General features: G+C 69.0%; 38 protein-coding genes, 1 tRNA gene and 1 pseudogene. 13 read left to right on the forward strand and 27 right to left on the reverse strand.

Features of this window, described 5'->3' with window-relative positions; all coding sequences use genetic code 11:
• Positions 1–229: 229 nt before the first annotated feature.
• The 10 genes from FGX59_RS26950 to FGX59_RS26995 all read right to left on the reverse strand — a co-directional run bounded on the left by FGX59_RS26950 (position 230) and on the right by FGX59_RS26995 (position 13,416).
• Positions 230–676 carry a globin domain-containing protein gene (locus FGX59_RS26950; protein WP_171060848.1) on the reverse strand — a complete coding sequence of 149 codons (447 nt, stop codon included), beginning with the start codon at positions 674–676 and terminating at the stop codon, positions 230–232.
• 129 nt (positions 677–805) lie between these two features.
• On the reverse strand, positions 806–1,750 hold the full coding sequence (locus FGX59_RS26955) for a GAF domain-containing protein (protein ID WP_138470226.1): 945 nt from the start codon (positions 1,748–1,750) through the stop codon (positions 806–808).
• On the reverse strand, positions 1,750–3,444 hold the full coding sequence (locus FGX59_RS26960) for an ABC transporter ATP-binding protein (protein ID WP_171060849.1): 1,695 nt from the start codon (positions 3,442–3,444) through the stop codon (positions 1,750–1,752). Before FGX59_RS26960 ends, FGX59_RS26955 begins: the two co-directional genes overlap by 1 nt.
• A gap of 5 nt (positions 3,445–3,449) precedes the next feature.
• Positions 3,450–4,535, reverse strand: a complete 1,086-nt coding sequence (locus FGX59_RS26965; protein WP_138470228.1) for an ABC transporter permease — start codon at positions 4,533–4,535, stop codon at positions 3,450–3,452.
• 361 nt (positions 4,536–4,896) lie between these two features.
• Positions 4,897–6,267 (reverse strand): CmpA/NrtA family ABC transporter substrate-binding protein, encoded by a 1,371-nt coding sequence (locus tag FGX59_RS26970; RefSeq protein WP_138470229.1) that lies wholly within the window; start codon positions 6,265–6,267, stop codon positions 4,897–4,899.
• A 375-nt stretch (positions 6,268–6,642) separates the two neighbouring features.
• Positions 6,643–7,818, reverse strand: a complete 1,176-nt coding sequence (locus FGX59_RS26975; protein ID WP_138470230.1) for an ABC transporter substrate-binding protein — start codon at positions 7,816–7,818, stop codon at positions 6,643–6,645.
• On the reverse strand, positions 7,815–8,399 hold the full coding sequence (locus tag FGX59_RS26980; RefSeq protein WP_138470231.1) for an ANTAR domain-containing response regulator: 585 nt from the start codon (positions 8,397–8,399) through the stop codon (positions 7,815–7,817). The genes FGX59_RS26975 and FGX59_RS26980 overlap by 4 nt, the downstream gene beginning before the upstream one ends.
• A 97-nt stretch (positions 8,400–8,496) precedes the next feature.
• Entirely contained in the window at positions 8,497–9,282 is a 786-nt protein-coding gene (gene truA, locus FGX59_RS26985; protein ID WP_138470232.1) for a tRNA pseudouridine(38-40) synthase TruA, read from the reverse strand.
• A gap of 483 nt (positions 9,283–9,765) precedes the next feature.
• Complete coding sequence (locus FGX59_RS26990; protein ID WP_240722740.1) at positions 9,766–10,242, reverse strand: GNAT family N-acetyltransferase; 477 nt, start codon at positions 10,240–10,242, stop codon at positions 9,766–9,768.
• 33 nt (positions 10,243–10,275) lie between these two features.
• Positions 10,276–13,416 (reverse strand): valine--tRNA ligase, encoded by a 3,141-nt coding sequence (locus FGX59_RS26995; RefSeq protein ID WP_138470233.1) that lies wholly within the window; start codon positions 13,414–13,416, stop codon positions 10,276–10,278.
• A gap of 219 nt (positions 13,417–13,635) precedes the next feature.
• Here FGX59_RS26995 and FGX59_RS27000 point away from each other — a divergent pair, with 219 nt between their 5' ends.
• Positions 13,636–14,772 (forward strand): DUF2235 domain-containing protein, encoded by a 1,137-nt coding sequence (locus FGX59_RS27000; protein ID WP_138470234.1) that lies wholly within the window; start codon positions 13,636–13,638, stop codon positions 14,770–14,772.
• 15 nt (positions 14,773–14,787) lie between these two features.
• Here the strand turns inward: FGX59_RS27000 and FGX59_RS27005 are convergent, their stop codons facing one another.
• The 5 genes from FGX59_RS27005 to FGX59_RS27025 all read right to left on the reverse strand — a co-directional run bounded on the left by FGX59_RS27005 (position 14,788) and on the right by FGX59_RS27025 (position 21,106).
• Positions 14,788–16,059: an OpgC family protein gene (locus FGX59_RS27005; RefSeq protein WP_138470235.1), complete on the reverse strand. Its 1,272-nt coding sequence runs from the start codon at positions 16,057–16,059 to the stop codon at positions 14,788–14,790.
• Positions 16,060–16,112: 53 nt separating this feature from the next.
• Positions 16,113–17,474: a tetratricopeptide repeat protein gene (locus FGX59_RS27010; RefSeq protein WP_138470236.1), complete on the reverse strand. Its 1,362-nt coding sequence runs from the start codon at positions 17,472–17,474 to the stop codon at positions 16,113–16,115.
• Positions 17,475–17,643: 169 nt separating this feature from the next.
• A complete protein-coding gene (locus tag FGX59_RS27015; RefSeq protein WP_138470237.1) occupies positions 17,644–18,831 on the reverse strand; it encodes a CaiB/BaiF CoA-transferase family protein in 1,188 nt (395 codons plus the stop codon).
• The gene (locus tag FGX59_RS27020) at positions 18,815–20,452 is read right to left on the reverse strand and encodes a thiamine pyrophosphate-binding protein (protein ID WP_138470238.1); all 1,638 of its coding nucleotides are present in this window, start codon (positions 20,450–20,452) and stop codon (positions 18,815–18,817) included. The genes FGX59_RS27015 and FGX59_RS27020 overlap by 17 nt, the downstream gene beginning before the upstream one ends.
• Positions 20,453–20,539: 87 nt before the next feature.
• Positions 20,540–21,106, reverse strand: a complete 567-nt coding sequence (locus tag FGX59_RS27025; protein ID WP_171060850.1) for a tetratricopeptide repeat protein — start codon at positions 21,104–21,106, stop codon at positions 20,540–20,542.
• Between the two features lie 140 nt (positions 21,107–21,246).
• Between FGX59_RS27025 and FGX59_RS27030 the strand changes: the two genes are divergently transcribed.
• On the forward strand, positions 21,247–22,038 hold the full coding sequence (locus tag FGX59_RS27030) for a rhomboid family intramembrane serine protease (protein WP_138470240.1): 792 nt from the start codon (positions 21,247–21,249) through the stop codon (positions 22,036–22,038).
• A gap of 2 nt (positions 22,039–22,040) precedes the next feature.
• On the forward strand, positions 22,041–22,412 hold the full coding sequence (locus FGX59_RS27035; RefSeq protein ID WP_138470241.1) for a GFA family protein: 372 nt from the start codon (positions 22,041–22,043) through the stop codon (positions 22,410–22,412).
• Positions 22,413–22,423: 11 nt separating this feature from the next.
• Here FGX59_RS27035 and FGX59_RS27040 read toward each other — a convergent pair whose 3' ends face one another.
• Complete coding sequence (locus FGX59_RS27040) at positions 22,424–23,215, reverse strand: inositol monophosphatase family protein (RefSeq protein WP_138470242.1); 792 nt, start codon at positions 23,213–23,215, stop codon at positions 22,424–22,426.
• Between the two features lie 91 nt (positions 23,216–23,306).
• The gene (locus tag FGX59_RS27045) at positions 23,307–23,915 is read right to left on the reverse strand and encodes a TetR/AcrR family transcriptional regulator (protein WP_138470243.1); all 609 of its coding nucleotides are present in this window, start codon (positions 23,913–23,915) and stop codon (positions 23,307–23,309) included.
• A gap of 139 nt (positions 23,916–24,054) precedes the next feature.
• On the opposite strand from FGX59_RS27045, the gene FGX59_RS27050 reads away from it, so the two are divergent.
• Positions 24,055–24,621, forward strand: coding sequence for a carboxymuconolactone decarboxylase family protein (locus tag FGX59_RS27050; RefSeq protein WP_138470244.1), 567 nt, complete (start codon positions 24,055–24,057; stop codon positions 24,619–24,621).
• Between the two features lie 19 nt (positions 24,622–24,640).
• Here FGX59_RS27050 and FGX59_RS27055 read toward each other — a convergent pair whose 3' ends face one another.
• On the reverse strand, positions 24,641–25,561 hold the full coding sequence (locus FGX59_RS27055; RefSeq protein WP_138470245.1) for a LysR family transcriptional regulator: 921 nt from the start codon (positions 25,559–25,561) through the stop codon (positions 24,641–24,643).
• Positions 25,562–25,667: 106 nt separating this feature from the next.
• Here FGX59_RS27055 and metF point away from each other — a divergent pair, with 106 nt between their 5' ends.
• The 4 genes from metF to FGX59_RS27075 all read left to right on the forward strand — a co-directional run bounded on the left by metF (position 25,668) and on the right by FGX59_RS27075 (position 29,393).
• A complete protein-coding gene (metF, locus tag FGX59_RS27060; RefSeq protein ID WP_138470246.1) occupies positions 25,668–26,537 on the forward strand; it encodes a methylenetetrahydrofolate reductase [NAD(P)H] in 870 nt (289 codons plus the stop codon).
• A gap of 111 nt (positions 26,538–26,648) precedes the next feature.
• Positions 26,649–27,071 (forward strand): PaaI family thioesterase, encoded by a 423-nt coding sequence (locus FGX59_RS27065; protein ID WP_240722744.1) that lies wholly within the window; start codon positions 26,649–26,651, stop codon positions 27,069–27,071.
• A gap of 88 nt (positions 27,072–27,159) precedes the next feature.
• A tRNA-Leu gene (locus tag FGX59_RS27070) sits at positions 27,160–27,243 on the forward strand.
• A gap of 98 nt (positions 27,244–27,341) precedes the next feature.
• Positions 27,342–29,393, forward strand: a complete 2,052-nt coding sequence (locus tag FGX59_RS27075; RefSeq protein WP_138470248.1) for an ABC transporter substrate-binding protein — start codon at positions 27,342–27,344, stop codon at positions 29,391–29,393.
• A gap of 260 nt (positions 29,394–29,653) precedes the next feature.
• Here FGX59_RS27075 and FGX59_RS27080 read toward each other — a convergent pair.
• Positions 29,654–30,490, reverse strand: a pseudogene (locus FGX59_RS27080) (IS5 family transposase).
• Between the two features lie 357 nt (positions 30,491–30,847).
• Complete coding sequence (locus FGX59_RS27085; RefSeq protein ID WP_138470249.1) at positions 30,848–31,771, reverse strand: LysR family transcriptional regulator; 924 nt, start codon at positions 31,769–31,771, stop codon at positions 30,848–30,850.
• Positions 31,772–31,909: 138 nt separating this feature from the next.
• Here FGX59_RS27085 and FGX59_RS27090 point away from each other — a divergent pair, with 138 nt between their 5' ends.
• The 4 genes from FGX59_RS27090 to FGX59_RS27105 all read left to right on the forward strand — a co-directional run bounded on the left by FGX59_RS27090 (position 31,910) and on the right by FGX59_RS27105 (position 36,121).
• On the forward strand, positions 31,910–32,698 hold the full coding sequence (locus tag FGX59_RS27090) for a VOC family protein (RefSeq protein WP_138470250.1): 789 nt from the start codon (positions 31,910–31,912) through the stop codon (positions 32,696–32,698).
• Positions 32,699–32,701: 3 nt separating this feature from the next.
• Entirely contained in the window at positions 32,702–33,661 is a 960-nt protein-coding gene (locus tag FGX59_RS27095) for a glutathione S-transferase family protein (RefSeq protein ID WP_138470251.1), read from the forward strand.
• A gap of 129 nt (positions 33,662–33,790) precedes the next feature.
• Complete coding sequence (locus FGX59_RS27100; RefSeq protein WP_138470252.1) at positions 33,791–34,408, forward strand: queuosine precursor transporter; 618 nt, start codon at positions 33,791–33,793, stop codon at positions 34,406–34,408.
• Between the two features lie 468 nt (positions 34,409–34,876).
• Positions 34,877–36,121 carry an MFS transporter gene (locus tag FGX59_RS27105; protein ID WP_138470253.1) on the forward strand — a complete coding sequence of 415 codons (1,245 nt, stop codon included), beginning with the start codon at positions 34,877–34,879 and terminating at the stop codon, positions 36,119–36,121.
• Here FGX59_RS27105 and cynS read toward each other — a convergent pair whose 3' ends face one another.
• From cynS to cysG, 7 genes are all read right to left on the reverse strand, one after another.
• A complete protein-coding gene (gene cynS / locus FGX59_RS27110; protein ID WP_138470254.1) occupies positions 36,122–36,589 on the reverse strand; it encodes a cyanase in 468 nt (155 codons plus the stop codon). It lies immediately after the preceding gene.
• A gap of 18 nt (positions 36,590–36,607) precedes the next feature.
• Positions 36,608–38,329, reverse strand: coding sequence for a bifunctional protein-serine/threonine kinase/phosphatase (locus tag FGX59_RS27115; protein ID WP_138470255.1), 1,722 nt, complete (start codon positions 38,327–38,329; stop codon positions 36,608–36,610).
• Between the two features lie 60 nt (positions 38,330–38,389).
• A complete protein-coding gene (locus FGX59_RS27120; RefSeq protein WP_138470256.1) occupies positions 38,390–39,238 on the reverse strand; it encodes a formate/nitrite transporter family protein in 849 nt (282 codons plus the stop codon).
• Positions 39,239–39,272: 34 nt separating this feature from the next.
• Positions 39,273–39,611: a nitrite reductase small subunit NirD gene (gene nirD / locus FGX59_RS27125; RefSeq protein ID WP_138470257.1), complete on the reverse strand. Its 339-nt coding sequence runs from the start codon at positions 39,609–39,611 to the stop codon at positions 39,273–39,275.
• Positions 39,608–42,064 carry a nitrite reductase large subunit NirB gene (nirB, locus tag FGX59_RS27130; RefSeq protein WP_138470258.1) on the reverse strand — a complete coding sequence of 819 codons (2,457 nt, stop codon included), beginning with the start codon at positions 42,062–42,064 and terminating at the stop codon, positions 39,608–39,610. The genes nirD and nirB overlap by 4 nt, the downstream gene beginning before the upstream one ends.
• A 471-nt stretch (positions 42,065–42,535) precedes the next feature.
• A complete protein-coding gene (locus FGX59_RS27135) occupies positions 42,536–42,961 on the reverse strand; it encodes an Rrf2 family transcriptional regulator (protein ID WP_138470259.1) in 426 nt (141 codons plus the stop codon).
• A gap of 24 nt (positions 42,962–42,985) precedes the next feature.
• On the reverse strand, positions 42,986–44,365 hold the full coding sequence (gene cysG, locus FGX59_RS27140) for a siroheme synthase CysG (protein ID WP_138470260.1): 1,380 nt from the start codon (positions 44,363–44,365) through the stop codon (positions 42,986–42,988).
• A gap of 375 nt (positions 44,366–44,740) precedes the next feature.
• Between cysG and FGX59_RS27145 the strand changes: the two genes are divergently transcribed.
• Positions 44,741–46,909, forward strand: a complete 2,169-nt coding sequence (locus FGX59_RS27145) for an HAD-IA family hydrolase (RefSeq protein ID WP_138470261.1) — start codon at positions 44,741–44,743, stop codon at positions 46,907–46,909.
• Positions 46,910–46,964 lie beyond the last annotated feature (55 nt).

A 46,964-nucleotide genomic window follows, 5' to 3' on the forward strand; every position in this document is an offset into this window, starting at 1 on the left:
ATTGAAGAGCGTGACCTCGTAGGCATCGGGCGCCAGCGAGAACAGCTCCTCCAGAGCCCGCCCCGACGCCATCCCGGCGCCGATGATCACTAGTTTCTCGGTCATTGGGAACCTCCTGGGGCAGCTGGGCAGGCCGCCGGTTTCGGCCCGGGCCGGGAGGGAGATCCGGCGGGCAGCATCGGGACAGTCGGGTGACGGAGCGGGGCGCGGTCGCGCAGGCGGCCCCGCGTCAGGGACGCGGCGGCCGGGGAGCAGTGCCGGGGGGCGGCGGAATGTCCGCCTGCATCTGCCCGGCGAGCCGGTCGAAGGCCTCCGCCCAGGCGGCGCGTGCCCCGGGACAGAAGCCGGGCCCCATCTCCTCGGCCATGGCGGCGAGCAGCGCCTCCCGCATCAGCGGGAAATGCGCGGCCTCGACGCCGAGCGAGGCATGGAAGAGCCCCAGCCGCGCGGCCTTCGGCAGCGGCTCGCCGGTCTCCGCGGCGCGCAGCATCAGCGCCAGCTCCTCGACCATCATCTGGTGCCGCGCGCTGAACGCCCCGGAGAAGAGCGGCCGCAGTTCCGGCGCCCGCTCGAAGAGATGCCGGTAGGCGGCCGCGCCGATCCGGGCCTTGGCCTGGTAGATGGCGGGAAAGCTGTCTTTCAGCAGCGCGGCAGGGTCTCGGGCGGGGCAGGGCATGGGCCAGGTTCCGGGATGGGCAGGTCGGGCCATCCTCGGAGCGCGGGCTTAAGATTTCCTGACGCGCGCCGCCCCGGAGCGGGACGGGCGGGCCGGAGGGGGAGGGGAAGATCGTCATCGCCGGCCCCTTCAGAGATACCAGGCGACGACGAAGGCCAGCTCGGCCTCGAGATAGACCGGCAGCGCGACCATCAGCCGGTAGCCTGCGGGCAGCCCGGCCGGGCCTGGCTGGACCAGCGGCATGCCGGTGCCCAGAACCTGGCCCACCGGTCCGCGCCAGGCGGCGGCGGTGGCGGCATCCACCGGCGGGTTCTGCTTCGGTGCCAGCGGGCCCTCGCGCTCGCAGATGCCGTCGATCAGGACCGCCTCGGGCCCCTCGCCGCCGCGGGAGGCGGAGACGCGCCAGATCTCGAAGCGCCGGGCGATCGGCGTGCCGCGGGCGGAAAGCAGGGTCAGCACCCGGGCTATCCCGTCGGGGCTGTCGACCGGCAGGCCGAGCCCGGTGGTCAGCCCGGCGCGCCCGGCGCTCTCGGAGCGGATGAAGGCGTAGCCCGAGCCGAGATCGCGCATAAGGATCGGCGTCTTCGCCGCCCAGACGCCGCCCGGCAGGCCCTGGCCGCGCGGGAAATGCGTGTGCTGCGAGACCCATTCGAAATGCTTCGCCGCGCCGAAATAGCCGTCCTCGAGCATCAGGACGTCCTTCTCCTCGGCCCAGACCTCGATCGCGCCGGTGCGGGCGTCGTCATCGCCGCAGAGCACGACCAGCACCGCCTTGATCTCGGGCCCGGCGAAGACCGGGATGGCGACCGCGGCGGTCAGCCCGGCCTCCTTCGCCGCCTCGGTGCGCTTGAAGTAGGAGCCGTCGAACTCTTTCAGAACGACCGGCCGGCCCTCGGCCCAGGCCTTGCCCGGCAGGCCCTCGCCCTTGCCGAAGCGCTCGCTGCGGGAGGCCGCCTCGAAGGCGCCCAGATCGCCGTAGCTGCCGCCCTTGTGGACCAGCATGCCGCCCTCGGGCACCCAGATTTCCGAGACCTGGATGAAGGTCTCCGTTGCGGTGGTCATCACGTCGGACATCAGGCGGCCTCGCTGGTCTTGGGGTGCGCTTCGGCAGCGGGCGCCTTGCGGGGGTCCCTGCCGTGTTCGTATTCCTCGAGGAAGCTCAGCAGCTGCTCGCGGTAGAGGTAGTAGTCGGGATGCTCCAGCAGCGCCTTGCGGGTGCGCGGGCGGGGCAGGTCGACCTTCATGATCTTGCCGATCGTGGCCTGCGGGCCGTTGGTCATCATCACCACGCGGTCGGCGAGCAGGATCGCCTCGTCGACGTCATGGGTGACGCAGACGGCGGTGACCTTGGTGCGCGACCAGACTTCCATCAGCACCTCCTGCAGCTCCCAGCGGGTAAGGCTGTCGAGCATGCCGAAGGGCTCGTCGAGCAGGAGCAGCTTGGGCGACAGGGCGAAGGCGCGGGCGATGCCGACGCGCTGGCGCATGCCGTTCGACATGTCCGAGGCGGGCTTGTCCATCGAGTCGGCCAGGCCCACGCGCTCCAGGTAGTAGTCGACGACGTCCTGCTTCTCCTTCTGCGAGGCGCGCGGATAGACCCGGTCGACGCCGATGGCGCAGTTCTCGCGCGCGGTCAGCCAGGGGAAGAGGCTGGGCGCCTGGAAGACGACCGCGCGTTCGGGATCGGCGTCGCGCACCGCGGTGCCGTCGAGCTTGATCGCGCCCTTCGAGATCGAGTTCAGCCCGGCCGTCATGGTCAGCACGGTGGACTTGCCGCAGCCCGAATGGCCGATCAGCGAGATGAACTCGCCCTTGTCGAGATTGAGGTTGAAATCCTCGACCACGGTCAGCGGGCCCTTCGGCGTCGGGTAGATCTTGTGCAGCGCCGAATATTCCAGGTAGCGGTCCTCGCGCAGGCCGGTCTGGACGTCGGCCTGGGCCTTGGGCAGGAAATGGATCGGCTGGATGTCGGGCAGGATGGTATGGCCCTCGGCCTTGGCCGCGATGCCCACGTCCATCAGGTAGTTGGTGACGTCGGCACGCAGCCGCTTGAAGGTCTCGTCATGGTTCATCGCGGTGCGGTCGCGCGGCCGCGGCAGGGTCACGCGGAACTCCTGGCCGAGCGTCCCGTCGGGGTTCAGCGCGATGATCCGGTCGGCGAGGATGATCGCCTCGTCGACATCGTTGGTGATCAGCACGCAGGTCTTCTTGTCGTCCTGCCAGATCGCCTCGATCTCGTCGGCCAGGTTGGCGCGGGTCAGCGCGTCGAGCGCCGAGAGCGGCTCGTCGAGGAGCAGCACCTCGGGGTTCATGGCCAGCGCCCGGGCCACGTTCACCCGCTGGCGCATCCCGCCCGACAGCTCGGCCGGACGCCGCGTCGTGGCATGCGACAGCCCCACCATCTTGACGTATTTCGCGACCTTCTCGCGGCGTTCGGCCTTCGGCATCTTCGGGAAGACCGAGGTCAGCGCCAGCTCGACATTGTCGGCCACGGTCAGCCAGGGCATCAGCGAGTAGTTCTGGAAGATCACGCCGCGCTCGGGGCCGGGGCCCTCGATCGGCTTGCCCTTGAAGGTGACGCTGCCCTTCGTGGGCTGCTCGAGCCCGGCCATCAGGTTGATCAGCGTCGTCTTGCCGGTGCCGGAGAAGCCGAGAAGGACGAGGAACTCGCCCTCCGCGACTTGCAGGTCGATGTCCTTCAGCACGTCCGTGCGGTGGGTGCCTTCGCCGAAGCTCTTGGAAGCGTTCTTGAATTCGAGAATTGCCATGGGGATCACCGCTTGTCCGAGAAGGTGAACATCGATTGCAGCGCGAACATCAGCCGGTCGAGGAAGAAGCCGATGATGCCGATGGTGAAGACCGCGACCATGATCTTGGCGAGCGAGGAGGAGGAGCCGTTCTGGAACTCGTCCCAGACGAATTTGCCGAGGCCGGGGTTCTGCGCCAGCATCTCCGCGGCGATCAGCACCATCCAGCCGACGCCCAGCGACAGGCGGAGACCGGTGAAGATCAAGGGCAGCGCGGAGGGCAGGACCAGCTTGGTGACCTTGGTCCAGGTGTTCATCTTCAGCACCTTCGACACGTTCACCAGGTCCTTGTCGATCGAGGCGACACCCAGCGAGGTGTTGATCAGCGTCGGCCAGAGCGAGCAGAGCGTCACGGTGATCGCGGAGGTCAGGAAGGCCTTGGTGAAGAGCCCGTCCTCGGCCGTGTAGGTCGCCGAGACGATCATGGTGACGATCGGCAGCCAGGCGAGCGGCGAGACCGGCTTGAAGATCTGGATCAGCGGATTGACCGCGGCATTCGCCGTCTGGCTGAGGCCCGCGACAATGCCCAGCGGCACGGCGACCAGCGTGGCCAGCACGAAGCCGAAGAACACGGTTTTGATCGAGGTCCAGATCTGCTGGTAGTAGGAGGGCGCGCCGGTATAGGCGATCTCCTTGACCTGGTCCGCCTTGCCCTGGGCAATCAGCCGCTCGTTGCGGGCGGCGACCTGCGCCTCGAATTTCTCGCGCTTCTCGGCCTTGGCGACGGCGTCGTCATGCAGGTTGACGGCTTCGGTCCAGACCGCTGCCGGTCCCGGCACGGCGCCCAGCGAGGTCTGCACCTGCGGCGCGAGATAGCTCCAGAGCATCAGGAAGCAGACGATCGACACGACCGGCACGCCGAGGAGCTTCCAGACTTCTTTCATCTGGGCGCTGGGGTTGTCGCCGGCGGCGGCTTTCAGGATCGGCGTGATCCAGGCCAGCCCGAGCACGCGGAACCAGCTGTCCGCCTTGTTGATCCTGGTGAAGAGCTTGGCGCGACGGGCTTCTCGAGCCGCTTCCGCGCTGGTGAATTCCGGTTCGATGGTAGCCATTGTCTCGTCCTGGGTCTGGATGGGCCTTGGGGGAGCAGTGCGCGAAGCCGGCAGAAGCGGCATCGGGCGTTGGCGGAAACGGTCCGGTGAAGAATGGTACATCTGCGATGACCCTTTCCTGTCCGGTTTCCGCCGGCATCTTCTCCCTGGGGAAGGGCGGGGCGGGATTATTGTGCGGTTTGCGGAACGAACGGGCACCTGCGGGAGCGCGCCGCCGTCCTGCCGTTCCGGGCGCTGCCGACTCGCAGCACTCCGGGGATCCGGTCCGCTGGCGGACGGACCGGATTCTGATCGTTACTCGGGTCACTCGCATTCGGGGGGCTCCGCGCCCGGGCGGGCGGCGGAGCGGCCTGTCAGGGTGTCAGCCCTTGACCTCGGTGCCGACCACGGTCTGGCCGTCCTTCAGGCCGATCGGGAGGCTTTCCAGGTAGGCGTTCGGATGCAGCCCGTCATAGGGGATGCCGTCGATGATGTCGGCGGCCGGGGTCGGATCCTTGTAGCCGTCCTCGTCATCGGCGGGGAACATGTCAGCGGTGGCGTAGCCGTCCTCGACGACCAGCTTGGCCGCTTCCATGTAGATGTCGGGGCGGTAGACCGAGCGGGCGACCTCGTCATACCAGCTGTCGGGCTTCGATTCCGAGATCTGGCCCCAGCGGCGCATCTGGGTCAGGTACCAGACCGCGTCCGAATAGTAGGGATAGGTCGCGTTGTAGCGGAAGAACACGTTGAAATCCGGGACGTCGCGCTTGTCGCCCTTCTCGTATTCGAAGGTGCCGGTCATCGAGTTGGCGATCACCTCGGCATCGGCGCCGACATATTCCGGCTGCGACAGCATCTCGACCGCTTCCATGCGGTTGGCGTTGTCGTTCTCGTCCAGCCAGATCGCGGCGCGGATCAGCGCCTTGACGACCGCCTTGGTGGTGTTCGGGTACTGCTCGGCGAAGTCGGCGGTGATGCCGAAGACCTTCTCGGGGTTGTTCTTCCACAGCTCGTAATCGGTGATGACCGGCACGCCGATCCCCTTGAACACGGCCTGCTGGTTCCAGGGCTCGCCCACGCAGTAGCCGTAGATCGTGCCGGCCTCGAGGGTCGCGGGCATCTGCGGCGGCGGGGTCACGGACAGCAGCACGTCGGCGCCGATCTGGCCGGTGATGTTCTCGGGCGAGTAGAAGCCCGGGTTCAGCCCGCCGGCGGCGAGCCAGTAGCGCAGCTCGTAATTGTGGGTGGAGACCGGGAAGACCATGCCCATGTTGAAGGGCTTGCCCTCGGAGCGGTACTTCTCGACCACGGGCTTCAGCGCGGAGGCGGAAATCGGGTGCTGCGGCTGGCCGTCCCCGTTGGTCGGGATGTTCGGCTTCATCTCTTCCCAGACGGCGTTGGAGACGGTGATGCCGTTGCCGTTGAGGTCCATGGAGAAGGGGGTGATGATATGCGCCTCGGTGCCGAAGCCGATCGTCGCCGCCAGCGGCTGGCCTGCCAGCATGTGCGCGCCGTCGAGCGTGCCGGAGATGACGCCGTCGAGCAGCACCTTCCAGTTGGCCTGCGCCTCCAGCGTGACGAAGAGGCCCTCGTCGAGGAAATAGCCGTTTTCATAGGCCACGGCGAGCGGCGCCATGTCGGTCAGCTTGATGAAGCCGAAGGTCAGCTCGTCCTTTTCCAGCGCAAGCTGGGCCCAGGCGGAAGAGACGCTGGCGCTGGCAAGCAGAGCGCCCATCAGAGTACGTTTGATCATACCAGTCCTCGTTCGGTCGAATGTCGGAATAAGAGAGATGTCGCGATCGGGGAGGGCTTGCCTGGGACGTAGCGGGGACCGGCAAGCACAAAAAAAGCCGCAGGATCCTGTCGGACGGTGCTTCGTCCTCGGGATCGAGCGGCTTTGCTCGGGCTGCCCGCGTCATCGGGGCATCGACAGGGCGCCATTGCCCGTCGTTAACCTCTTCTACCGTGACGGCAAGGGCCGGGGAAAGGAAAAATCTCGCGGCTTACGCCATTTTTCGGCAAATTGCGCCGCGCCTCCCCGGATGGGGTGCAAATTTGGGCGCGGGGCGGGGCCCTGCCTGCGGATCGGGCGGTTTGAGAACGCGATTCCGTGGGAATCGCGCCGCGCTCAGGGCTTCGACGGGTCGAAGATCGTGCCGTCGAAGAACCGGTCGGGGCCGAGGATGATCTGTCCGCGGGCCGAAGCCACGGCCTCGGGACCGGCGAGCGAGCCCTCGACCTTCTCCGAGGCGCCGGGCATGTCGATGCCGATCGGCTCCAGGTAGCGGCGGTAGAGATCGCTGCGGAAGCAGGCCTTGCCGGTCTCGATCGCCTGGGCGCGGTCCAGCCCCAGCCGCCGCGCGATATTCGCGGCGATCCAGGCGGCCTGGCTGCGCCAGGGGAAGGTTGCGGCCTTGGCGTGGAAATGCAGGAAATTCGCCGCCTCGGCCTCGGCGCCGCGCTTGCCGGTGACCATCCGGCCCATCAGCGCGCGGTCGATGATCATCGAGGGAATGCCCAGGTAGTCGCTGCGCGAGAGCAGGTCGCCGGCCATGGCGCGGTTGTCGCGCTCGGCCAGCCAGCGCGAGGCGCGGGCGACGGCGCGCATCAGCCGGCTGACGATCTCGGGATTCTCCTCGACCCAGTCATGCCGCGCGGCCAGCACCTTCTCGGGGGCGAAGGCCCAGATCGCGGCGCCGGGCAGGATCAGCTCGCCCGTGCCCTGCTCGACCGCGTAGGAGCCCCAGGGTTCGCCGACGCAGAAGGCCTCGATCTCGCCCTGGGCCAGCGCCTCGGGCATCAGGGGCGGCGGCACGGTGCGCACGTCGAGCCCGTCCGGGGCCGAGATGCCGAGCGCGCCCAGCCAGTGGTAGAGCAGCTCGGCATGCATCGAGAAGGGGAAGGGCACGCCGACGCGCAGGCTGCCGCCGGTGGCGCGGATCAGGTGCTCTCCGGTGCCGACCGGATCGTCGAAGCGGCCGCTCCAGCCGCCGTCGTGCATCCGGGCCGCGATCTCGGGGCTGACGCCGACGACATTGCCGTTGACCGACAGCACCATCAGCGCGTCGATCCGGCTGGGCAGCCCGCCGAGCCCGAGCGACATCGCCACCGGCAAGGGCGAGAGCATGTGCGCGCAATCGGTCAGTCCCAGCACCAGAGCGTCGCGCAGCGCCGACCAGCTGGGCTGCTTTTCGAGGAGGAGGTCGATGCCCTCCTCGGCGGCGAAGCCCATTTCCCGCGCCACCGCCAGCGGGGCGCAATCGACAAGCGGGACGAAGCCGCATTTGAGGGGGATGAGGCTCATTTCAGCAGATCCGCAGCTGTGACAAGGGCCTGGGCGACATCGACGACCTTGCGGCCCTGGTCCATCGCGGTCTTGCGCAGGAGGGTGTAGGCCTCGTCCTCGGAAATGCCGCGCGCCTGCATCAGCAGGCCCTTGGCGCGGTCGACGATCTTGCGCTCGGCCAGGGCCGATTTCACCGCCTCGAGCTCGCTCTTCATCTGGGAGACCATGTTGAACCGGGCGATGGCGGCATCCATCACCGGCTTGATCCGCGCGGGCGCCAGCCCGTCGACGACATAGGCCGAGAGCCCGGCCTCGATCGCGGCGCGGGTGGTCTCGTCGTCGGAGCGGTCGACGAACATGGCGACGGGGCGTTCCTTGGCGCCCGAGGCCAGCGACAGCATCTCCAGCGAATCGCGGCTCGGATTGGCGATGTCGATCAGGACGACATCGGGGTCGAGCTGGGCCAGGCGGCGGGTGATCGCGGCCTCGTCGCCGAGCACGGTGATCTCGTAGTCGCCGGCGGCCTTCAGCCCGTCGACAATCAGCCGCGCGCGGTCGGCATCCCGCTCGACGATGGCGATCTTCAGGCGCGGGGCCATGGGCTGTCCTCTCTGGATGGCAGGGGCGGACGGCATCCGCCCGGGATAGATAACTGCGGGAGGGCCGCCGAATGCAAATCCCCAGCGACGGAATGCGTCATTCTGCCTGAGCTGCCGCGGCGAAGGGGTCGTCGGGGTAGTGGACATGCGACAGGTAGAGCCCCTGGGGCGGCGAGACCGGCCCGCAGGCGGCGCGGTCGCAGGCCGCCAGCGCCTCGGCGACGCGCGAAGGCGGCCAGCTGCCGGCGCCGACGCGCTCCAGCGTGCCCACGAAGCTGCGCACCTGGTTGTGCAGGAAGGAGCGGGCGCGCACGTCGAAGCGGAACTCGGTGCCGTGCGGCACCTCATGGGCGGTGACATCGAGCCGGTCGAGCGTCTTCACCGGGCTTTCCGCCTGGCAGATCGAGCTGCGGAAGGTGGTGAAGTCGTGGCGCCCGACGAGGTGCTGCGCGGCCTCCTGCATCGGCGCGAGCGCGAGCTTCTGGCGGACATGCCAGACGAGCCCGGCTTCGTGCGTCGGCTGGGCGCGGCGCGAGAGCAGGCGGAAGATGTAGCGCCGCTCGCGCGCCGAGAAGCGGGCATGCCAGTCATCCGGCGCCCGGGCGGCCTCGAGAATGGCGACCGGGGCGGGCTTCAGGTGGTAGTTCAGCGCCTCGGCGAGGCGGAAGGGATCCCAGTCGCGGGCCATGTCGCAATGCGCCACCTGGCCGGTGGCGTGGACGCCGGCATCGGTGCGGCCCGCGGCGGCGATGGTCGTGACGGAGGGGTCGAGGCGGCGCAGCGCCTCCTCGACGGTCTGCTGGACCGAGGGGTGCTCGTTCTGGCGCTGCCAGCCGGCGAAGGGGGCGCCGTGGTATTCGATCTTGAGGGCGTAGCGGGGCATGCGCTGCGGCTACTGCCTTGGCGGGGCCACCGCAAGGGGGTTGCCCGGCCGCCGGCCCCTGCAGGCAGGGCCCGGCGGCCGGGCCGGGCGCGGTCCCTGCGGGACCGAACCCGCCCGTGGCGGCGGTGGGGGAGGCGCGGAGGGGGGAGCGCGTGGCAGCGGGGGCCGGGCTTGGCGGAGGTGCCAATGGTCCGGGCGGACGCGGTGCTGGCCGGTCTGGACGCGGGGTCGTGGAGGCGTGCCCGGAGCGGGCGCCGAAGGGGTCTTGCCGACTTGGCGGCCGTTTCCCAGTGGCGGACGGGGCTCGGCGCATTGGGTGCGCGAGGGGAGGCCGGATAGTCCGGGGCCGGGCTGGAGCGCCATCGCCTGGTGCGGCAGGCGGATCCCGCGGGGCTGGCGCGGACCGCGTTCCGTGGAGACCTCCCGGAGCTGGAGAGAGTCCGGACGGCGCCGCGGCGCCTGGCCCTGATGCAGCGCAGGTGGCTAGCGGCCGGGGTCGAGCACCAGCTTGAAGCCTTCATGGCTCGGCACGAAACCGAAGCTTCCATAGAAGCGGTGGGCCTCGCTGCGGGCCTTGTCGGAGGTGAGCTGCACCAGGCGGCAGCCGCGGGCGCGGGCCTCGGCGATGGCGCGGGCGATCAGCGCGCGGCCATGGCCCTGGCCGCGGAGCGTGCGGGCGATGCGCACCGCCTCGATCTGGGCGCGCCAGGCGCCGTGATGCGAGAGGCCGGGCAGGAAGGAGAGCTGCAGGGTGCCGATCACCGCGCCATCGCGCTCGGCAACGAGGAGCCGGTGGCAGGGATCGCGGTCGATCGCGGCGAAGGCGTCGAGATAGCCCTGCGGCAGGGGCGGGCCCGCCTCCTCGCGGAGGCGGCCGAGATCGTCATCCATCAGGAGCCGCACCAGCGCGGGCAGGTCCGCCGCGCAGGCGTCGCGGATCACCAGATCGCCCGCGCTCACGGCCGGATGCCTCCGGCCGTGATGCGGCGCGTCTCAGGCAAGCGCGGCCAGCCGTTCGAGCGCGGCGCGGAGCTTGCCGGCCTCCTCGGCGATCTGCGCGGCGCGCTCGCGGGTCTCCTCGACCACGTCCTCTGGGGCGGAGGCGACGAAGTTGGGGTTCTTCAGGCGGCCCGAAATCCCCTTCTCCTCCTTCTCGAGCTTGGCGAGCGACTTCGACAGCCGGTCCTGCTCTTCGGCCACGTCGATATAGCCCGCCAGCGGCAGGCCGAAGAGCCCGCCCTCGACCGGCAGCGTCACCGCGCCCTTCGGAAGCTCCGCCACCGTCTCCAGGCTCTCGATCCGGCCGAGGCGCCGGATCAGCACCTCGTTGCGGGCCCAGGCGGCTTCGCCCGCGGCGTCGAGCTCGATCTTCAGGAGCGGCATCTTCAGCCCCACCGGCACGTGCATCTGCGCGCGGACCGAGCGGATCTCCTCGATCAGGCCGATCACCCAGCCCATCTCGCGGTCGGCCTCGGGCGAGGCAAGACCGGCGGCGGCGTAATCCGGCCAGCCGGCATGGACCAGCATGACGTCGCGCGCGGCGGTCTTGTCCCAGAGCTCTTCGGTGATGAAGGGCATGAAGGGATGCAGGAGGATCATGCACTGGTCGAGCACCCAGCCCATGGTCTGGCGGGTCTCGGCGATGACGGCCTCGTCCTCGCTGGCGAAGAGCGGCTTGGCGAATTCGACGTACCAGTCGCAGACCTTGCCCCAGACGAAGGCATAGAGCGCGTTGGCCGCCTCGTTGAACTTGAAGCCCGCCAGCGCGGCATCGACCTCTTCGCGCACCCGCGCGGTCTCGCCGGTGATCCAGGCATTGGCGGTCGCCTGCGGCGCGCCGTGGCCCTTCGCCGGGTCGTAATGGGCGTAGACCTCGTTCATCTCGGCGAAGCGCGTGGCGTTCCACAGCTTCGTGCCGAAGTTCCGGTAGCCGGCAATCCGCTGCGTGGACAGCTTCAGGTCGCGGCCCATCGCGGCCATGGCCGAGAGGGTGAAGCGCACGGCATCGGCGCCGTACTCGTCGATCAGGTCGAGCGGGTCGAGCACGTTGCCGAGGGATTTCGACATCTTCTTGCCCTTCTCGTCGCGCACCAGCGCGTGGACATAGACGGTGTCGAAGGGCCGGTCGCCGACCACGGCATATTGCATCATCATCATCCGGGCGACCCAGAAGAAGATGATGTCGAAGCCGGTGACCAGCACATTCGTCGGGAAGTACTTGGCCAGCTCCGGCGTCTGGTCCGGCCAGCCGAGCGTGCCGATCGGCCAGAGGCCCGAGGAGAACCAGGTGTCGAGCACGTCGGGGTCGCGCACCAGCGGGATGGTGCCGTCGGGATCGAAGGCGCCGCGCTCCATCGCGGTGACGGCGGCGCGCAGCGGGTCGAGATTGCCGTCCTCGGCGCGCTCGGGATCGCGCGAGAAGCTTTTCAGCACCTGCACCTTCTCGAGGCTCTCGCCGTAGAAGGCCGCAGCCTTGGCCCGTGCCTCGTCGGCATCCTTGGCGACGAAGCGGGCGAGGCCGCCCGGCTCGAAGTTCAGCGTCTCGATGCCGTTGACCATCTCGATCTGCGGCCCGTACCAGACCGGGATCTGGTGGCCCCACCAGAGCTGGCGCGAGATGCACCAGGGCTCGATGTTCTCCAGCCAGTGGAAATAGACCTTCTCGTCGCGCTCGGGCAGGATCTTCGTGGTGCCGTTGCGGACCGCCTCCAGCGCCGGGCCGACGATCTTCTCGGCATCGACGAACCACTGGTCGGTCAGCATCGGCTCGATCACCACCTTGGAGCGGTCGCCGAAGGGCTGCATGATCAGCTTCGACTCGACCAGCGGCACCAGCTGCTCTTCCTCGGAGCGGTCCTCGCCGCCTTCCTCGGGGGCGAGAGGCTTCTTCTTCGCCGCCTTGCCGAGCCGGGGGTCGGTCTTGACGGTCATCACCGCCAGGCCCTCGGCGGTGATCTCCTCGACCACGGCCTTGCGCGCCTCGAACCGGTCGAGCCCGCGCAGGTGGTCGGGCACGAGGTTGAGCGCGTCGACCTCGGATTCGGAGGCCTGCTTGCCGCCGGTGATCTCCTGGGCCGCCGCCGCTGCGGCGTCATAGGGGGCGCCGTCGGCGCGCATCCGGCCCTTGGTGTCCATCAGGCGGTAGAGCGGGATGCCGCCCCGCTTGGCGACCTGGTAGTCGTTGAAGTCATGCGCGCCGGTGATCTTCACCGCGCCCGAGCCGAAGGCCGGGTCCGGGTATTCGTCGGTGATGATCGGGATCAGGCGGCGGTGCTCCTTCGGACCGACGGGGATCTCGCAGAGCTTGCCGACGATCGGGGCATAGCGCTCGTCGGAGGGATGCACGGCCACGGCGCCGTCGCCCAGCATGGTCTCGGGGCGGGTGGTGGCGATGGAGATGTAGTCGCGCTCCTCGCGGAAGACGACATTGCCGTCCTCGTCCTTCTCCACGTATTCGTAGGTGACGCCGTCGGCCAGCGGGTACTTGAAGTGCCACATATGGCCCTGCACCTCGAGATTCTCGACCTCGAGGTCGGAGATCGCGGTCTCGAAATGCGGGTCCCAGTTCACCAGCCGCTTGCCGCGGTAGATGCAGCCCTTCTCGTGCAGGTCGACGAAGACCTTGATCACGGCGTCATGGAAGTTCGGCGCGCCCTTGCCCGCCTCGGGGTCGCCCTCGGCGCCGCCCATGGTGAAGGCTTCGCGCGACCAGTCGCAGGAGGCGCCGAGGCGCTTCAGCTGGCCGATGATCGTGCCGCGGGACTTCACCTTCTGCTGCCAGACCCGCTCGATGAACCTGTCTCGGCCCATCTCGGTGCGCGAGGGCTCCTGGTTGGCGGCCATCTCGCGCTCGGTCACCATCTGCGTGGCGATGCCCGCATGGTCGGTGCCGGGCTGCCACAGCGTGTCATGGCCCTGCATGCGGTGCCAGCGGACCAGGATGTCCTGCAGCGTGTTGTTGAAGGCATGGCCCATATGCAGGCTGCCCGTCACGTTCGGCGGCGGGATCATGATGCAGAAGGTCTCGGCCCCGGGCTTGGCATTGGCCCCGGCCTTGAAGCTTTCGGCGTCTTCCCAGGCCTTGTAGATGCGGGCCTCGGCCTCGGCGGCGTCGAATTTCTTGTCCATCGTCATCGGATCGGTCCTCAGCAGTCGAGCGGCGGTTTAGCGGAGCCTGCGCCCGAGGGAAAGAGCGGGCTGCCCGGCAGCGGCCCCAGGCGGCGCCGGGACGGTTAAAATCCCGCCTTTGGCGCCTGGAAGGACGGGCGGCGCATTCACATGTGCTTCACCAGGCTCGAAGAGCGCACGATGATGTAAACTCGGGATAAGGCATGGCTGGGGCATAGTGGCCGCATGGACACACGCTGCGACATAGGATTTCCGGTATGCCACCCCCCGCTCTCGCGGGTCCTGAAGGAGCGGCGCCGCGCCGCCTCGAGCCTGCCGCGGCGCAGCGGGCGGGGGGCGCAGGACCTGATGGTGATCCTCGACGGCACGCTCTCGACGCTGCATCCCGACAAGGTGACGAATGCCGGGCAGATCTACACGCTGCTGTCGGACCTGCCCTGGAAGGAGCGGCCGATGCTCTACTACGAGGCCGGGATCCAGTGGGACCGCTGGCGCGACAGCTGGCAGGTCATCGCCGGGGTCGGGCTGAACCGCCAGATCCAGCGCGCCTATGGCTGGCTGGCCTCGCGCTACCGTCCCGGCGACCGGATCTTCCTGATCGGCTATTCCCGCGGCGCCTTCGCGGTGCGCTCGCTGGCCGGGGTGATCGACCGGCTGGGCCTGCTGAAGGCGCGCGCCGCGACGGAGCGCAATATCCGCGACCTCTACCGCCATTACCGCGACGGCCCGGACAGCGCGGTCGCGCAGCGCTTCGCCCGCCGCTTCTGCCACCTGCAGCCGCCGGTGGAGATGGTCGGCGTCTTCGACACGGTCAAGGCGCTGGGGCTGCGGCTGCCGCTCTTGTGGCGTCTGACCGAGCCGCGCCATGCCTTCCACTCGCCCGAGCTCAGCCACAACGTCGCCCATGGCTATCACGCGCTGGCGCTGAACGAGACCCGGATGGCCTTCGCGCCGGTGCTGTGGTCCGAGCCCGAGGGCTGGCAGGGACGGGTGGAGCAGGTCTGGTTCCGCGGCAGCCATGGCGATATCGGCGGCCAGCTGGCCGGGCGCTATGCGGCGCGGCCGCTGGCGAACATCCCGCTGGTCTGGATGCTGGAGAAGCTGGAGGAGCGCGGCATCCGCCTGCCCGAGGACTGGCGCGCGCGCTTTCCCTGCGATCCGCTGGCGCCGAGCGCCGGCAACTGGACCGGCTGGGGCAAGTTCTTCCTCTACCGCCGCCGCCGCCGCCTGGGCCGCGAGACCAGCGAAAGGCTGCACGAGACTGCGCTGCATGCCGCGCCGGGATGGGCCGGGAAGTTCCGCCGCCCGGGCTGGATGCCGGGCGGGCGGGACGACAAGGCGGGGCTGGCCGTCGCCAAATAGGCCGCCCCCGCAGGCTCAGTGCCCGGGCTTCGACCGCCAGGGCTGGGATTTCAGCCAGCCGGTCAGGTAGGCGACGCCCGCGAGCAGGAAGAGCCCGGTGACATTGACCAGCGTATAGGCGTGGAAGCTGCGGCCGAGCAGGTCGAGGAACAGCCCCTGCACCTGGGCATACCACATCGAGAAGATGAAGATCGCCAGCGACTGCTGCCCGACCTTGACGATCGCGGCCAGCACCCGGTCCCAGGCGCGCGCCAGGACCCCGTCGCCGCGCGGCAGCAGGTTGGCGCCGCGCTCGCCCGCCAGCGCCCAGGCCAGATAGGCCAGGGCGAGGAAGTGGACATAGCGCAAAAGGCCGAAATTCGACTTGAAGATCAGCGGCGCGATCGCCTCGCGCAGCGGGATCGTCGCCTCGTTCAGCGCGTGGCGCACGGCCTCGAACCCGGTCATCTCCTCGACCGGGACGTCGGGCAGGAGCCGCCCCCAGTGATAGGCCGGCACGATGGTCAGCAGCACCACCGCCGCGGCCAGCCAGGCGAGATCGCGGCGCAGGGGCGGCTTCGGCAGCCAGCCCGCCATGAAGGCGAAGCCGGTGAAGAAGATCAGCTGCCAGCCGAAGGGGTTGAAGAACCAGGTCCGCTGCGACCAGGGCTCCGCGCGGAAGGCGAAATAGCCCATCTGCGCCGCCGCCCACATCGCCATCACGGCCGCGGCCGCCAGCGCCGGATGCAGCGACCGCAGCGCCACGACCGCGGGCATCATCGCCAGCGCCACCAGGTACATCGGCAGGATGTCGAAATAGTTCGGCACGTAGCTGAGCGTCAGGAAGGCCGGCAGGTTCATCTGCGGATCGCGGAAGAACGGATGCAGGTTCAGCGTGGCGATGTAGTCCTTGTCGAACCAGCCGGTATTGTCGAGCCAGGCCAGCGTCGCGGCCAGCGCGATGAACAGCCCGACATGCGCCCAGTAGACCTGCCACAGCCGGTAGCCGACCCGCATCGTGCCCATGACCAGCCCGCGCCGCTCGAACACCCGGCCGAAGGCGATGGCCGAGGCCATGCCCGAGCAGAAGACGAAGATCTCGGTGGCGTCCGACCAGCCGAAGCGGGCCGGAATCCACAGGCTCCAGATATTGTTCGGGGTATGCGCGATGAGGATGATGAACATCGCGACGCCACGGAAGAAGTCGAGCCGGAGATCGCGTCCTCCGGCCAGGGCGGCGTGGCGCGCGTGCAGGGATGTCGTATCCGGTTTCCCGGCGGACGCCGCGAGGGGCGACGAGTGGAGCATGTCAGGTACTTCGAAAACCACCGGCAGAAGCGCCGGACGGAGATAATGATGGGCTAGCGGGCCGCGGCGGATCGGACGGATTGCCGCATTCGCATGATACGCGACATCCTGCTGGCCGCAAATGCATCTTCGCATCCGCCCCGGCGGGCGCGTCTTTCGCGCAGAATCGCCTCGGCGCGTTCGGGCCGTCCGGCGCGCAGCGCCGCGTCGATGGTGATCCGCTCGAACACGTCGCGCTGGGCGTGGCTGCCGCCGATCGAGGACAGGCGCGGCCGCGCGGATTCCAGATGCGCCAGTGCCAGCGTGTAGCGCCCGGCGCCGAAGGCCGCGAGCCCCGAGGCCGCCGACAGGCCCGGATCGGAGCAGATCGAGGCCATCGCGTCGCTCTGCCGGGACTGGAGCGCCAGACGGGTCAGGAGCTGTTCCTGCGCCACCGCGCGGTCGCCGCCGATCAGCGCCAGCAGGTAGTGGAGATCGGCGAAGACCAGGCTGCCATCCTCGACCCGTCCCTCGGACAGCGCCGCGAGTTCCTCCCAGCGGTCGCCGACGCGCTGTCCCTCGAGCTCCAGCCGCATCAGCAGCGAGGTGGCATTGGCGATGTCGCGGTAGTCGTCGGTCTTCTCGGCGCGGATCTTCGTGTCGTAGAGCGCCAGCGCCTCGCCGGTCTCGCCGCGGTCGAGATGCAGCAGCGCCTTGTGCCACCAGACATGGTAGCGGAAGTTGTTCGCCCCCTCCCAGGCCGCGCGGTGGCCGTCGATCAGCGCGATGCCGTCGCTGCTGCGCGCCGTCATGTCATGGACATGGGCGACCGCATGCAGCCCCCAGGCGTCCTTCGGCGCATGGCCGAGCCCGGCCATCCCGGCGGCTTCGGCCTCGGCATAGGCGCCGGTTTCCTCCAGCGCGAAGGCATGGCAGCCCATCGCGTAGCCCAGCCCCGGATGGTCGCCGCCATGGGCCGGCAGCACCCGCTCCACCGAGCGGCGCATCCCCGCGGCGTCGCCCACCAGGAAGCGCACCGCATGCGAGAGCTTCATCGCCAGCGTGTCGCCCGGATCGCCGCGCAGGATCCGCTCCAGCGCGGCGACGGCGCGGCGCGGGTCGCGGGCCAGCATCGCCTCCAGCGCGGCGGTCATCTCGCGGTTGCGCCGGTCGACCGTGCCCATTGACAGCGCCGCATGCGCCGCCGAGAGCGCGTCGCGCGCGGTCTCAGCCATCTCGCGGCGGCCGAGCAGCATGCAGAACATGCCGCGCAGCGCATGGCCGAGCGCGAAATTCGGCTCCGCGTCCAGCACCTTTCCCAGATGCACCGGGGTTTCCGTCCCATGGGCGAGGAAGGCCAGGCAGGTGGCGTTCCAGTCCCTCGCCGCTCCGGCGGAAGAAAGGGCGACGGGGCTGCCGAAGAGGTCGTGTCTCATGATGGGCTCCGGTTTCTGGCGTGTGAGGCCGACTATATGCCAGGGAAGGTTACCCGACAGTCTTTGAGTGATCACTCAACGAAAGCGTGAGCCAATGTCAGGGGCCTGAAACCAAACCGGACCGAAGTGGTCCGGAATACAGGGCAAAACGGGAAAACGTGACGCTGGGTCAGTCCGAATCGGCGGCTAGCGCAGCGAGGATTGTTTCACTGTCCTCGCCGCAGGAGGGCGGCGCCTTGGCATAGCGCACCGGGGTCCGCGACAGTTTCAGCGGATTGCCGATCAGCCGCAGCGGGCCGTGGCGGCTCTCCATCTCGACGAGCATGCCGCGCGCCGCCGCCTGGTCCGAGGCGAAGACCTGCGCCATGTCGTGGATCGGTCCGACCGGCACCTTGCGCGCCTCAAGCCTTTCGACGATCCCGGCAGCGGGCACCTCCGCCAGGGCGGGGGAGATCAGCGCCAGCAGCGCCTCGCGATGGGTGATCCGCGCCGGATTGGTGGCAAAGCGCGGATCCCCGGTCAGCGCCTCCAGCCCGAAAGCGTCGCAGAACCGGGCGAACTGGCCGTCATTGCCGACCGCGACGATGACATGGCCGTCCTGCGCCTCGAAAACGCCATAGGGGACGATATTGGGATGCTGGTTGCCGCGCCGCTCGGGCACCTTGCCGGAGAGCAGGTAGTTGGTGCCCTCGTTGATCGTCCAGGCCATCTGGCTGTCGACCAGGCTGAGGTCGATATGCTGGCCCTCGCCGGTGCGGTCGCGGTGGCGCAGCGCGGCGAGGATGCCGATGGCCGCGTACATGCCGCACATCACGTCGGCGATGCCGACCCCGACCTTCATCGGCTGGCCCCCGGGCTCGCCGGTCAGGCTCATGATCCCGCCATAGCCCTGCGCCATCAGGTCGTAGCCCGGCTTGTCGCGGTTCGGCCCGGTCTGGCCGTAGCCCGAGATCGAGCAGTAGACGAGGCCGGGATGCCGCGCGCAGAGCGTGCCGTGGTCGAGCCCGTATTTCGCCAGGCTGCCGGGCTTCCAGTTCTCGATGACGATATCTGCGCGGGCGGCCAGCTTCGCGGCGGTGGCCCGGCCCTCCTCGGTCCCGAGATCGAGCGCGATCGAGGACTTGTTGCGGTTGGCGCAGAGATAGTAGGCGCTCAGATCGGTCCGCGCGCCCTCTGCGTCCTCGACGAAGGGCGGGCCCCAGGCGCGGGTGTCGTCGCCCCCGGTGGCCGGGTTCTCGACCTTCCAGACCGTGGCGCCGAGATCGCCCAGAAGCTGCGTGCAGGTCGGTCCGGCGAGGATCCGGCTGAGATCGAGAATGACGACGCCCTCGAGCGCCCCCCTAGATGCGTCCGTCATAGCTCCCCCCCGGAATGACAGCGGAAATCACCGTGAAGCACTCGGAGGCCAGCGCGGCGCGCAGCGCCTCGGCCAGCTCCAGGCGGTTGGTCACGGTATGGCCCTCGCCGCCGAAGGCGCGCGCGATGGCGGCGAAATCATGGCGGCCGAAGCTGACGCCCGCGCGCGGCAGCTGCCGCTGGCGCTGCTTCAGCTCGATCAGCGCCAGCTCGGCATCGGCGAAGACGACGAAGATGGGCGCCAGGCCGCGCTCGGCCGCGGTGGCCAGCTCGCCCGCGACCATCAGGAAGCCCGCATCGCCCATGAAGCCCGCGACCACGCGGCCGGGCTCGGCCAGCTTGGCGCCGATCGCCAGCGGCAGGGCGCAGCCCATGGTACAGAAGCCGGTCGACTGGGTCAGGCCCTTCGGCTCGGAGCACGCCCACATCTGCGACAGCAGGATGCGGTGCGCGCCGGAATCGGCGGTGGCCAGGGTGTCCCCGGGCAGGATCTCGCGGCAGGTGGCGATCACCGCCTCCGGGCCCCAGAGCGCATCGCGCGGGAAGGCGCGGGCCAGCGCCGCGCGGGCCGCTGCCGGTTCGCCCGCGGGCCAGGTGCGCCGGGGCGTCACGTCGCGCGACAGCGCCGCCAGCGAGGGCGCGACGCCCGCGACGATCTCGATCCCGGCGGCATGCATCCCATGGTCGTTGCGGACATGGGCGATCTCGATCACCCGCTTCTCCGCCGGATCCCAGGGATTGCGCCAGCCGGTGCGCATCTCGATCGGGTCATAGCCGAGGCAGAGCACCAGATCGGCCGCGGCCACCAGCGGCAGAAGCGTCCGGTCGGCCAGGGGCGAGAGCCCGGCGCCGCCGAGGCTGAGCGGATGGTCCTCGGGCAGCACGCCCTTGGCCTTGTAGCTGGTGACGAGCGGCACGCCATGGGCGGTGCAGAACCGCGCCACCGCCTCCGCCGCGCCGGGTTCCGCCAGCACGTCGAGCCCGGCAATCGCCAGCGGGCGCTCGGCATCGGCGAGCCAGGCGCGCGCCGTGTCGAGCCCGGGCGACGGGGCAGGGGCCGCGGGCAGCGGCGCGGGCGGGGCGGGCCAGGGCGCCGGATCGGCGGCCATGTCGGCGACGCGGATCGGCAGGTCGACATGGACCGGCCCCTGCCGCGGGGCCAGCGCCAGCGCCAGCGCCTTGGCGGCGGTCACGTCGGCGGCCCCGGCGGTCATCGAGAAGCTGCCCTTCGTCACCGTGCGGAACACCGCCTGCTGGTCGAGCACCTGATGGGTGTAGCTCTGGGCCTCGTCGGCATCGACCGCGCCGGTCACGACGATCATCGGCACGCGGTCCTGGCGCGCATTCTCGACGACATTGATCGCGTTCAGCGCGCCCGGGCCCAGCGTCGCCACCAGCAGCGCAGGGGCGCCGGTCCGGTGATGCACCGCCTCGGCCATGAAGCCGCCGGAATTCTCGTGCTTGACGAGGACGAATTCGATGCCCGCGCGCTCCAGTGCGGCAACGAAGCTCAGCACCTCTCCGCCCGGCATGCCGAAGGCGTGGCGCACCCCGGCCGCATGGAGGCGGCGGGCGAGGATGTCTGCGGGCGTGCTCGGCGGGAGGGCGGTCTCGTCGGTCATGCCCCAAGGAGTAAGCCGCGGATCCGGGCTTGGCCAGCGCCAAGCGCGCGCGGAAGGTCACGCCGCAGAGAGCCGTGTTTCAGCCGCTCAGAGCAGCGTTCCCGGCGTCTCGGGTTCCAGCATCTCCACCGGCATCCAGGGATTGAGCCCGCTCAGCCGGTCGCCTGCCTCCGTGGCCTCCTCGGCGCGGCCGAGGGCGGAGAGCACCTGCACCCGCCGCGCGAGCGCCGCGACATGGTCCGGGGCCTGCGCCAGCGCGCGGTCGAGATCGGCGAGGGCGGCGTCGAGGTCGCCATCCTCCTGATGCAGCAGGGCGCGCTGGTGGTAGCCCTCGGCGAAGTCGGGGCAGTAGGCGATCAGCGCGTCGAGCGTTTCGCCGGCCGCCGCGGCATGGGCCTGGCGCAGCGAGATGCCCTTGTCGAGCAGCTTCTGCGCCTCGCGGTTGGGGGCGGTGGCGAAGATGCCGACCAGGTGGCGGGTCAGGTAGAGCCCGTCCGCGCGGCTGCGCGTTTCCTGCAGCTCGGCCAGGAGGTCGGCCTTGCGTTCGGCAAATTCCATCGGCGGCGGGCAGCTCGGCCCGGTTTCCGTCTGCGCAGCCCGCGCGCCCGGCGCGGCGGCAAGGAAGAGGAGGAGGGGGATGGTGAAATGTCGCATGGCCATAGTCGGCGACACTCCGCGGATTCTGTCAAGAAACCGTTACACGCAGGCAGATCAACTTTTCTCCCGGACCGGGGACCGGCTGAAAAAATCAGCCCCGTATTGACCGCGGCAGGGGCAGGGCGCAGGTATCGCCCATGTTCCCGATCCGCGACCATAACCCGCCGGGGCGGCTGCCCGTCGTCAACTACGCGCTGATCGCGGCGAATGTGGCGATCTTCCTGGCAACGCTGCCGCTTTTCGGCGATCCGCGGGCGCTGATGAGCTTCTATGCCGGCTATGCGGTGATCCCGGCGCGGATCCTGCAGGGCGACGGGGCCTACACGCTGCTGACCTCGATGTTCCTGCATGGCGGCTGGATGCACATCATCGGCAACATGCTGTTCCTGCATGTCTTCGGCGACAATCTCGAGGACCAGCTCGGCCATCTGGGCTATCTGGGCTTCTATCTCGCCTGCGGCGTGGCCGCCGGGCTGGCGCAGGTGGCGGCGGATCCCGGATCGACCCTGCCGCTGGTCGGCGCCTCGGGGGCGATCGCCGGGGTGATGGGCGGCTACCTGCTGCTGTTTCCCAAGGCGCGGATCGACATTCTCTTCATCATTATCGTCTTCATCCGGATCATCCCGGTCCCGGCCTGGTTCGTGCTGGGCTTCTGGTTCGTGCTGCAGCTCTTCAACGGGCTGGCGGCGACGGCCGGGACGGGCGGGGTGGCCTACTGGGCGCATGCCGGCGGGTTCGTCATCGGCGCGGTGCTGATGCTGCCGGTCTTCCTCGCCCGCGGCGGCCCGCGCTTCTGGGACCGCGCCGGAGGCCGCCCGCCGCATCCGCAGGCCAGCTACCGCATGGCGCGCACGGCGATCCCGGCGGTGCGTGCCCGGACGCGCAGCCTCACCCGCATTCCCGCAACGAAAGGACGTCCCCGGAAATGACCATGAAAGCAACCTGCCATTGCGGCGCCGTGGAGCTGGAGGTGGAGCTCTGCCAGACGCTGGAGAGCGCGCAGCGCTGCGATTGCAGCTTCTGCCGCAGGCGCGGGGCGGCGACCGTCTCGGCGCCGCTCGACGGATTGCGGGTGCTGAAAGGGCAGGAGGTGCTGACGCAATACAGCTGGGGGACCGGCACGGCGCAGCACTGGTTCTGCTCGGTCTGCGGGATATACACCCATCACCGCCGCCGGTCGGATCCGACGAAATACGGGATCAACCTGGGCACGCTGGAGGGGGTGAACCCCTCCGGGCTGGGCCTGCAGCCCTGGTCCGACGGGGTGAATCACCCCTCGGACCGGCTGCCCGACGCAGAGTAGCGGCGCGCGCCTCAGGCGCGCTCGCGGATCACCTTGGCGAAGGTGTCGAAGACCACGCCATTGCCGCAGACCACGCCGCCGCGGCCCATCAGGTCGGCGCCGGGCAGGATCGGCTCGGCGAAGCCGCCGGCTTCCTTGACCAGCAGGAGCCCCGCGGCCATGTCCCAAGGGTGCAGCCCGCGCTCCCAATAGCCGTCATAGCGCCCGGCCGCCACATAGGCGAGATCGAGCGAGGCAGCGCCCCAGCGGCGCACGCCCGCGACCTGCGGCATCAGCCGGGCGAGGTCCTGCAGCGCGGCGGGCAGGTAGGGCTGGGTGCCGAAGGGGATGCCGGTGGCGAAGACCGACTCGATCATCCGCGAGCGGTCCGAGACCCGCAGGCGCTGGCTGTTCATCCAGGCGCCGGCGCCCTTCTCGGCCATGTACATCTCGTCCTTGGCCGCGTCGAAGATCACGCCGGCGACGATCTCGCCCTTGTGCTCCAGCGCGATCGAGACGGCCCAGTGCGGCAGGCCGTGCAGGAAGTTGGTGGTGCCGTCGAGCGGGTCGACGATCCAGCGGCGGGTCGGGTCGGTGCCCTCGGTCTCGCCGGTCTCCTCGCCGAGCCAGCCGTAGTTCGGCCGCGCTTCCATGAGCTCCTCCTTGAGGATCTCCTCGGCGGCGATATCGGCCTTCGACACGAAGTCTCCCGCGCCCTTGGAAGAGACCTGGAGGTTCTCCACTTCGCGGAAGTCCTTGACAAGCGAGCGCCCGGCCCGGCGCGCAGCCTTGATCATGATATTGAGGTTGGCGCTGCCCTGCATCTCTCACGTCTCCTGGGAATCAGGCCAGCGACCTACACGCTCGGGCGCGAAGGGGCAAGGGCGCTCTCCCCGCAAGCGGCGGACGTGGCGCTCAGGCCGCCTTGCCGGGGTGGCGCAGGGCCAGCACCTCGTCGGCCAGGTCGTCGGCCAGCTGGCGCAGTGCCTGCGGGTCGGCCTCGCGCTGCAGGAAGACGGTCAGCCCCATGATCTTCGCCTGCAGGAGCCGCGCCAGCCGCTCGGGATCGGCACTGTCGGGCAGCTCGCCGCGGGCGCGGGCGAGGGCGAAGACCGCGGCGAAGCGCTCGGCCACCTCGCGCAGATAGGCGCGGGCCTCGGCCCCGGCCTCGCCGTCGATATCGGCGAGCTCCAGCGAGGTCTTGGCCAGCATGCAGGCAGGCGGGGCAGGGTCGTCGAGGCGGATCTCGACATGGAAGCGCAGCCAGTCCGCCAGCGCTTCGAGCGGCGATTCCGCGGCAGCGAGGCGGTCGTCGAAGACCTCCATCATCCGCCGGTAGTACCGCGCCAATGCCAGGCGGAAGAGTCCGTCCTTGCTCTTGAAGGCGGCGTAGATCGAGCCCGGGCGCATGTCGAGAGCGGCCTCGATGTCCTTCAGCGAGGTCGCATGGTAGCCTTGGCTCCAGAAGAGCTGCATGGCCCGGTCCAGGGCCAGATCCCGGTCATAGGGGGCGGCGCGCGTCATGTCGGCCTATTTAGTCCCGCGCTGCCGGGGCGGCAAGATTGAGCGATCACTCAATTGTGGTTTGAGCAATTGCTCAAAGGAACCCAGCTTGCGGGGACGCCGGAGTTCACCGGCGGCCATCCCGAAAGGATCCTCCCCCATGGCCGAATTCACCCGCCATACCCTCGAGACTGCACCCGAGGCCTCGAAGCCGCTTGTCGAGAATGCCATCGCCATGTTCGGCATGCTCCCGAACCTGACCGCCACCATGGCCGAGAGCCCGCAGCTGCTCGAGGTCTACCAGCTGGCGCATATCCGCTTCCAGGAGACCAGCTTCACCCCGGCCGAGCTGAACACCGTCTGGCTGGCGATCAATGTCGAGCATGCCTGCCATTACTGCGTGCCCGCCCATACCGGCATCGCCCACCGCATGGGGGTCGATCCGGAAGTCATCGAGGCGCTGCGGACCGAGGCGCCGCTGCCCGACGCGAAGCTGGAGGCACTGCGCGGCTTCACCCTCGCCATGGTCCGCGGCCGCGGCGTCGTCAGCGATGACGAGATGCAGGCCTTCTTCGCGGCGGGCTACACCCGCAAGCACGTGCTGGAGGTGATCCTCGGCATCGCGCAGAAGGTGATGAGCAACTACGTCAACCACGTCGCCCAGACGCCGGTCGACGCGCCCTTCGCCAAGTTCGCCTGGGACCGCCGCGCGCCCGAGCCGGCCTGATCCGCGGCGGGGCCGGCCCTCAGCCGACCGGGTCGGCCTCGCCCCTCAGCCGCGGCGCCACCGTGCGCGCCAGCCGCAGCACGTCGGCGACATAGGGCTTCTCCAGCTCGTCCGTGCGCACCGCCGCATAGAGCCGCCGGGTGATCCCGGCCCGGGTCAGCGGGCGGGTCACGTAGTCGGAATTGTAGCGCACCTCGCGCACCACCCAGTCGGGCAGCACCGCCACGCCGCGATTGGAGGCGACCAGCAGCAGGATCACCGCCGTCAGCTCCACCTGCCGCAGCGCCCGCGGCTCCACCCCGGCCGGGGTCAGGAGCTGCGAGAACACGTCGAGCCGCGAGCGCTCCACCGGATAGGTGATGAGCAGCTCGTCGCGGAAATCCGCCGCTTCCACCCAGGGCTTTGCCGCCAGCGGATGCGACGCGGAGGCGACGAAGACGGGATTGTAGTCGAAGAGCGGCTCGAAGCTGACCCCCGCCAGCGTCTCGGGATCGGAGGAGACGACCAGGTCGACCTCCTCCTTCTGCAGCGCGGGCAGGGCGCCGAAGCTCAGCCCGGGGCGGATGTCGACATCGACATCGGGCCAGGACTTGCGGAATTCCTCCAGCACCGGGAACAGCCATTCGAAGCAGGCGTGGCACTCGATGGCCATGTGCAGCCGCCCCGACTTGCCGGAGCGCAGCGAGCGGAAATCCTCTTCCGCGGCCGCCACCTCGGGCAGGATCTTCTCGGCCAGCCGCAGCAGGCGGTGCCCCGCCGCCGAGAGCTTCAGCGGCCGCGAGCGGCGCACGAACAGCTCCACCCCGGCCTGTTCCTCCAGCCCCTTGATCTGGTGCGACAGCGCCGATTGCGTGATGTTCAGCATGTCCGCCGCCCGGGCCAGGCCGCCCGCGTCATGGATCGCCTTGATGGTTTTCAGGTGCCGGAATTCCAGGTGCATGCGGGCCTACTTCAAATGCGGCTCATCTTGATCTTTAGTATTATGAATTTGCCTCACAGTGATGTCGAGGGCTATAAGCCGCGAAACCCCCAGAGGAGAAATGCCCATGTCCGCGCCCCGCGTGTCGTTCGAATTCTTCCCGCCCCGGTCGCTGGAGGCGTCGTTCCGGCTGTGGGACACGGTGCGGACCCTGGCCCCGCTGGCGCCGAGCTTCGTCTCGGTCACCTACGGGGCGGGCGGCACCACCCGCAAGCTGACCCACGAGGCGGTCACGACGATCGGGAAGAACTACGGCCTGAACGTCGCCGCGCATCTGACCTGCGTCGATGCGAGCCGCGAGGAAACCCTTGAAATCGCTGCCTCCTATGCCGAGGCCGGCGTGACCGAGCTGGTCGCGCTGCGCGGCGATCCCCCCAAGGGCGCCGACCATTTCACGCCGCATCCCGAGGGCTTCCGCGACAGCTGCGAGCTGATCGCCGCGCTGAAGGAGACCGGCAAGTTCACCCTGCGCGTCGGCGCCTATCCGGACCCCCATCCCGAGGCCAAGGGCGACACCATGGCCGATGTCCGCTGGCTGGCGAAGAAGTTCGAGGCCGGGGCCGATTCGGCGATCACCCAGTTCTTCTTCGAGGCCGACACCTTCTTCCGCTTCCGCGACCGCTGCCGCGAGGCGGGAATCACCGGCCGGATCATCCCGGGCATCCTGCCGATCGAGAACTGGGCGGGCGTGAAGAAATTCGCGCAGCGCTGCGGCACGCCGGTTCCGGCCTGGCTCGACGAGGCCTTCACCGCCGCCGGGGCGGAGGGCCGCGAGGAGGAGCTGTCGAAGGAGCTCTGCATCAAGCTCTGCCGCGAGCTGATGGCGGAGGGCGTCGAGGATCTGCATTTCTACACGCTCAACAAGCCGACGCTCAGCCGCGACATCTGCGCCGCGCTCGGCGTGCATCCCAAGGCGACGCTCGAAGACGTCGCCTGAGGGGCTGCGGCGCCTTTGCCGTCGCCAGGCGCCGCTTTCCCTGCTAGGCCGGGACGCATGAGCGAAAGAGCGTTGCGATACGGTACGGTGAGTGCCGAAGAGCGGGCCGGGATGACCGGCCTCGACTTTCTCCTGGCGGTGGTCGACGGCCGCCTGCCCGAAGCGCCGATCCGCGGACTGATCAACGGCCGCGTCTCCGCCGCCGAGAAGGGCCGCGTCGAACTTCTCGCCCGTCCGACCGAGGACCACCTGAACCCGTTCGGCCAGGTGCAGGGCGGCTGGTACGGCGTCGTTCTGGACACTGTGCTGGGCTTCGCCATCGTGTCCTGCCTGGGCGAGGGATTCTCGGCGCCGACGCTGGAATTCAAGGTCAATATCACCCGCGGCATCCCGCTGGGCATGCAGGTCCGCGCGACCGGGATCATCAGCCATGTCGGCCGCCGCACCGGGGTCTCGACCGCCGAGATCCGCGGCGTCGAGGACGGCAAGCTCTATGCCACCGGCTCGACCACCTGCATCAACCTGACCCCCTGATCGGGACCGCTGCGACGGCGGTCTTTACCCGGCATTAACCAAGAACCATTGTCCTAGCCGGCAGGGGCCGCTACAGAACCGGCACTGCGCGGGCGTGGTGGAATGGTAGACACAGGAGACTTAAAATCTCCAGGCGCAAGCCGTGCGGGTTCGAGTCCCGCCGCCCGTACCATGCCTTCCTGCGGCGCGTCCCCGAAAAGCGATCATTAACGGATCGGTGCCACAAGGGTCTGGCGGACAGGACTGGTCCGCCGGAGGAGTGGACAGGGCATGGAAGACCGGGAACAGGCGCCTGGGGCGCTGATCGGCGAAATCGATCTGCTGGCGGCAGGGCTGCGCAAGCTCCTGGTCGAGGAGTCGGTACAGCCGCTGGAACTGCCGCCCGAAGGCTCGGTCCTGCATCCGCTGGCGCTGCTGGTCGAGCAGCTGCGCGCCGCCCATGTCAAGCTCAGCCGCCAGAACGAGGTCCAGACTGTCGGCGAGGGCGAATTCGAGATCAAGCGGCGCAGCCAGATGCGCGAGATCTCGCAGAATTTCTCGGGCACGGTGGGCAAGGTCGTCACCGACCTGATCGCCCGCGGCGAGGAGGGCACGCGCGCCACCGAATCCGCCGTCGCCTCGGTCCGCGACATGGTCGAGAAGACCGAGGGCATCCGCACCGCGATCGAGGCGGTGATTGAACAGGCGGCCTCGTCGAGCGAAAGCGTGAAATTCGCGGCCAGCCGCGCCGATGCGGCGATCAAGATCACCGCCGACGTGCAGGCCGCCGCGCGCGAGATCGTCGAGATCGTCGAGCTGATCGATTCGATCTCCTTCCAGACCAACCTGCTGGCGCTCAATGCCAGCATCGAGGCAGCGCGCGCGGGCGATTTCGGCCGCGGCTTCTCGGTGGTGGCGCAGGAGGTCAAGACGCTGTCGAACCACACCTCCGAGGCGGCGCAGCGGATCAAGCAGACCGCCGAGGGCATGCAGGGCGCGGCCAACAGCATGACCGAGGCGGTGCGCGCCATCAAGGACGCCAATGAGAGCGTCTCCAGCACGACCTCCGACACGATCGAGGCGATCGACCGGCAGGTGGCGGCGACCAAGGACATCACCGAAGGCGCCGAGGCCTCCGGACGGCAGCTCGCCCAGGCGGAATCGCGGATCCGCGCCATCCAGGAAGAGGCCGGGCGGCTCAGCCGCAAGACCGAGGATTTCGCCCGCTACATCTCGGCCGAGCCCGGCATCACCGCCGACGCGGTGACCTTCGGCCAGTCGGCGCCATTCTCCGGCGCGGTGGCCTCGCTCGGCACGGGCACGCGCACCGGGATCGAGGTCGCCTTCGCCGAGGCCGCGGCCGCGGGCGGCATCCATGGCCGCATGCCGGTGCTGCGCGCGATCGACGACGGCTACGATCCCGACAAGGCGCTGGACAACGTCCGGTCCCTGGTGCGCAGCGGCGAGATCTTCGGCCTGGTCGGCGCCGTCGGCACCCCGACCTCGAAGCTCAGCGAGCGGATCGCCCGCGGCGGCCGGGTGCCCTTCGTCGGCCCGGTGACCGGCACCGGCTTCCTGCGCACGCGCGAGCGCAGCCATGTGGTCAATACCCGCGCCTCCTATGGCGACGAGGCGGATGCGCTGGTGCGCCATTTCGAGACTGCCGGCGGGCTCGATGACTGCGCGCTCTTCTTCCAGGCCGATGCCTACGGCCTGGCGGTCAGCGAGGCGCTGAAGAAGCCCCTGGCAGCCCGCGGCTGCGCGATCCGCCATCTCGCCCCCTATGACCGCACCACCGGCGACGTGTCCGAGGCGGTCCGCATCATCACCGCCGCGGCGCCGAAGCTGGTCTTCATGGCCGGCACGGCGGGCCCGACGGCGAAATTCGCCACCGCCCTGCGCGAGGCGGGGATCGAGGCGCATCTGGCGACGATCTCCTTTGTCGGCGCGGCGGAATTCGCCCGCCAGGCAGGGCAGGCCGGAGAGGGCGTGGTGGTCAGCCAGGTCGTGCCGAGCCCCTCGGACCGGGCCAGCCAGCTGGTGAAGCAGTGCAATGCCGCGCTGGAGCGGTTCGGCCGCGGCGCCAAGCCGGATTTCGCGGTGCTCGAAGGCTACCTGACCGGCCGCGTCCTCTGCGAGATGCTTGAGCGCGCGGGCACCGATCCGCGGCGCGAGACCTTCCTGCAGACGGTTTTCGCCCGCCGCACGGAGCTCGATATCGGCGGTTTCCGCCTGCGCTACGGCCCGGGCGAGAATACCGGCACGCAGGCGGTCTTCCTGACCGAACTCGGCCGCGGCGGCCTCTACGCACCGGTGGCGTCCGGACTGCGCCGCGCATCCTGACCGGTGCGGGCCGCAAATTTCCCGTGCACCGCCCGGGCGAGGCTGTCCGGAACGTCCTGTCCGGCGGCACGTCTTGATACGGATCGTGCAGGGGCTTGGCCTCGGCCGAGGCCGCGGTCCGTCAAAAGGCGCGGGCTTGTTCTGGGCGTGATGTCCCAGGTCGGCGCCCCGCGCCATGCAGAACCCGGCGATGTCCGGCGGAAGGCTGCGTTTCGCCGACGCCATCGGGCTTCTCGGTCGGGTAGGGTCGCCGAACTGGGTCATGTTGACAAAAGGCGCAGCCGGATTCGGACGGACGCGATGTCGAAAGAGCCGAGGAAACTCAGCGCGGTCTCGTCGCGACGCTAGGCCACCCAGCGGAACTGGCTTAGCCTGGAAAAGCAACGCTCGGCCATGTTGCGCCAGCGGTAGAAGTCCCTCTCGACGACGCGCATTCCTCGTGATTGCGCCGCATCGGGGTCGCCACAGGGATCCGGCATTCTTCCCGCTTTCCCCGTATCTTGCCGACATCCGAGCTCTTGTCGGCAAGCTAATATGCAGATCACGGCAAAACCTTCGTCATCATCAGGTCGACCCCTTCCACATCGGCTGTCTCCCCGCCGGTGATCTCGCGGCACATCGGCAGCCCGCACCGTTTGCCCGGAGGTGGACCTTGGTCGTGAAGCCGTCACGGGAACGGCCGAAACCTTCCTTTTCGGTCCCCCTTTAGCGCCCGCGGCCTATTGATGGGCGCGAGATGTCATTCGGTGCTGGGCTCGGACCAATGGTGCTTGCGCCTCATCGTCGATCATCTGGACCCGGGCGGGAGCGAGGTCGCTGTCGTTGAGAAGCGCCAGGATGCTCTCCCACAGCGCGGCCTGTGCCCAGTACCGGAACTGGCGGTAGACGGACCCTCACGTGCCGAATTCCTCTGGCAGATCTCGCTAGGGGGCTCCGGTTCCGGAAATCCAGAATATGCACCGAGAACAAGGCGATGACCAAATGGCTTGCCGACGTTCAGGGCACGGATCGCGTATGAAATACTCGAAGAACCGCCATTCCCGTCGAACATCCGCTGACGCGCCAAGATCACCTCCGCTGTGACGGTGATCTTGAATGACGGAAGTGCCCGGCTGTGGATCCCTTTTGCCAACATGGCCTGGCGGTCCGCCATCTGCTCGATCGCAGCGATCCGGGCTTTGTCTTCGGCTTTCTGCCCGGCCGCCGCGCGCGGGCCTTGGTCTCGAACCGATGTGGAGCAAGCCGTTGCTATACCTCGAAAGCGCCGGCATCCGCCGTCCCGATCCGGATGCGGACCGGGTTGCGCGACAGGTCGTGGCGGTTTGCATGCGCGTTGCGCGTTGCGCCGTCCTGGCGCTTGAAACCAGGGCCGTGGACGCGACGGCGTCTGCGCACGGGCATCCGTCCTTCGAACACCCGCGAGGGGGCAATTCGACCGGTCCCACAGGTTTCCCCTAGGAGCGCGTCCCGGTTTCCGGTCCGGTGCCGCGCAGCAGCTCGGCGAAGTCGCGGCGCGCGAAATCGACCAGGGCGCGGACCTTGCGCGGCAGGCTGCGGCCCTCCAGCCAGACGGCGCTGACCGGGATCGTGTCGCAGGAATAATCGCCGAGCAGCGGTTCGAGCTGTCCGGCCGCCAGCGCGTCATGCAGCACGAAATCCGGAAGGAAGGCGATGCCCTGGCCCGACATGGCGAGGTCGCGCACCACCCGCGCGCTATTGGCCATCATCCGTCCCGGGACGTGGATCACATGCTCGCCATCGGCGCCGCGGAACACCCAGCGGTCGGCCGCACGTCGGTTGGTGTCGATGATGCAGCGATGCGCCGGCAGATCGGCGGGACGGGCCGGGCGGCCATGGACCTCGAGATAGGCGGGCGCGGCGACAAGGCGGCTGCCGATCTGGCCCAGCCGGCGTACGGTCAGCGCGGCGACATCGGGCTGGCCGATGCGGAAGGCCAGGTCGATCCCGTCCGAGGCCAGGTCGACATGGGCGTCGTCGAGCCTGAGATCGACCACCAGATCGGGATGCTCGGTGCAGAACCGGCCGAGCAGGTCGCGCACGAAAATCTCGCCGAAAGTCACCGGCGCCGAGACCCGGATCACGCCGGAAAAGCCGCGCGTGTCCTCGGTGACATCGCCGATCATCGCGTCGAGCTCGTCGAGAAGCGCCGGCGCCCGGGCCAGCAGCCGCTCGCCCGCCGGGGTGATGCCGACCTTGCGGGTGGTCCGCTGCAGCAGGCGCACGCCCAGCCGGGTCTCCAGCTCGCCGACATATTTCGAGCTCAGCCGGTTCGACATGCCCAGCCGCTCGGCCGCGGCGGTGAAGGAACCGCTCTGCGCGGTGGCCACGAAGGCGCGCAGCCCGTCGATCAGATCCATGTCCAGCCTCTATTGGGAACAAATCATAGATAGATATACGCCATAATCGCGATTTCATTCAGGCGCCGCAAGGTCCATTTAGCTCTCGACGCAATCACGCATCGCCGCCCCCGGGGCGGCCCCGCAAGGAGACAGACCATGTCCACTGCTTCTGCACCGCTGGAGATCGGCCGGGTGTCCCTGACTGTCCATGACCTGGACCGCACCGGCAATTTCTACGAGACCGTCCTCGGCCTGGCGCCGATGGGCCGCGACGGCGAAAGCGCGCGCTATGGCGCGGGCGGCCGCACGCTGGTCGAGCTGCGCCGCGACAGGGCGGCCCGCAAATCCTCGCGCCGCGAGGCCGGGCTCTTCCACACCGCCTTCCTGCTGCCCGAGCGCGCCGATCTCGGCGCCTGGCTGCGCTTTGCCGCGGAGAACCGCATCGGGCTGCACGGCGTCTCGGACCACCTGGTCAGCGAGGCGCTCTATCTGGCCGACCCCGAGGGCAACGGCATCGAGATCTATGTCGACCGCCCGCGCGCCGCGTGGGAGGTGAAGGGCGGGCTGGTGCGGATGAGCACCGATCCGCTCGACCTGGAGAGCCTTTCCGCCGCCGCCATCGCCCCCTGGGCGGGCGCGCCCGAGGGCACGGTGGTCGGCCATGTCCACCTGCAGGCCGGCGCGCTGCCGCAGGCGCAGGAGTTCATCTCCGGCGAACTCGGCTTCGACGTGACCAGCAAGTATCCCGGCGCGCTGTTCTTCGGCTCGGGCGGGTACCATCATCATCTGGCCGGGAATATCTGGAACAGCCGCAACGCGCCGGTGCGCCAGTTCCCCGCCACCGGCCTGGCCGCGGTCGAGATCCTCGACGGCACCGGCCGCGCCGCAGCCACGCTCCGCGATCCGTGGGGCACGGAATTCGACATCACCCCGAAGGAGGCCTGAACGATGCTCGTCGACGGAAAATGGACCAAGGACTGGCACCCGGTGCAGAAGGCCGACGGCAAGGGCCGCTTCGTGCGGCAGGTGTCGTCCTTCCGCAACTGGATCACCCCGGACGGCTCGGCCGGGCCGTCCGGGACGGGCGGCTTCAAGGCGGAGGCCGGGCGCTACCGGCTCTATGTCGCGCTGATCTGCCCCTGGGCCTCGCGCACGCTGATCGCCCGCAAGCTCAAGGGGCTCGACAGCCTGATCCCGGTGACGGTGGTCAATCCGACGCTCGGGGACGAGGGCTGGGCCTTCGGCGGCTATGACGGCGCGGACGAGGACCCGCTTTTCGGGGCGCATCACCTGCACCAGCTCTATACCCGCGCCGATCCGCACTATACCGGGCGGGCGACGGTGCCGGTGCTGTGGGACACCAGGACGGACACGATGGTCAGCAACGAGAGCGCCGATATCGTCCGGATGTTCGACACGGCCTTCGAGGGGATCGTGCCCTCCTCGGTGCGGCTCTATCCGGAGGATCTGGGGCCGGAGATCGACGCGCTGAACGCGCAGGTCTACGACACGCTGAACAACGGCGTCTACAAGGCCGGCTTCGCCTCCTCGCAGGAGGCCTATGACGAGGCGGTGGCCGGCGTCTTCGAGACGCTCGACACGCTGGAAGAGCGGCTGGGGGAGGGCGACTGGCTATTCGGCGCGCGCTTCACCGAGGCCGATATCCGGCTTTTCGTGACGCTGATCCGCTTCGACGCGGCCTATCACGGGCTCTTCAAGACCAACCGCCGCCGCATCGCCGACTATCCGCGGCTGAAGGCCTATACCGCCCGCGTGCTGGCGCTTCCGGGCGTGCGCGAGACGGTCAACATGGACCACATCACCCGCGGCTACTACTCGATCAAGGCGCTGAACCCCTCGGGCATCCGCCCGGTCGGCCCCGCCGATATCGAGGCGCTGCTGGCCTGATCGGGGCCCGGTCTGCGACATTCTGGCACTTCGGCCCTTGCAAAACCGGGCCGGAGCGGCTAGCGGAGCCTGTCCCGGGCGCGGTCCGGGAACAAGTCTCCGCGACCTTGCCAAAACGGATCACAGATCATGTCACGCCTTCTGCCCGGCATCCTTGCCATGGCGGCCATCGTCGTCGCCTCGAACATCCTGGTGCAGCACCTCTTCGGCCAATGGCTGACCTGGGGCGCCTTCACCTATCCCTTCGCCTTCCTGGTCACCGACCTGACCAACCGCCTCCACGGGCCGCGCGACGCGCGCCGCATCGTCTGGGCGGGTTTCGCGGTCGGGATCCTCTGCTCGCTGGTGGGCAGCCAGATCGTCGGCGAATTCGGCCCGCTCGTCACCTTCCGCGTGGCGCTGGGGTCGGGGCTGGCCTTCCTGGCCGCGCAGCTGATGGATGTCGCCGTCTTCGACCGGATGCGCGCAGGCGCCTGGTGGCGCGCGCCGCTGGCCTCGACGCTGATCGGCTCCTCGCTCGACACCGCGATCTTCTTCTCGGTCGCCTTCTCCTCGGGCCTGTCCTTCCTCGAGCCGGGCAATGACACCGCCTGGGCGAACGAGGTGATTCCCCTGCTCGGCGCCGGTCCGGAGGTCCCGTTGTGGATTTCCCTTGCCGCAGCGGACTGGATGGTGAAACTTTCGCTGGCACTCGTCGCGCTGATTCCGTTCCGCGCTTTGACTGCTCGTTATGCAGATCACGCCTGAGTGACCCCCAGAACGCGCTTTTTAATTTGTGATTAACTCCTTCCATGGCAGCCTGATCTCAGGATGAAACAAATGAAAGGAGGTGATCCAGTGTCGAGAGAGAACCTGGAGAATGAGGTCGGAACAGCTGCGGAGGGCCGCACCTAGGGGCAATCCCCGAAAGGTCGCGGACCGCAGTTGACCGTCAGGTCTTAACCGGCCTGCCTCCAAACTCTCGGAAGGGTCGCCTATTGAGGCGGCCCTTTCTTCGTTTGCGCCCGCCGGATCCGGCCGGCCTGCGGGATGCGCTGCAGCCCGGCCGCGGCGGGGCAGGGCGCGCCCCGCGGCGCGGGATGTTTCAGAATGCCCGCCCGGGCCGACGCAGCCGTGACCGACCGGGAGGATGGTCGGGCTTGCCCCTGCCGCCTCCGCCCGCGACCATGGCCGCGAGCGGGAGGCCGGCAGGGGACCGGACCGGAGGAGGGCAGCATGACCGATCAGGGGACCGCCGCAGCGGCGGCAGGCGAGGCCGGGCGCTGGCGCATGCTGGCGCTGATCTGCACGGGCGTCGTGGGGGTGATGACCACATGGTTCTCGGCCACCGCGATCCTGCCCGAACTCGTCGCCGCCTGGGCGCTCGGCCCGGGCGAGGCGGCCTGGCTGACCAATGCGGTGCAGGGCGGTTTCGTCGCCGGGGCGCTCGCCTCCTCGCTGGTGAACCTGCCGGACATCATGCGGATGCAGCGGCTGATGACCATCGCCGCGCTGCTGGCGGCGGCGGCCAACCTGTCGCTCCTGGTGGCGCCGACGCCGACGCTGGCGATCCTGGCGCGGGCGGCGACCGGCGTGGCGCTGGCCGGGGTCTACCCCCCCGCGGTCAAGCTGATGGCGACCTGGTTCCGCACCGGGCGGGGGCTGGCGCTCGGCATGCTGATCGGCGCGCTGACCTTCGGCTCGTCGATGCCGCACCTGATCCGCAGCCTGACCGACGGCATCGCCTGGCAGGCGGTGGTGATCGCCACCTCGGCCCTGACGCTGGGCAGCGCCGCGATCTTCGCGCTGCTCGTCCACGAGGGCCCCCATGCCTTCGGCCGCGCCAGCTTCGATCCGCACCAGGCGCTGCGCGTGCTGCGCGACCGGCCGGTCTTCCTCGCCAATCTGGGCTATTTCGGCCATATGTGGGAGCTCTACGCGATGTGGGCCTGGATCCTCGCCTTCGGCACCGCGGCGGCAGAGACCGGGCTGAGCCCGTTCCCGGCGGGGACGCCCTCGCTTCTGGCCTTCATCGTCGTCGCCTCGGGCGTGGCCGGCTGCCTGATCGGCGGCTGGCTCTCGGACCGGATCGGCCGCTGCCTGACGACGGCGGGGATGATGATCGTCTCGGGGACCTGCGCGGTGCTGATCGGCTTCGCCTTCGACGGGCCGGGCTGGCTGTTGCTGGCCATCGCGGTGATCTGGGGGATGAGCGTGATCGGCGACAGCGCGCAGTTCTCGGCCGCGGTGACCGAGCTGGCCGATGCGCGGCTGGTGGGCACGGCGCTGACGCTGCAGATGGGGATCGGCTTCGGCCTGACGATCTTCGCGATCTGGATCGTGCCGCTGATGGCCGAAGCGCTCGGCGGCTGGCAATGGGCCTTCCTGATCCTGCTGCCCGGCCCCGTCACCGGGGCCTGGGCGATGCTGCGCCTGCGCCGCCTGCCCGAGGCGGCGCGGCTCGCGCATGGCGCGCGGTGATCACCAGGCGTTGTAGGCGAGGTACTTGCCCGACATCTCCACCTTGACGCGGTCGCCCTTGGGATGCGGCACGCGGGTGACCGACATGTCGAAATCGATCGCCGACATGATGCCGTCGCCGAATTCCTCGTGGATCAGCGCCTTGAGCGTGGGCCCGTAGACGCCGACGATCTCGTAGAAGCGGTAGATGCAGGGATCGGTCGGCACCGTCTGCTGCCAGATCTTGGTCGGGCTCTCGGTCAGCGCCTCCGCCGCGCCCTCGGGCAGCTCCAGGAGCGCGGCGATCGCCTCGGCCTTCTCCGGCGGGAAGGCGTTCATCCCCATGCAGGCGGAATGGGTCCAGACCGGGTTCATGCCGATCTTCTCGGCGATCTCCTCCCATTTCAGCCCGGCCTTCTTCTTGGCCACGAGGATGGCGGCGGTGGCATCTTCCTTGGTGAAGAGGCCGTTGGTTGCCAGGTCTTTCATGGTCTTCCTCCTTCGGGATCAGCCGCCACGGGTGACGGCAAGGACAAGGCAGGCCAGGGCGAGCATCGCCGAGACGGCCTGCCAGAAACGGACCGGGTTGCGCTCGATCAGCGGCTTGGCGTGCTTCGCGCGCCAGCCCGGTGCCGGGCGCGCCAGGTCGGCGGTGAATTCGCCGAGCGCATCGTAGCGGCGCAGCGGGTCGGGATGGCAGGCGCGCGCCAGCGCCGCGTCCATCCAGTCGGGCACGCTGCTTTCGTCGTCGCGCGCCGGGCGGTAGGCCAGCCGCCGCTGGTCGGTGCGCGAGCGCACCCGCGCCACCTGGGCGCCATAGGGCAGCCGGCCGGTCAGCATCTCGTAGAGGATCACCGCCAGCGCGAACTGGTCGGAGCGCCAGCTGACCGCGTCGCCGGAAAGGTATTCGGGCGCGGTGTACTGGAAGGTGCCGGGCATCTCGCCCAGAAGCCCCGGCGCCGCCTCCTCGACGCCCGCGACGGTGACGGAGCCCAGGTCGATGATCTTCGCGGTGCCGTCCGGGTCGATCATGACATTCTCGGGGCGCAGATCCTGGTGGATCATCTGGCGGCGGTGCAGCGCGCGCAGCCCCAGGGCGATCTGCCCGGCGATGCCTCTGGCCTCGGCCAGGCCGGGGCGGGGATTGTCGGTCATCCACTGGCGCAGCGTGGTGCCCTCGACCAGCTCGGTGACGACATAGAGGGCGCTGCGAAGCCCCGGCACGGGGGCGGCGCGGACCACATGCGGCGAGGAGACCCGGCGGGCGATCCATTCCTCCATCACGAAGCGGCCGAGCAGCACCGGGTCGGCGGCCAGCTCGCGCGAGGGGATCTTCAGCGCGACCCGCGTCCCGTCCGGCGCCTCGGCCAGGAAGACATGGCTGCGCGCGCTGGCATGGATCTGGCGGATGATGCGGTAGCCGTCCAGCTTCGTGCCCGGGGCGGGCAGCGCGGGCACCGGCAGGTCGGCCAACTCGGGCACAAGCGCGGCGGGGGCCTCGGGCAGGCGGTCGATGCGCACCACCTGCACGGTGGCATTGTCGGTGCCCCCGGCGGCCAGCGCGGCGCGCAGGATCTGCTCGGCGGCGGGCTGGGGGTCGAGGAAGGCGGCCAGCCGGGCGATCTCGCGCGGCTTCAGCGCCTCGTGCACGCCGTCGGAGGTCAGCACGAAGATGTCGCCCGGGGCGATGGCCAGGCGGCAGTGGTCGATCTCCACCGTCTCCGCGGCGCCGAGCGCGCGGGACAGCTGCCGGGTCTCGGCCTCCGGGGCATGGTGGTCGCGGGTCAGCGGCTCCAGGCTCAGCCCGGCGACCCGGGCGATGCGGCAGTCGCCGACATGCAGCACATGCGCCTCGCGCCCCTTCAGGATCAGCGCCGAGAGCGTGGCGACATGGCCGTGGTCGATATCGGCCAGGCCGCGGTTGCGGCTCCACAGCCAGGAATTGGTCGCCGCGATCACCTTCCGCGCGGAATGCTCGGCGGTCCAGGCATCGGGCGTGGCGAAATAGTCGGTCATCATCGCGCCGACTGCGGTCTCGGCGGCTTCGCGGCCATGGCGGCTGCTGCCGATCCCGTCGGCAATGGCGACGGCGATGCCCTTCAGCGCCAGGACGGTCCCGCCGGGGACGAGGGCGCCGTGGAAATCCTGGTTCTCCGGCTTCGGCCCCGCTGCCGAGCATTGTCCGATGGTAACGGCCAGGGGCGAGCTGTGGCGGATGTCCTGCAGCATTCGGGGTCTCCGGAAACGGATGCGGGCCCCGCCGGAGGCGGGACCCTGCGCTCTGCTCGATTATTCGGCCGCGACCTGGTAGTCGGCATTGGCCTGCGCAGCGGCGTTCCGCTTGGGGCTTTCCTTGAAGTGGGTGGCGTAGATCATGCCGCCGACAAAGGTCAGTCCGCCCACCAGGTTGCCGAGGACAACGGGGATCTCGTTGTACATCAGGTAGTCTCCCCAGGTGAACTGGCCGCCCAGCATGATGCCCGAGGGGAACAGGAACATGTTCACGATGGAGTGCTCGAAGCCCAGGTAGAAGAAGACGAGGATCGGCATCCACATCGCCATGATCTTGCCCGAGACCGAGTTCGACATCATCGCCGCGACGACGCCGGTGGAGACCATCCAGTTGCACATCACGGCGCGGATGAAGACGGTCAGCAGGCCCGCGGAGCCGGCCGCGGCATAGCCCAGGGTGCGCGCTTCGCCGATCTTGCCGATCTTCTGGCCGACGGCATTGGGTTCGGTCGAGAAGCCCATGGTGAAGATGATCGCCATGAAGAGCGCGACGGTCATCGCGCCGCCGAAATTGCCCAGGGCGACGAGGCCCCAGTTGCGCAGGACGCCGCCCCAGGTGCAGCCCGGGCGCTTGGCGATGACCGCGAGCGGCGCCAGGGTGAAGACGCCGGTCAGGAGGTCGAAGCCCAGCAGGTAGAGCATGCAGAAGCCGACCGGGAAGAGCAGCGAGGCAACCAGGAAGTTGCCGGTATTGACCGCGATGGTCACCGCGAAGGCGGCGGCGAGCGCCAGGATGGCGCCGGCCATGTAGGCGCGGATCAGGGTGTCCTTGGTGGACATGAAGATCTTGGATTCGCCGGCATCGACCATCTTGGCCGCGAATTCCTTCGGAGCGATATACGACATATGCGTAGTCCTTCGTTGAAATAGGGGCCTGGGGTCAGGCGCCGTTGGCAAGGGAAAGGTAGATGTCCCGCCCGTCGAGACGGATGGGGAAGGTTTGCGTGGCGCCCTCGTCGGCGCCCTGGGCGGCGCCGGTTTCAAGCGAGATCACCCAGTTGTGGAGCGGGCAGGTGACGCAGCCGTCATGCACGATCCCCTGGGAAAGCGGCCCGTTCTTGTGCGGGCAGCGGTCTTCGATTGCGAAGATGCGGTCATCCCCGGTGCGGAACACGGCGATGGTCATCTCGCCGTTCTTCACGCAGCGCGCGCCCTGGCGCGGGATGTCGTCGATCGTGCCGATCAGGCGCCAGTCGAACGCGGTTCCAAGGTCCTTCATTCGGCTGCCTCCAGCTTGAGATCTGCCATCGGGGTGAATTCATGGGCCTCTGCGCCCGCGACGCGCTCGGCCCAGGGGTCGATCTGCGCGAATTGCTGCGAGAAGGCGAAGCGCTCGGCATAGGCCTTGCGGGCCTCGAGGTCGTCGAAGACCGTCTCGCGGATATGGTCGTAGCCGATGCGGTCGGCCCATTTGTAGATCCGCTCCAGGTAGTAGCCGGTCTCGCGGTAGTACTGGGTCAGCGCGCCCACCACCTCGATCACCTCTTCCTCGGTCTTCACCGATCCCAGTTCGGTCGTGCCCTGGATATGCAGGCCGGCCGCGCCGCCATAGACGATCTGGTAGCCGCTATCGACGCAGATCACGCCGATATCCTTGCAGGTCGCCTCGGCGCAGTTCCTCGGGCAGCCGGTGACGGCAAGCTTCAGCTTCGCGGGCGACCAGGCGCCCCAGAGATACTGCTCCAGCTTGATGCCCAAGCCCGTGGAGTCCTGCGTGCCGAAGCGGCACCACTCCTTGCCGACGCAGGTCTTCACCGTGCGCAGCCCCTTGGCATAGGCGGCGCCCGAGATCATGCCGGCGTCGTTCAGGTCCTTCCAGACCGGGATCAGGTCCTCTTTCTTCACGCCCAAGAGGTCGATGCGCTGGCCGCCGGTGACCTTCACCGAGGGGATCTCGTAACGGTCGACGATATCGGCGATGGCGCGCAGCTCGGACGCGGTGGTCATGCCGCCGAACATCCGCGGCACGACCGAATAGGTGCCGTCCTTCTGGATGTTCGCGTGCACCCGCTCGTTGATGAAGCGGCTCTGCTGGTCGTCGCGGTACTCGCCCGGCCAGTCGGCAACGAGGTAGTAGTTCAGCGCGGGGCGGCACTTGGCGCAGCCCTCGGGCGTCTTCCACTCCAGCTCCTGCATGACGGCGGGGATCGATTTCAGCGCCTTCGCCCTGATCAGGCGGCGGACCTCGCCATGGCCGAGCTCCGTGCAGCCGCACATGCCCTCGGCCTTTTTCTCGAAGCCGTCGCCGAGGGTCAGCGCGATGACCGATTCCACCAGCCCCGTGCAGGTGCCGCAGGAGGCCGAGGCCTTGGTATGGGCGCGCACCTCGCCGAGGCTGGTCAGGCCCTTCTCGGTGATCGCGTTGACGATGGTGCCCTTGCAGATGCCGTTGCAGCCGCAGATCTCGGCGTCGTCGGACAGGTTGGCGACCGCCGCCAGCGGATCTGCCGCCGCGCCGCCGCCCTGATAGGCCTGGCCGAAGATCAGCGTGTCGCGGATCGCCTCGACGCAGTCGCCGGATTTCAGCAGTTCGTTGTACCACATGCCGTCGGCGACATCGCCGTAGAGCACGGCGCCGATGACGCGGTTCTCCTTCAGGATCACGCGCTTGTAGGTGCCGTTGGCGGCGTTGCGCAGGACGACATCCTCGCGGTCCGCGCCCTCGGAGAAATCGCCGACCGAATAGAGGTTGATGCCGGTGACCTTCAGCTTGGTCGGGGTCTCGGCATGGGCGAAGGCGGCGGCGCAGTCATTGGCGGCGGCCAGGTGCTCGGCGGCGACATTGGCCATGGTGTAGAGCGGGGCGACGAGCCCGTAGACCCGGCCCTCCACTTCGACGCATTCGCCGACCGAGAAGATGTCCGGATCGCTGCTGCGCATGTCGGGCGTGCAGACGATGCCGCGGCCGACCTCCAGCCCCGCGTCCTTCGCCAGCTGCACGTTCGGGCGGATGCCGACGGCCATGACAACCAGCGAGGCGTCGATCACGGTGCCGTCTTCCAGCTCCAGCCCCTCGACCTTGTCGGTGCCCAGGATCGCCTTGGTGCTGGCGCCGCAGCGGACTTCGATGCCGCGGGATTCCAGCTCCTTCTGAAGCAGGTAGCCCGCCGCCGGATCCAGCTGGCGCTCCATCAGGGTCGGCATCAGGTGGATGACGGTGACCTCCATTCCGCGCGCCTTCAGGCCCGCGGCGGCTTCGAGGCCGAGGAGGCCGCCGCCGATGACGATGGCGCGGCCGCCCTTGGCGGAGGCGGCCAGCATGCCCTCGACATCGTCGAGATCGCGATAGGCCAGCACGCCCGGGAGCTGGTGGCCGGGGACGGGGATGATGAACGGGGTGGAGCCGGTGGCGACCACCAGCTTGTCATAGCCGACGGTGATGCCGCCTTCCGACGTCACGGTCTTCGCCTCGCGGTCGATCTGCGCGACCTTCTGGCCGCGATGCAGGGTGACGCCGTGCTGCGCGTACCAGTCATCGCCATGGATGATGATGTCTTCGTAGCTCTTCTCGCCCGAGAGCACCGGCGACAGCATGATGCGGTCGTAGTTCACGCGCGGCTCGGCGTTGAAGATGGTGACGTCATAGGCGTCCGGCGCGATCCGGAACAGGGTCTCCAGCATGCGGCCCGGGGCCATGCCGTTCCCGACGATAACGAGGGATTGCTTGGTCATTGTTGCTCGCTTCCGTGTTCAGCTGGCGAGACGCATCGGCGTCCTGCGTTAACTCTGACGGGAAAGCGAGACAGGCAGCGGCCATGCGCGCGCGTTCCCAGAAACTGTCCGGAGAAATCCGGTAGTCGTGAGTCCGCAGCGCCGTTGCTGCAAATTGCCGGTGAAGGCAGTCTGTTCGGAGAAGGCCGCGCCCTTGCGGCCAGTGCGGAGGGCGTCCCTCCGTCACCTTCCTGTTACCAATCCGTGCCAGGTGATTCCAGAGAAAATGGCGAAAACATGCCTTGATTGGCATGATTTTTCCGCGCCGCGGAGAACTGCACTTGGGCTGGGCGCGATTTGCATGATTTGGCGATTTTGTGACCAGTTTTGGAACGCCGGATCCGGCGGCAGGCCTGGGCGCGGGCATGAAAAAGCCCCGGGCGCGGGGCGCTCCGGGGCTGGGCCGGCCGTTTGCGGGCGGACGGCGAATCGTCAGGCGCAGGCGGCGCGCTTCGGGGCGGGCGCGCCCGCATGCGCCGCGGCCGCTTCGGCGAGGCTGACCTCGTCCAGCGTGCGGTAGAAGGCCTGGCGCGCCTCGGTGAAGGTGCGGGCGAGGCCGCAGCCGCTATCGGGCGGGCAGCCGCCGCAATCGACCAGGCTGCCCTCTCCCTCCATGTGCCGCACCACCTGGCCCAGCCGGATCTCCGAGGCGGGCAGGGCCAGGCGGACGCCGCCGGCGCGGCCCCGTTCGGTCCGCAGGAAGCCGCCCTCCGCCAGGCGCTGCGCCACCTTCATCAGGTTGTTTCGCGACAGCCCGTAGGCCTCGGCCATTTCCGGGATCGGCACGGTCCGGTCCTGGTGCATGCCGAGGAACAGGCAGATCCGGACGGCGTAGTCGGTGAACTTGGTCAGGCGCATGGCAGATCTCCGCGGCGGGGCAGGTCAGGCGGCACAGGCGCCGGCGCGGCCGGCGGCGAGGCTCTTGGGGTGGCGCAGGAAGAGGATCGCGGGGCTGGCGATCGCCTCGCGGCGGATGGTCTCCTCCAGCGTGCCGAGCGTGGCGGCGGCATGGCGCTCGCGCAGGGTGCTGGCAGCCGAGACGATGTCGACCGGGCAGTCCGCCGGGGCGCCCGCGGCGATCAGCTCGGCCTGGATGCGCCCGGCCTTCTCGACGCCCATGTAGACCGCCATCGACGTGCCGGGACGGGCGAGCTGCGTGCGTTCCGGCGCGGCATCGCCGGGGCGGCAGACGCCGGTGGTCACGACGAAGCTGTCGGTCTCGCCGCGCTCGGTCAGCGGCTGCAGGAGCGCCGCGGCCGCGGCGGAGGCGGCGGTGATGCCCGGCACGATCTCCACCTCGATCCCGGCGGCGCGGGCGGCCTCGATCTCCTCGCGGGCGCGGCCGAAGATCGAGGGATCGCCGGATTTCAGCCGCACGACGCGGCGGCCCTTGCGCGCCTCGGCGACGATCACGCGGTCGATCATCTCCTGCGGCCAGGCGTGGCGGCCGACCTCCTTGCCGACATAGACGCGTTCGGCGTCGCGGCGGGCCAGCTCCAGCACCTCGGGCTCGACCAGGCGGTCGTAGAAGATGACATCGGCCTCTTCGAGGCGGCGCATCGCGCGCAGCGTCAGCAGGTCGCGCGCGCCCGGACCGGCGCCGACCAGCGAGATATGGCCCTTGGCCTCGGGGCGCTCGCCGGTTTCCAGCGCGGCCTTCAGCATGTCGGCGGCGGCGCTTTCGCGCCCGGCTTCATGCGCCTGGAAGGGCGCGCCCCAGAAGGCCCATTGCCAGAAGCCGCGGCGCTCCTCCTGCGGGATGCGGGCGGCGACGGCGCCGCGCAGCCGCCCGGCCAGCGCGGCAAAGCCCCCGAGCCGCGGCGAGAGCATGCGCTCCACCTCCGAGCGGATCGCCCGGCCCAGCACCGGCGCGGTGCCCTCGGTGCCGATCGCCACCACCACCGGGTCGCGGTCGACGATCGAGGGGGTGAAGGCGTCGCACATGTCGGGGCGGTCGATCACGTTGACCACGGCTCCGGCACGGCGCGCCTCGGCCTTCAGCCGCGCATCCTCGGCCTCGCAGCCGGTGGCGAGAAAGGCCAGGACGGCGCCGTCGAACGTGTCGGCGCGCAGCTCGGGATGGTGCAGCGCCCGGCCTGCGGCGATTGCCGCGGCCAGCTCGGGATCGGGATCGCGGCCGAGGATCACCAGTTCGGCCTCGGTCTTCATCACCAGCCGCGCCTTGCGCGCCGCCTCTGCACCGGTGCCGCAGATCACGACGCGGCGTCCGTCCATGCGCAGGAACATCGGGAAGTTCTTCATGTCGCATCCTTGAAAAACGAAAAAAGCCGCCGACTGCTGCGGTTTCGCAGCATGTCAGGCAGCTTTGCCATGGAGCCCGGTCATTCGGGGGGGGATTCGCGACGCCGTTGCCGCGAAGAGAAATATCCCCGGAGAGCCGCCCTGCATCAAGAAAAACCATCAGGCGCCTGCAGGATTTGCCGTCCGGCCGGGGGCGGAAACATCAACTGCCCGATTTTCGGGCAGGAATCCGGGGCTCGGCGTAGAACTGCGCGAAGGTCCCCATGTCGCGGGCCGGGGCGCCGACATCGCGTTGAACCCCTCAGTCGAACCATGTTTGATGGCCGTCGCGAAGGCTGCTTCGCCTTCATTATCTGATTGCGTGACGAAAGAAGAATGAGTGCATCCCGACTGATCCGCTGGGTCGAGAAAAGATTGTTCGACCGGCGGGCAGAGAGCGTTGTCTCCGCGCTGCCGGGCTCCCTGGGCCGGGACGACAACAACATCTTCTCCCTGCATGAGCTCGAAGGCTACGCCGATATCGACGTCGTCAGCTTCGATTTCTTCGATACGCTGTTCTTCCGCGAGCACCTGTGCATGGAGCAGGTCTTCGCCAAGACGGCGCAGCTCGGCGCTTCGCTGGTCGACGCGCCGCGCGACGAGGTGTTCCGCGCGCTGGTGGCCGCCCGCGGCTACGGCTCCTTCCAGCTCAAGCGGCAGATGCAGGCCCGCGGCGACGGCGACGAGCCGGCGCTTTCGGCGATCTTCGAGCGGGCGCTGGTGCCCTTCCTCGACGATCCGGAAGAGCGGGCGCGCATCGCCGCGCGGCTCGTCGAGCTGGAGACCGGCATCGAGCTGCGCAACCTGGTGCCGAACCGCGAGGCCGCGGCCGTGCTGCGCAACCTCAAGCTGCTCGGCCGCAAGGTGATCGTGGTCTCGGACATGTACCTGCCGGCCGCCTCCCTGGCCCGGGTGCTGGAGGCCAGCGGGCTCGCGGAGCATGTCGACGATCTGGTCGTCTCCTCGGAATACGGCATCACCAAGAATTCCGGCGAGCTCTTCGAAGTGGTGGCCAAGCGCTGCGGCGTGCCGCGCAAGCGGGTGCTGCATGTCGGCGACAACTGGATCAACGACTGCATCCGCCCGCGCGAGCGCGGCTTCCGCTCGGTGCACTACTACAACCACGACCAGGAGAATGTCGTCCGCCTGGCCCAGGGCATGCACGGCCTGCCGCGCCCGGGCACGGTGCGCAAGGACGAGCTGCGCCGCGATTTCGACCTGGCGGCGCGCAAGCCGCTGGCCTCGCTCGACGCGGTGGTGGGGCAGGTCATCGCGCCGGCCGCCGCGCTCTTCGTGCATGACGTGCTGCAGCGCGCGCTCAGGAAGCGCAGCTCGCATGTCTTCTTCCTGACCCGCGACGGCACGATCTTCCGCGAGATCGCCGAGGCGATGGTCGCCGCCGCGCCCGAGCTCTATCCGCTCGAGGCGAAGTTCTGCACGCTGGCCACCAGCCGCGCGACCGGGGCGCTCCTGGGCTTCTCGCCCGAGGATTCCGACTATCTCTACATCACCACCGAGTATCTCTCGGAGGTGACGTTCAGCTTCGCCAGGTTCCGCCGCATCTTCGGCATCACCGACGAGGAGTTCCACGCGCTGCCCGAGGCGACGCGCAGCCATATCGACTGGCTGGGCGACGGGATGGGGATCGACGGGTTCCGCGATCTCTACTGGGACTATGACGACTTCCGCCGCCTGGTGCAGTCGGCCGCGCATCGCAAGACCGCGCTGACGATGGACTATCTCGAGCAGGAGGGGCTGTTCGAGGCGCGCAACCCGCTTCTGGTCGATATCGGCTATTCCGGCACCTGGGGGAAGCAGATCTCGCCCGCGCTGGAGAAGCGCGAGCGGCTGGGAGACCCGGTGCCCGCCGAGATCGGCTTCGAGTTCTTCGCCACCAACCGCTTCTACGTGGGCAATGTCCAGCGGATGCATCCGGCGATCACCATGGGGCCGGGGCGCATCCTCGACCACCGCCGCACCGACCTGGCGCTGACCTGCCTGAACTATGCCTGGCTGGAGCCGTTCTTCCTCGACCCGACGCTGGGCAAGCTCGACGGCTTCGTCCGCGAGGGCGGGCGCATCCGCGCCGAATTCCGCGACCCGGCCTTCTCGATGGCCGAGAAGGCGCGGATCGAGGGGCTGCGCCACGCGCTGGTGGGCCGCTGCGCGCAATTCGCCGCCGACCTGATGCGCAAGGAGGGCACGGTCGAGGAGCTGCGCCGCCTGGTGCAGGACCGGCTGGTCGATCTGGTGGCCTTCCCGAAGCGGTCCGAAGTGGCCGCGGTCAACAGCCTCGCGCATGAGCGCGGCATGGAGACGGTGAAGGCGCAGGAGATCGCGCCGCATTTCTATCCCAACAACTTCCGGGCGAAGATCGACTATCTGATGATGAACGACCACTGGGTCCAGGGAAGCCTGTCGCGCAGCGGCATGGGGCTCGCGAACCGGGCGCTGGCCTGGTACTTCGCGCGCACCCGGGCGGATTTCGAGGACTGGAAACCATGAGCGCACCGCGTCGCATCCTGCATTACAACTGGGCGCAGTTCGACGATCCCGAATT

Source organism: Poseidonocella sp. HB161398, assembly GCF_005870025.1.
Lineage (GTDB): Bacteria > Pseudomonadota > Alphaproteobacteria > Rhodobacterales > Rhodobacteraceae > Mangrovicoccus.

What these genes read in the sequence shown, in the direction of transcription:
- FGX59_RS26950 (WP_171060848.1), bottom strand. Translation starts at nt 676, where the DNA reads ATGCCCTGCCCCGCCCGAGACCCTGCCGCGCTGCTGAAAGACAGCTTT.
- FGX59_RS26955 (WP_138470226.1), bottom strand. Translation starts at nt 1,750, where the DNA reads ATGTCCGACGTGATGACCACCGCAACGGAGACCTTCATCCAGGTCTCG.
- FGX59_RS26960 (WP_171060849.1), bottom strand. Translation starts at nt 3,444, where the DNA reads ATGGCAATTCTCGAATTCAAGAACGCTTCCAAGAGCTTCGGCGAAGGC.
- FGX59_RS26965 (WP_138470228.1), bottom strand. Translation starts at nt 4,535, where the DNA reads ATGGCTACCATCGAACCGGAATTCACCAGCGCGGAAGCGGCTCGAGAA.
- FGX59_RS26970 (WP_138470229.1), bottom strand. Translation starts at nt 6,267, where the DNA reads ATGATCAAACGTACTCTGATGGGCGCTCTGCTTGCCAGCGCCAGCGTC.
- FGX59_RS26975 (WP_138470230.1), bottom strand. Translation starts at nt 7,818, where the DNA reads ATGAGCCTCATCCCCCTCAAATGCGGCTTCGTCCCGCTTGTCGATTGC.
- FGX59_RS26980 (WP_138470231.1), bottom strand. Translation starts at nt 8,399, where the DNA reads ATGGCCCCGCGCCTGAAGATCGCCATCGTCGAGCGGGATGCCGACCGC.
- truA (WP_138470232.1), bottom strand. Translation starts at nt 9,282, where the DNA reads ATGCCCCGCTACGCCCTCAAGATCGAATACCACGGCGCCCCCTTCGCC.
- FGX59_RS26995 (WP_138470233.1), bottom strand. Translation starts at nt 13,416, where the DNA reads ATGACGATGGACAAGAAATTCGACGCCGCCGAGGCCGAGGCCCGCATC.
- FGX59_RS27000 (WP_138470234.1), top strand. Translation starts at nt 13,636, where the DNA reads ATGGACACACGCTGCGACATAGGATTTCCGGTATGCCACCCCCCGCTC.
- FGX59_RS27005 (WP_138470235.1), bottom strand. Translation starts at nt 16,059, where the DNA reads ATGCTCCACTCGTCGCCCCTCGCGGCGTCCGCCGGGAAACCGGATACG.
- FGX59_RS27010 (WP_138470236.1), bottom strand. Translation starts at nt 17,474, where the DNA reads ATGAGACACGACCTCTTCGGCAGCCCCGTCGCCCTTTCTTCCGCCGGA.
- FGX59_RS27015 (WP_138470237.1), bottom strand. Translation starts at nt 18,831, where the DNA reads ATGACGGACGCATCTAGGGGGGCGCTCGAGGGCGTCGTCATTCTCGAT.
- FGX59_RS27020 (WP_138470238.1), bottom strand. Translation starts at nt 20,452, where the DNA reads ATGACCGACGAGACCGCCCTCCCGCCGAGCACGCCCGCAGACATCCTC.
- FGX59_RS27025 (WP_171060850.1), bottom strand. Translation starts at nt 21,106, where the DNA reads ATGCGACATTTCACCATCCCCCTCCTCCTCTTCCTTGCCGCCGCGCCG.
- FGX59_RS27030 (WP_138470240.1), top strand. Translation starts at nt 21,247, where the DNA reads ATGTTCCCGATCCGCGACCATAACCCGCCGGGGCGGCTGCCCGTCGTC.
- FGX59_RS27035 (WP_138470241.1), top strand. Translation starts at nt 22,041, where the DNA reads ATGAAAGCAACCTGCCATTGCGGCGCCGTGGAGCTGGAGGTGGAGCTC.
- FGX59_RS27040 (WP_138470242.1), bottom strand. Translation starts at nt 23,215, where the DNA reads ATGCAGGGCAGCGCCAACCTCAATATCATGATCAAGGCTGCGCGCCGG.
- FGX59_RS27045 (WP_138470243.1), bottom strand. Translation starts at nt 23,915, where the DNA reads ATGACGCGCGCCGCCCCCTATGACCGGGATCTGGCCCTGGACCGGGCC.
- FGX59_RS27050 (WP_138470244.1), top strand. Translation starts at nt 24,055, where the DNA reads ATGGCCGAATTCACCCGCCATACCCTCGAGACTGCACCCGAGGCCTCG.
- FGX59_RS27055 (WP_138470245.1), bottom strand. Translation starts at nt 25,561, where the DNA reads ATGCACCTGGAATTCCGGCACCTGAAAACCATCAAGGCGATCCATGAC.
- metF (WP_138470246.1), top strand. Translation starts at nt 25,668, where the DNA reads ATGTCCGCGCCCCGCGTGTCGTTCGAATTCTTCCCGCCCCGGTCGCTG.
- FGX59_RS27065 (WP_240722744.1), top strand. Translation starts at nt 26,649, where the DNA reads ATGACCGGCCTCGACTTTCTCCTGGCGGTGGTCGACGGCCGCCTGCCC.
- FGX59_RS27075 (WP_138470248.1), top strand. Translation starts at nt 27,342, where the DNA reads ATGGAAGACCGGGAACAGGCGCCTGGGGCGCTGATCGGCGAAATCGAT.
- FGX59_RS27085 (WP_138470249.1), bottom strand. Translation starts at nt 31,771, where the DNA reads ATGGATCTGATCGACGGGCTGCGCGCCTTCGTGGCCACCGCGCAGAGC.
- FGX59_RS27090 (WP_138470250.1), top strand. Translation starts at nt 31,910, where the DNA reads ATGTCCACTGCTTCTGCACCGCTGGAGATCGGCCGGGTGTCCCTGACT.
- FGX59_RS27095 (WP_138470251.1), top strand. Translation starts at nt 32,702, where the DNA reads ATGCTCGTCGACGGAAAATGGACCAAGGACTGGCACCCGGTGCAGAAG.
- FGX59_RS27100 (WP_138470252.1), top strand. Translation starts at nt 33,791, where the DNA reads ATGTCACGCCTTCTGCCCGGCATCCTTGCCATGGCGGCCATCGTCGTC.
- FGX59_RS27105 (WP_138470253.1), top strand. Translation starts at nt 34,877, where the DNA reads ATGACCGATCAGGGGACCGCCGCAGCGGCGGCAGGCGAGGCCGGGCGC.
- cynS (WP_138470254.1), bottom strand. Translation starts at nt 36,589, where the DNA reads ATGAAAGACCTGGCAACCAACGGCCTCTTCACCAAGGAAGATGCCACC.
- FGX59_RS27115 (WP_138470255.1), bottom strand. Translation starts at nt 38,329, where the DNA reads ATGCTGCAGGACATCCGCCACAGCTCGCCCCTGGCCGTTACCATCGGA.
- FGX59_RS27120 (WP_138470256.1), bottom strand. Translation starts at nt 39,238, where the DNA reads ATGTCGTATATCGCTCCGAAGGAATTCGCGGCCAAGATGGTCGATGCC.
- nirD (WP_138470257.1), bottom strand. Translation starts at nt 39,611, where the DNA reads ATGAAGGACCTTGGAACCGCGTTCGACTGGCGCCTGATCGGCACGATC.
- nirB (WP_138470258.1), bottom strand. Translation starts at nt 42,064, where the DNA reads ATGACCAAGCAATCCCTCGTTATCGTCGGGAACGGCATGGCCCCGGGC.
- FGX59_RS27135 (WP_138470259.1), bottom strand. Translation starts at nt 42,961, where the DNA reads ATGCGCCTGACCAAGTTCACCGACTACGCCGTCCGGATCTGCCTGTTC.
- cysG (WP_138470260.1), bottom strand. Translation starts at nt 44,365, where the DNA reads ATGAAGAACTTCCCGATGTTCCTGCGCATGGACGGACGCCGCGTCGTG.
- FGX59_RS27145 (WP_138470261.1), top strand. Translation starts at nt 44,741, where the DNA reads ATGAGTGCATCCCGACTGATCCGCTGGGTCGAGAAAAGATTGTTCGAC.